The organism is Jatrophihabitans sp. (assembly GCF_036000465.1).
Lineage (GTDB): Bacteria > Actinomycetota > Actinomycetes > Mycobacteriales > Jatrophihabitantaceae > Jatrophihabitans.
Genome location: NZ_DASYFV010000037.1, coordinates 112,173 through 157,404 on the forward strand (window position 1 = coordinate 112,173; position 45,232 = coordinate 157,404).

Here is a 45,232-nt window from a genome sequence, read left to right on the forward strand (position 1 = left end):
GTACTGCGTGAACGGGGGACGAAGTGCGGCCAGCCGTAGGCCCGGAGTCGGACTCCGCGGGTCGCGACGGCTAGAGCAGGTTGGGGAAGAGCAGCCACGCGTTGGTGGTGGCACCCCACAGGGCCGCCAGCGCGATGGGCGCGGCGACGAGCCAGCTCTGCCAGAGCCCCCAGCGCATCCGGGCCCAGATGCCGCCCACGACCGACACGACGAGCAGCTGCAACCAGAGCACCAGCGGGTACATGCCGCGGGTGTCGCCGCGGAGCAGCCCGTCGGCGCTCGTCGCGACCCCGCCGGCCGGGTTGCCGACCATGGCGTGACCGTCGAGGACGGCATCGACGAAGACGGCGTGGGTCGGCGCCCAGCCCGACCGCCAGCCGTCGCCCTCGGCGGTGACGAGGGTGAGCTGAGTCCCGCCCGGCGCGAGCAGCGGCGGGAAGGCATCGCCGGGGCGGCGCACGGTCTCGACGACGTAGTGGAAGACGCCCTGCGCGGTCGTGACGTCGAAGCGATCGCCCTTGCTGAACACGCTGATCTGCCCGAACGGCGCGCCGTAGCTGGTGGCGCGGCCGGCGATGACCGAGACGCCGGGCTGACCCGGCAGCGGTCCCCCGGGGGCGTGCCCCGGACCCAGCTGCAACGCCGACGAGCTCGTCCCCTGCACCACGACGAGACCGGTGATGCCCGCCTGCTTCGCGGTGATGAGCGCTACCGGCGTACCTTCCGGTACGGCGTCGCTCAGTGGAGCCGTGCCCGCCGCCAACTGCGCGCGGAAGCTGTTGTAGAGATCGTGCTGCGCGTGCGCCTCGGGCAGCGCGCTGAAGGCGACCGCGAACAGCACCAGCCAGACCCCCACGAACGCGAACCCGGCGAGCGCCCAGGTCAGCACCTTCACCGAGACCGGGACCTCGGCCCGCACCCGCTGACCTACCCGCCGGCCGGATGCGGCGCCGAGGCGGCGCAGCGCGGTGAGTCGTATGTCGACGGCGGTCATCGCGTCCGACTCCCGCCGGCCCGCAGCCGGATCGCGATCGCGCCGGCACTGGCGGCGATCGCGATCGCGAACATCAGCGGCAGCGCCCACCCGGCGACGGTCGACCCGAGGAGCGGGGTGCGGGCGCTGACCGGTTCGGCGTCGATCGTCCGGGGTGCGCCGGACGACGCGGCGCCCCGGGCCGTCGGGGACGCCCCTCGCGTCGACGGCCCGGCCGGCACCGGGTTCGTCGGTCCGTTCCCCCCGCCGACCGGGACCTGGGGGTTGCCGCCGAGGTTGGTCGCCCCGGTCGGAACGCCCGGCGCGGCCGGCGTCGTCGACGCCGTCGGCGCCGGGCCGGACGAGGACGACGGCGTCGGTCCCGGCGCGACGAGGGGCGGCACCGCGCCCTGCTGGGCACTCACGGCCGTGGCCGCCCGCGCGGTGAAGTTGGCCAGTGTGCCCAGGCCGTTGGCGCCGGTCATGGGCAGGAAGCCGTCCGGCAGGTCACCCTGCGCGGTGCCGGCCTGTTGCCCTCGAGCCGCCGCGAAGCTCAGGAACTTCCCGTACTGCGCGCCGAGCATCGACCCCAGGCCGCGGGTCGGCACCGCGGCGTACACGACCATCAGACCGGGGTATGCGGCGGCGTTCGCGGGCGTGGTCCGCAGCGCGGTGTGGTCGATCGGCCACGTGCCGGACCTCGGGTCGGGCCGCAGGGTCTGCGCGGCCGCGCGCAGCCCCGCGGGGTCAGGGGCGACGAAGGTCCGTCCGGACGCGTCGGTGATGCGATCCCCCCGACCGACCGTGCTCCGCGACTCCAACGACGCGAGCGTGAGACCTTCCCGAGCCGCGTCGCCCAGCGAGACCGTCCCGAACATCGCCCGCCGACCGGATGCCTGCCGGCCGTTCGCCACCAGCTTGGCGCCGGCCAGGGATCCCGGTATCGGCGAGGGCAGCACGCAGGTGGTCTGGCTCTGCGCGAGGGCGAACTGCAGGTCGAGCCCGATGCTGAACAGGCGGGCCGTCGGCGCGGCGACCAGCGGCAGGTAGGGCGTCGGTGCCGCGTACAGGCAGTCGTTGCGTCCGGGCTGGTACTCGTCGAGGGGCTCGAAGGTGTCGAGCAGGGGCCAGTTGTCCACCGGCAGCGCGATCTTCTTGTAGGCCGGGTTGACGACCATGCCCCACGGGTCCGGCTCGCCGTCGAGCCACGCCCGTGCCTCGGGATCGGCGTCGATGTAGCTCGTGAGGGCCGAGACGACGTCGGAGTCGGAGTTGACGGTGAGCAGGGTCGCGGCCGCGTCCGCGGTGCGGGCCGGGATGCCGGGGTTCAGGGCCTGGAACTCCGGGTCGAAGGTGATGTTGAGCGGGTTGTCGGCCAGCGCGGTGTAGGCCGCCCGGACGAAGATCTGGCTCGGGTAGGACTCGGTGAGCAGCTTGGCCAGCAGCCGGCCGTCGAGCTTCAGGTGCGCCACCGGCTGGCCGTCGGCGTTGTCGAGGGCGTAGGCGATGCCGAACCCGCTCACCGCCACCGGCGCGTTCACCGTCGGCACGGGATACGGCGCGTCGGGGGGCTGACTGGTGTAGATGGCTTCGACATTGCCCTGGGCCAGCAGGCTGCGGGCCTGCGGCTCAGGAGTCTGCACGTGGTTCAGGTCGAAGAGGTGCGAGTTGAGGCAGAAGTACGGCGCCCACGATGTCGTGGCCTGGACGAGCAGCTCCGAGCCGTAGACGTCGACGGGTGCCCCCGAACCGTGCAACGAGCACACGTTGTCGGCGGGAGCGAACGTCAGCGGCACGGACAACCGGTTGGACCAGTTGGACGCGCTCCACCACAGCGCACCGCTGACCGCCGGGTCGCCGGGAGCCTGCGACGGCAGCGTCTGCCCGGGCGCGAAGTTGCCGCTTCCGGTGCAGTTCGCGGCCGCGGCCGGCGCGTCGGCCGGCGCCGGCCGGGACGACGCGGGCAGGAGCTCACCATTGGCGTCGCAGCTGATGCCGACGATCGGCACAGCCACCAGCGAACAGGGCACCGTCGACGAGCAACCCAGGGACGCGTGGTCCTCGGCGGTGAAGACGTCGAAGTTGGTGGATCCGGTGCCGTGGGCGTCGGAGACCCCGAACGTCTCGTTGCTCGGCAGCGAAAGGTTGCCGGAGAGGTTGGCCGGGCTGGCCTCCGGGGCCTGTCCGGCGCAGCCCTGCACGCCGCCCGGGTAGACGGTGCCGTCCGCGCCGACGAACGGCAGCCAGCGCTGGTAGGTGGTGCCGAACAGCAGGCTCGTGCACTGCGGGGTCTGGCGCGCGGGTGCCCCGACGATCGCCCCGCGTTCGGCCGCGGCGGCCTTCGCATCGGAGCGCCACGCCGGGTAGGCCGGGTCGTCGGCGCCGTAGGAGAACCGCTCGTCCCCGTACTGGGTCCAGCAGGTGTCGGGCGACAGCGGATGGGCGGCCGAGTCGATGCCGCGGCACTCGAACAGCGCGAACGGGTACTCCTCGTTCTGCGCGAGGTCGGAGTTCTGGTCCGGCGTGATGCCGGCGGTCGGGCGCGCCCCCGACCAGGAGACCTTGATCAACTGCAGCGACCGCAGCCCGGTCGTCTGGTCGACGGTCAACGCGATGTTGCGCTTGTCGACCACGGTCGTCCGTCCGTCGGCCAGGAAGGTCCGCTGCACCGTCTTTCGCACCGTGACCGCCGACGTCGCCGGGCCGATGGCAGCGGCCGGCGGGATCGGGCCGAGGCCGACCGTGGCCAGCGCGAGGGCAGCGATCGCCGCCGCGACCCTCATCGCTTCGCCATCCGCGACGAGACCGCCGGTGGCAGCACGAGCAGGGACAGCAGCAGCGCGCCCGCGAGCACGCCGAGGGCGATGTCCGTGCTCGGGCTCTGCGGGTCGGCGAGGGTGGTCGTCTGCGCCACCGGCGCACCGTCCGCGGTGCCGTTCGTCGCGCCGTTCGCCGCCCCGCCCGCGTTGTTGCCCAGCACGTACTGACCCGTCGTCGGGTCGAGCTTCCGCCCCACGGTCCGGCCGGCGGCCGTGAGTGGGCCGGTCGCCGTCGTCCCGCCGCCGGGTGCGGTGAGGATGCCGTTCGTGCCGGTGCCGCCGGAGGTGCCGGTGCCGCGGCCGGACCCGGTGCCCGAACTGCTGCCCGAGCCGGTCGACCCGTTGCTGCCACTGCTGCTGCCGCCCGCGCTGCTGGTGGCGCCACCCTGGTTCGGGTTGAGCTGACCGGTGTTCCCGTTGTCCTGGCACGGGCCGGCACCGGTCCGGTCGCACGCCTGGGGCTGCGGCGCCACCCGGGCCAGGTAGTTGGCCTTCGGGTTGCCGGCGACGAACGTGGGGTTGTGGCAGCTCGTCACGTTCACCGACGTGACGTCGACCTTCGAGTCGGCGGCGTGCAGCTTGAGGATCTGGTCGAAGCTGGCCTGCACCAGGTTGATCGGCAGCGGTGAGTAGCCGACGCGGCCCATCTCGCCCTGGCCCTGACAGACCGAGTAGTCGAGGTAGTCGGCCAGCGTCTGACGTTTCGCCGTGGTCATCTTCGAGTCGTCCGCCGCGGTGGGGATGATCGCGTAGGAGTACGACGACATCGGGTACACCCGGGGGTCGCCGTAGCTGTAGACGTTGTCGAGGTTCTGCAGCAGGTAGTCCGGCGACGACTTGTCGGTGTTGATGACCGCCCTGGTCAGCGCAACCGCGACGTTGTACTGGTTGGGCAGGGTGAAGTACCCACCGGTGTTGAGCAGCTTCGCGACCGGGTAGTTCTTGCCGAGCGCGTAGGAGTACTCGTCGTAGCCGATCGCGCCGTTCGCGGCGGCGGAGGAGATGAAGTTCATGACGCCGTCGGAGCCGTTCTCGCGCACCGTCGACCCCGACGACTGCGGGAAGTACTCGGTGGCCCCGACGCCGGAGAAGCCACCCCAGACGCTCGCGAAGTCCTTGGCCAGGTAGCGGGTGAACTGGTAGGTCGACCCCGACCCCTCGGAGTGCACGACCGGGATGATGGTGAGGTCGGGCAGGGTGCGCCCGTTGTTGTCGCGCTTGATCTGCGGGTCGTTCCAGTTCTTGATCTGCCCGCTGAAGATCCGGGCCACCGTCTCGCCCGATAGCCTGAGGTTGCGGACGAGCTGGCCGCCCTGCTTGATCTGGTACGGCAGCGCGGTGCCGCCGGCGACGATCGGCAGGTAGGCGAAGCTGCGGCCCCCGGAGGTGTCGCTCGCGCCCGTCGCCGGATCGGTGCCCTGGAACCCGATGTCGCTCACGGCGAAGTCGACGGTCTTGTTGGCGTAGTCCTGCCGGCCCGACGCCGAACCGTTGGCCGAGAACACGACCTGCAGCCCGTTGGAGTGGACGTCGGCGATCCACTGGTTGATCGCGTTGGACGACCAGCTCGAACCCGAGCCGGTGATCAACGCGTGGGCGCCGCCGGCCGCGGCCGGGCCGGCCGTCGAAAGGACACCGGCCGTGATCACGGCCAGGGCGGCGAAGATCGCGCGCATCCGGAACATCGAGCTACCTCTCAGGAGGACGCGCGCCGGGCGAGGCGCGTCCAGGGTCGGGGGCGGGCATCGCGGGCGCGACGCTGACGGGCGAGGATGCGGATGACGACGAAGAGGACGATCACCGTCGCGAGCAGGACGCAGGCTGCCCCGAAGCCGCGCGTGTGCGAATTGGTGTCGGGCGCGCGGATCCCCGTGTAGGCGAACAGCGGCAGCGAGTTCATCGGATTGTGGAACGGGTTGGACTCGAAGTACGCCGACGGCTGGCTCACGATGAGGACCGGCGCCGTCTCGCCGATACCGCGGGCCATGCCGAGGATCAGGGCGGTGGCCAGGCCGGGTCGGGCGGTCGGCAGCACGACCGACCACACCGTGCGCCAGTGCGACGCCCCGAGGGCCAGGCTGGCCTCCCGCAGCCCGCCCGGGACGATCCGCAGCACGACGTCGGCCGACCGGGCGATGATCGGCAGCATCGTGATCGACAGCGCCACGGCGGCGGCGAAACCGTTGCGCTCCTGCCCGAGCGCGATGAGCAGGAACGCGTAGATGAACAACCCGGCGACGAGGTCGGGAAGGGCTGTCATGGACTCGACGATCGTGCGGACGATGCGGCCGAACCGGCCACCGATCTCGGTCATGAACACGGCCGTCGTCAAACCGAGCGGAAGGGCGATCAGCACCGCAATGCCCAGCTCGATCAGCGAACCGACGACGGCGTGCTTGATGCCGCCCTGCGTCAACGGGTCGCTCGGCCCGGCGCTCGACATGTCCTGGGTGAAGAAGTTCAGGTGCCGGTAGGCCGGGAAGCCGCGCACGAACGTGTAGGCCACGGTGAAGACGAGGACGAGCAACACCACGGCGGCGCCGCCCTGGATAACCGCCGAGGCGATGCGATCGCGCACGACCGGCCCCGGCTGCGACACGGCGGTGACGCCGGCGTAGAGGAGAACGAACGCGACGAACCAGAGCAGGACGAAGCCGAGCTTGCCCGACATCGGGAGCACGACCGTGTACAGCAGCCAGACGAGACACAGCGACGCCACCGCCGAACCGCCGAGCGACATCCGGTCGTCGAAGGTGCGCGAACTGATCGAGCGCGGCCGATCGGCTGTCTCGGGCGATGTTGCCGCCTGCCGCCGGGCGGTGGCGGGATCCGCGGCGAACGGTTCGTCGAGCGGGCGCTCCTCGAGCATCGTCATCAGATGTCCACCCCTGCTCCGGACCGGCTGCGGCCGACGACGACCGCCGCGAACGTGTTGACGACCAACGTCATCAGGAACAGCACGAAGCCCGCCGCCAGGAGCGCCTTGAGCTGGATCGGGCTCGAGTCGCCGAAGTTGTTCGCGACGAGCGCCGAGATCGTGACGGTCCCGGTCTCGAGGACGCGGATCTTCACGTCGAACGCCTGCTGCGCGATCAGCAGGACGGCGATCGTCTCGCCGAGGGCCCGGCCCAGGCCGAGCATCGTGCCGCCGATGATGCCGCCGCGGCCGAACGGGAGGACGACGGCGCGGATCATGCCCCACCGCGTGGACCCGAGCGCGTACGCGGCCTCGCGCTCGCCGGGCGGGGCCTGGTTGAAGACGTTCATCATGACCGAGCAGGCGAGCGGGATCACCATCATCGCCACGACGGCCCCCGCGCAGAACGCCGACTGCTCGTACCGCGACGCCGCCAGGTTCGCCGCTCGCGGATCGCTGCCCGGCACGTCGAAGATGGGGATCCAGCCGAGCCAGGTCGCGAGCCAGCGGGCCACCCAGAGCAGTTGGGGTTGGAGCACGAACAACCCCCAGGCGCCGTAGATGACGCTCGGGATGGCGGCCATGAGGTCGACCAACGAGACGAGGAAGGACTTGATCCGCTGGGGGGCGTACTCGCTGATGTACAACGCGGACGTGATCGCGAGCGGGAACGCGATGACCAGCGCGATGATCGCGACCTCGACGGTGCCGACGATCGCGGCGAGGATGCCGACCTTGTTGAGGTTCGGGTCGAAGGCGCTGTCGGTCAGGAACGACAGCCCGTAGCGACGGAACGTCGGGACGCCCTGGTAGGCCAGGAACACCCCGATCGATCCGGTGACGACGAGGACGAGCGCGCCGACCGACGTCGCGGTCAGCCGGAACACCCGGTCGGCTCCGGAGTGCGCCGTCCGGATGTCGCGTGGCCGGTCGGCGAGTTCCCCGGTGGCCGAGAACTCGACGGTGTCGCTCATGGCCCCTGCCGTTCCGTGATGTGCACCCGGTCAGGACAGTCGGGCGCCGCGACCGAGCGACGGCAGGCAGGTGAACGCGGGACGAACAGGGTCCGGTCGTCCGAGTGCGGACCGATCACGACGCTCACCGGCGGCGCGAGCCGGCGTGGACGAGCGCCAGGCCGACGCCGGCTCTCGCGAAGTTGGTGAGGAACTGGGCCGCGCTCTGCTCGCACCGGATCATCCGGTCGAACGCGTGGGGCGCGGTGGCGATGAGGCGACCGTCGACCTGGATCTCCCAGGTCCACAGCCGAGAGGTCGATCGGCGCACCCGTGGGTACAGCGACATCGTGTCGGCCTGCAGCATCGCCACCGCGCTGCGGCAGCGCGACTCGTCGGCGAATCGGTCCACGCCGCGCCCGGCCTCCCGGTTGTTGCCGCTGAGCATCCGCCACCCGACCGCGGCGTTCGCGGACTGCGTGAAGAGCTGGATCTGGAACGCGCCGCTCATCGGCCTACCGTCGGTTCGCTCGTTCCGGCCGCCGAAGGACTTCTGAGCTCATGACTCGCTCCCCCGGCGTCGCTCACGACTGCACCGTCGCCGCGGTCGACTCGTAGGCCCGCAGCGAGTTCGGCCCGAAGCAGCGCACGACCCCGGCGGCCGGGTCGGCCAGTTCGAGCGCGGCGAGGAACTGGGCGAGCGCGCGCAGGCACTCGACGCGGCGCAGGTATCGGTGCACCGAGACCGCCGACGGCGTGCTGTCGACGCCGATCCGCCAGGTCCAGTGCCCGCGGGCGACGTCGACCGCCGTTGCCGTCGCGGCGCCGGCCCGGTGTCGGTGGATCGCCGTCGCGGCGGCGCGGCACGCGGCGAGTGAGTCGTGGGCGTGGATCCCGCGCCCCATCGGCCGGTTGTTGGCGGCGACGAGGCGCCAGCCGAAGCGTTCGTCCTCGCTCACGCCGTTGGAGAGGAAGATGAACCGCGGCCTGCGCCGCGCCAACGCCTCGGTCATGCGGTCCCCCCATCGCACGCGCGTCGCGCGCCTGCTCCGAGGCGAACCCTCACGTCCGGACGCAGGTGCCGGGTGAAGCGAAGGTGAACGCCGCACGGGGGTTTCACAGCCGGCGCATCACAACCCGACCTTCGGTCCAGAAGGCCCGAATCGACCGGCCCGGGGCGGCTACGGCCGGTGACGGGCGGGGCGGCGGCGGACCACGTGGAAGCGCCGGCCGGTGATCTGCACCGGCGTGAGCCGGACGAAGCGCGACTTCGGCGTCGCGCTCCACGGGTAGAGCGGGAACGCGGTGTCGTCGACGACGTCGTGCATCGGGATCTCCTCGGCCCGGGCCTGCACGACCACGCTCCACGCGTCGCCCGTGACCTCGTCGAACGCGTCGGTCTCGAAGGCGACCGAGTCGCTGATGAAGATGGCGGCGAACTTCGTCCCTTCGGCCGTGCAGAACACGATCGACTCGCCGTCGAGCACGTAGTTGATCGGGAAGACGTCGGGGTGACCGGCGATGGCGATCGCGAGGCGGCCGACCTCCTGACCGGCGAGCAGGTGCAGGCACTCCGACCGGTCGAGCTGCGCGATGACGGGGGCAGGCGCGTCCATGACCGAACCCTGCCGGGAGCGGTCGGGCGGGGCCAGAGTCCTACGGCCCCACCGGGAGCGGTCAGGCCGTTGTTCCCGTCGCCGCAGGGCCGACAAGCTCTGCCCCGCCGACGGCGGCGCTGGTTGGCTGGAAGGTGAAGGGAGACCGGCCCGGGACCAGGAGGAACCGCGCATGACCGTCATCTGGTTCATCGTGTGGCTGATCGCCAACAACGTCGGCGGGCACGAGCCGTTGCTGCTCGACCCGGTCAACGCGTGGACGGCCACGCTGATCCTGGCCATCGGCCTCGACCTCGGCGCCGCGCACGCGCGCCCCGGCCAACGCGGCCGGCACTGATGAAACGAGGAGAGCAATCATGACCAAGACGAAGACGAGCATCATCAGCCCCGCCGAGGCGTGGGACAACGTCGGCCGGCAGTGGGAGACGCTCGGCAAGCATCTCGGCACCCGGCTGGAGAAGGTGCGCACCACCGCGGTCGAGGACCGCGTCGCCATCGAGACCTCGGTGAGCGAGATGCTCACCGCCCTCGAGGACGCCCTCGAGCAGGCCGGCGCGATCGTCCGCGACCGCAGGCTGCGCAAGGACCTCGCCGAGCTGACCCAGCGCGTGCACGACGCGATCCAGCTGACGGTCGGTGCGGCCGAGAAGCAGGTGCGGCGCCGGCTGCCGTCGGCGGCCCGGCGCGGGCCGGCCAAGCCCGCCTCGGCGGCGGGCCCGCAGGACGCCAAGAGCCGTCGCCCGGCCACCAAGAAGGGGAGCGGGTCGAAGTCGGCCGTCACCGCGACGAAGCCGGCCGCGCGGGCCAAGGCGGCCGCCCACTGAGCCGCGTGACCACCGCCGCGCGAAGCGCCTTCCGACCACTCACCCGGTCGGAAGGCGCTGCGCGGATCAGCGGCGGACGGCGTTGCGGCGGATCCGGTCGGCCTCGGCGGCACGACGCTGCTCGGTCTCGTCCAGCTTGCGGGTGTCGCGCAGCTCGGCGAACGGTTCGAGATCCTCCGGCACGCCGGCCTGGATCGCGCGCTGCCGCTCGCTCTCGGCGTTGAACTCCGCCCCGAGCAGGATCGCGATGTTGGTGATCCACAACCAGACCAGGAACACGATCACCGTGGCCAGGGTGCCGTAGGTCTTGTTGTACGAACCGGACAGGCTCACGTACACCGCGAACAGCCCCGAGGCGATCAACCACACCACCACCGCGATCACCCCACCCGGGGTGATCCACCGGAACCCGGGCTGCTTGACGTTCGGACACGCCCAGTACAGCAGCGAGAACATCAGGCTCACCACGACCAGCAGCAACGGCCACTTCACGATCTCGAACACCAGCACCGCCGTGTCGCCGATACCCAGCGCCTTACCGACCTGCGACGCGATCGGACCGGTCACCACCACCATCACCGCACTGGCCACCAGCATGATCACCAACAGGACCGTGACCCCGAGCCGCAACGGCGCCGTCCGCCAGATCGGGCGCCCCTCGTCGACCTCGTAGATCGCATTCGACGCCCGCATGAACGCCGCCACGTACCCCGACGCCGACCACAACGCGACGAGCAGGCCGAGGATCGCGCCCAGGCTCGCCGCCCCGGCCCGGCCCTGCACCTGCTCGATCACGCTCTGCAGGAAATTGCTGACACTGCCCGGGGCGAGCTGACGCAGGTTCGCCAGCACCTTCTGCGTGAACGACTGCCCGGCCAACCCCAGCAGGGAGACCAGCACCAGCACCCCCGGGAACAGGGCGAGCACCCCGAAGTACGTCAACGCCGCCGCCCGGTCGGTCACATCGTCGTGCGAGAACTGCTTCACCGACCGCTTCAGGATCGCGATCCAGCCCTGTCTCGAGATGTCGGCCGGGGTGTTCGGCGCCTCAGTTGACTCGGTTGTCGATCGGCTCATCGGAGTGCTCGCTCTCTGGATCGGCTACTGCGACTGCAACGGAGCTCGGACGTCGTCGGCGGCGGATCGGGCCTGGTCGGCCGTCTGCGCAGCGGCGTCGGTGACGGTCGACCTGACCTCGTCGATCGAGTGCTGGGCCGGCTCGCGCAGGTCCTCGGCCAGTTCCTTGGCCTTGGCCTTGGCCGGCTCGACCAGATCCGCCGCCCGCTCCTGGGCCTTCCCCGCCATTTCCTGTTCCCGCGCGGACGCCGGCAGTAACGATGCCGCGATGACGCCGACCCCGAAGGCGACCAGACCGGCGGCCAGCGGGTTGCCCTGAGTCTGGCGGCGCAGGGCCGCAGGCGCGCTGCTCGCAGCATCGCCGACCGACGACGTGGCGTCGCCGAACGAGCTCTTGACGTGGTCCGTGCTCGGTGCAGCGCCCATCACCCGGTCCTTGAGCGAGGTCGCGCCTCCCTTCACCCGGTCAACGCGGCGGCCGACGACGCGCCCTGGCGACACCTTCTCGGTCAAGCGATCGACGTCGCTGCTGAGGTTGGCGCGGGTTCGTTCGATGTCTCGCTGGATCTGCTCGGGGCTACTCATATTTGTTCTCCTCATCGGCCTTTGAGTGCGTCGGGAACTTCCTTGACCGTCTCGACGGTCCGTTCCGGTTTCGGTTGGACGGTGCGCAACTTCTTGCGCCCGACCGCGTAGAGCACGCCGGCGACGACGGCCCAGACGACAGCCACGACGAGCGCAGCCAGTCCGGTGTCCATGACGTCGGCCAAGCCCCACCACAGGGCGCAGGACAGGAATAGGGCCACCATGTAGCCACCGAATCCGGCACCGCCGAGCAGGCCCACGGCCTTGCCGGTCTTGGCTGCCTCGGTCTTCATCTCCGCCTTGGCGAGCTCGAGTTCCTGGCGCATCAGCGTCGAGAGGTCGCGGCTCACCTCACCGATCAGTTCGCCGACCGACCGGCTCGAGACATCGTCGGCGGGCGGGCTGTCGTAGGGGTCACGGGTCGGGCTGTCGTACGCAGTCATCGCGGCGCTCCGCCGCCGTGCTGCCACTCCTCGTGCCGCAGCTCGCGGGTCTCCCCCGTCTCGGACGGGTATGCCGACACCTCCGTGAACCCCGGCACCGGGTTCGTCGTCCTGTCGTGGCTGGGCTGGTACGCGCCCGGATCGAACGCGGGCGGCGGATCGAACGGCTGACCGGCGGCCGCCCGGTAGTCATTGTGCTCGTGCGGCGCCGGCACGAAGGGGGCGGACGGATCGGTCTGCAGGCCGTCGACGACGGCCATGCCGGGCTGCTGCTGGGCGATCGGCGGGACGGTGGCGCGCGGGGCCGGCCCGGACGCCGACGGTCCCCCCGAATCGCTGTCGCCGGAGTGCGCATCGATCGCGCCGCGCGTGAGCCGGCCCGCGACGACGCCGGCGGCCAACGCCCCCACGAGGAACGCGCCCGGGCGACGGCGGGCGAAGCGGCGCAGCTCGCCGACGAGCTGATCCGGCTCACGCTGGTCGAGCCAGTCGGCCACCGTGTCGACCTGCCCACGGGCCTGCGACACGAGCGACGTCGCGACGCCGGGCGTTGCGGCAGAGTTGGTCATGTCGCCGAGCTCCGAACTCAGCGAGCGGAGGTTCGTGACGAGGTTGCGGTGCTGCTCCCCGGCGTGCGCCCCGAGCTGTGTGCGGGCCTCGTCCACCAGATCGCGCGCCTGCTTGACGGTCACGTCTTTCACGTCACCGGCCTTGTCTCCGACAGTCGAGGCGAGGTCGCCGGCCGCTTCCTTGCCCTGCTCCAGCGACTCGTTGGCGCGATCCTTCATCCCGGGCTGCTCCCGGTCGTACTGCTGCGTTTGGGTCCACTCCTGCGTGGGCGGTGTGGACGGTGCGGTTCGGTAATCGGTCATCGTGCCTCCAGATGGTTTCGGGCGTGGCGGAGCGGGCTTTGCTGGCTCTGCTCCGGCTGTGGTCGGGGACGTGGCCCGCAGGGCCGTCCTGTCGCCGCACTGTTGGGGCGACACAACCTCGTGCCCCGGAGGTACCCCCGGCTCCCGGGCGGCTAACCGGACCTTCCGTGCCGGTCAGGAGGCCTGGTCGGTTGGGGCGAGCGGCGATGCCTCCCAGCGCGCGAGCAGGTCAGCTGCGTCGCGATACACCTGCACCGCGCCGGCCTCGCGCAGCTCGGCGGCGCTCGTGCCGCCGCTCTGGAGCCCGAGGCAGGGCACCCCGGCGCGGGCACAGGCGCGCACGTCCCACACCGAGTCCCCGATGAAGACGGCATCGGCCGGTTCCACCCCGGCCCGCTGCACGGCGACGCCGACGAGATCGGGCGCCGGCTTGCTGTCGTCGGCGTCGTCGGAACTGGTCGCCTCGTCGATCGCGTCGTCGACGTCGAGCAGCTCACGCAGCACCCGCACCTCCCGGCCACCGGCCGAGGACGCGAGCACCGTGACCAGGCCGGCGTCATGGCACCGGCGCACGAGGTCGCGCGCCCCGGGCAACGCCCGCAGCGACGGCCACCACGCGGCGTACAGCGCGTCATGCGAGCCGGTGATCGCCTCGGCGTCGACCTCGGGCGACGAGCCGTCGAGCACGTGCGGGATCAGCTGGTCGGCGCCCATCCCGATCGCTCGGTGGATGCGCCACATCGGCACGTCGAGGCCCGCCTCGCGGAAGGCCTGCCACCACGCCACGGTGTGCGGATAGTTCGAGTCGACGAGCGTGCCGTCGACGTCGAGCAGGACTGCCCGGTACCCCTTACCCATGGGTAAGGCCTGCCCGCTGGGCGGGACGGTCTACCCGTGACCCGCGCAACCTGAGAGCGTACGGGGACCGCAGGCGTTTGGCCGTGGTCCAAGCGGGTATGCCCCGACCGTGTTGAGACGCGTCGTTCCCCCCGTACTCACCCTGCTGACCATCGCGGCGGTCGAAGCCGCCCTGGGCTGGAGCCCGGGCTGGTGGATCGCGGTGGCGGCGTTCGGTGCCTTCGCCGCGCTGGCCTGGCACGACGTGCTCCAGCGGCGGCACTCGATCCTGCGCAACTACCCGGTGGCCGGCCACATGCGCTTCCTGCTCGAGAAGATCCGCCCCGAGATCCAGCAGTACTTCATCGAGCGCAACTACGACGGCCGCCCCTACGACCGCGACACCCGCAGCGTCATCTACGAGCGGGCCAAGGGCATCCACGGCGAGAAGGCGTACGGCACCGAGCTCGACGTCAACGAGGTCGGCTACGAGTTCGTGCTGCACTCCTCGGCGCCCCGCGAGCCCGACAAGGAGCAGCCCCGCGTGCGCATCGGCGGGCCGGACTGCACCCAGCCCTATGACATGGCGCTGCTCAACGTCTCGGCGATGAGCTTCGGCGCGCTGTCGGCCAACGCGATCCGCGCGCTGAACGCCGGCGCCCGGGCCGGCGGCTTCGCCCACGACACCGGCGAGGGGGGCCTCACCGAGTACCACCTCGAGAACGGCGGCGACCTGGTCTGGGAGATCGGCAGCGGCTACTTCGGTGCGCGCACGAAGAGCGGCGACTTCGATCCCGAGATGTTCCGCGACAAGGCGGCGCAGGCGCAGGTCAAGTGCGTGTCGCTGAAGCTGAGCCAGGGCGCCAAGCCCGGCATCGGCGGGGTCCTGCCCGCGGCGAAGGTGACCGCTGAGATCGCCGAGGCCCGCAACGTGCCGAAGGGCGAGAAATGCGTGAGCCCGGCGTCGCACCGGGTGTTCCACACGCCGCGCGAGCTCGTCCACTTCATCGCCCGCATGCGCGAACTCGCCGACGGCAAGCCGACCGGGTTCAAGCTGTGCATCGGCTACCGGCACGAGTTCCTCGCCATCTGCAAGGCGATGGTCGAGGAGCAGATCACGCCGGACTTCATCATCGTGGACGGCTCCGAGGGCGGCACCGGCGCCGCCCCTCTCGAGTACGAGGACCACGTCGGCATGCCGCTGACCGACGGCCTCATGACCGTGCACAACGCGCTGGTCGGCGCGGGCCTGCGGGACCGTATCAAGATCGGCGCCAGCGGCAAGGTCGCCACCGGCATCGACATCGTCAAGCGGCTTGTCCAGGGTGCCGACTACACCAACGCCGCCCGCGCGATGATGCAGGCCGTCGGCTGCATCCAGTCGCAGCGCTGCCACACGAACCAGTGCCCGGTGGGCGTCGCCACCCAGGACCCGCAGCGGGCCAAGGCGCTCGTCGTGGCCGACAAGACCACGCGGGTCACGCAGTACCAGGCGGCCACCGTCGCCCAGGCCCAGCAGATGATCGCCTCGCTCGGGTTGTCCGGCCCGCACGAGCTGCACCCGGCCATGCTCATGCGCCGGGTCGATCACGTGCACACGCGCTCGTACTACGAGCTCTTCGACTGGCTGGAGCCGGGCGAGCTGCTCGCGGCCGCGCCGGCCGACTGGGCCGACGACTGGGCCGCGGCGAGTCCGGACAGCTTCCAGCGCCACGCGAAGGGACGTATCGAATGAGCACCACCGTCGCCGCAATGATCGTCAAAGCCCTGGCCGATCAGGGGGTCCGCACGATCTGGGGCGTGGTCGGGGATGCCCTGAACCCGGTCACCGAAGCGATCCGGCAGGAGGAGCGCCTCGAGTGGATCGGGGTCCGGCACGAGGAGGTCGCCGCCTTCGCCGCCGGCGCGCAGGCCCAGCTCTCCGGCACGCTCGGCGTCTGCATGGGCACGGTCGGACCCGGCTCCATCCACCTGCTGAACGGCCTCTACGACGCGAAGAAGTCGCAGGCACCCGTCCTTGCGATCTGCGGTCAGGTGCCGCTCGCCGAGATGGGCACCGACTTCTTCCAGGAGGTCGACAACGACGCCCTCTTCCGCGATGTCGCGCTGTTCTGCCGCACGATCACCTCGCCGGAGCAGGCGGTGACCCTGCTCGAGCAGGGCGTGCAAGCCGCCCTCAACGGTCCCGGCGTCTCGGTGCTCACGCTGCCCGGCGACGTCGGTGGGCTCGACCTGCCGAAGGGCGCCACCCCGCCCTCGGTCGTGGCGGCCCACCCGCCGACCGTGCCCGATGCCGCGACGCTCGACCGGGCCGCGGCCGTCATCGACGCGGCCGAGACCGTCACGCTGCTCGTCGGCATCGGTGCCCGCGAGGCTCGGGCCGAGGTGCTCGCGCTCGCCGAGCGGGTGCAGGCGCCGATGGTGCTCACTCTGAAGGCGAAGGAGGGCCTGGAGCAGGACAACCCGTACCAGGTCGGCCAGAACGGCCTGATCGGCAATCCCGCCGCCGCCACCGCGTTCGACGGCGGCGACGTGCTGCTGATGATCGGCACCGACTTCCCGTACCGCGACTGGTTCCCCGAGGGCAAGACCGTGATCCAGATCGACGCGCGAGCCGAGCACATCGGGCGGCGCACGCACGTCGACCACGGGCTCGTCGGGCACGCCGCGCCGACGGTGCAGGCGCTGCTCGACCGCCTCCGGCCCAAGGAGTCGTCGGCCCACCTCGACAAGAGCCGCAGCACCTACGACACGTGGCGCAAGCGCCAGGACTCGCTGACCGACCCCGACTTCGACGACAGCCTGATCGGACGCATCCGCGAGAAGTTCGACAACACCGAGCAGCGCATCCGGCCCGAGGCCCTGGCCCAGGCGATCGACCGGCACGCCGCCGACGACGCCGTGTTCACGACCGACACCGGCATGTCGACCGTCTGGCTGTCGCGGTTCGTGACCATGACGGGGCGGCGGGCGCTGCTCGGCTCGTTCAACCTCGGGTCGATGGCCAACGCGATGCCGCAGGCCCTCGGCGCCCAGGCGCTCGACCGCGGCCGTCAGGTCGTCGCGTTCTGCGGCGACGGCGGGCTGTCGATGCTGCTCGGCGACCTGATCACCGCCGTCACGTACCAGTTGCCGGTCAAGCTCGTGGTGTTCGACAACGGCCGCCTCGGCATGGTGAAGCTGGAGCAGGAGCAGGGTGGCCTGCCCGAGTTCGGGACGGTGCTGCAGAACCCGGACTTCGCCGCGGTCGCCCGCGCCATCGGGTTGCACGGCATCCGCGTCGAGGACCCCGATGGGCTCGACGGTGCCGTGCACGACGCCTTCGCCCACCCCGGACCGGTGCTGATCGACGTCCTCACCAACCCCGAGGAGATCTCCCTGCCGGGCAAGGTCAAGCTGGGCCAGGCCTGGGGCTTCGCGATCGCGAAGGTGCGGGAGACGGTGCTGAGCCAGGGCGACGGCTGACCCGTCCGGTCACGGCTCCGCCCGGCCGGGCGTCGGGTCGATCGTGAACACGCGGTCCATCTTGATCAGACGCAGCACCTGCAGGACCCGTTCGGTCGGGTTTCGCAGGACCAGCCGGGCGCCCACGTCACCCGCTGTGGCGTGCAGGCTGACGAGTTCACCGATCCCCGTCGAGTCGAGGAACGTGACCCCGGCCAGGTCGACGACGACGACCCGCACCGAGCGGTCGGCCAGGGCCTCGAGGGCGGGTGTCGTGAGTTCGGCGATCCCGTACTCGGCCAGCTCGCCCGAGACCGAGAGAACGGCGCGGTCACCTGACCGTGTGGACCGGACTGCGAGCGAGGTCATCCGAGAGTTACGTCCGTCCTCGTCCGCCGGGTGGGATCACACGTAGCAGTACCCGCATGACCGTCCCGCTATCCGTTTCGTCCTGCGTACCTGGTCACGATCAGGCACCGTTCACCGAGATCGTGCGGACGGCGCCGCCGAGCACGTCCCACTTGTGCAGGACGTCGCGGTAGGTGCCGTCAGTGACGAGCTGGCGCAGCGCGGCCGTGACCGCCGTGCGCAGCGCGGTGTTGTCCTTGGCGAAGCCGATGCCGTAGAGACCCGGCTCGTACTGGGCCGTGCTCGCCAGCTGGTAGTTCGGGCGCGTATGCGGGTCGGTCGTGAGGACGTCGGCCGGCGGGTAGTCCATCGGCAGCGCCGCGGCCTTGCCGATGCGCACCTGCAGGATCGCGTCGTCGTTCGTCGGCTCGCTCAGGACGCGGATCGGCGACGCGCCGCAGTGCGCCTGCAGGCGGGCGAGCAGACCGGCCTGCACGGTGCCGCTCTCCACCGCGACGATCTGCCCGCACAGGCTCTCCAGATCGCTGATGCCGTGCGGGTTCCCGCGCTGCACGACCAGCGAGGTCCCGGCCGAGAAGTAGTCGACGAAGTCGAGGGTGCGCTCGCGGTCGGCGGTGTCGGTCATCGCGCTCATGATCATGTCGGCCTGCCCGCGTCCGAGCATGCCGGGCAGCTTGGCGAAGTCGTCGTTGGCGAAGACGACGCGCACGCCGAGGACCGAGCCGAGGGCCGCGCCGAGGTCGGGCTCGAAGCCGACGATGGTCTTGCCGTCGGCCGCGAAGCTCGAGGCCGGGGCGTAGCTGGCGTCGGTGATGACCCGGATCTCGCCGCGCTGCCGCACCGCGGCCGGCAGGGCCGCGTGCAACGCGGCGTTGACGCCGGTGCGCGGCATCGCCCTGGTGTCGGCCGCGGCGCTGGCGCAGCCGGCCAGCGCGACGCCGGCGCCGAGCAGGCCCAGCACGGCGCCGACGCGGCGGTGGGATCTCGTCATGACGGGGTCACCTCTCCTAGCACGGAAGGAAGCGGGCTGTCGGTGCTGCGCCTGGCGGCGACGTGCGGACGCACCCGCGTCGCCGGCGCGGTCTTCGGGCGGGACGGCAGCAGCTCGGTCCACGGGGCCGGGCGGTGGAAGTAGTAGCCCTGGGCGAGGTCGCAGCCGACGGCCCGCAGCCACTCGGCGACCTCCTTGCCCTCGACACCCTCGGCCACGACCCGGCAGCCGATGCGGTGCGCGAGTTCGACGATCGCCTGCACCACGCTGCGATCGCCGACGTTGTCGAGCAGGTCGGCCACGAAGACGCGGTCGATCTTGAGCTCGCGGACCGGGAACTTGCGCAGCTCCAGCAGCCCGGTGGCGCCGGTACCGAAGTCGTCCAGCGAGACGTCGATGCCGGCGTCGGCCAGCGTGCGCAGGGCGGCCAGCGCGACGTCGTCGTTCGTGACCGCGGCGGTCTCGGTGACCTCGAGGATGAGATCGGCCGGATCGGCACTGGCGCGGTGCACCATCGCGATGACGGACTCGGCGAAGCCCGGCGCCGTGAGGTTGTAGGCCGAGATGTTGACCGCGACCGTCCAGGGCAGGCCGTGCCGGCGCCACAGGCACAGGTCGGCCAGCGCGCGTTGCACGACCCAGTCGGTCAGGGGGTTGATCAGGGTCGAGGCCTCGGCCGCCGGGATGAACTCGCCCGGGAACAGCAGTCCGCGCGACGGGTGCTGCCAGCGGACCAGCGCCTCGACGCTGACGATCCGACCGCTCGCGAGATCGAGCTTCGGTTGGTAGTGCATGACGAGCTCGTCGTGGTCGAGCGCGCGCTGCAGCTCGCTGTGCAGCTCGTGCGAGCGGGTGGCCGTGCTGCGCATGGTCTTGTCCCAGAACACGATCCGCTCGGCGCCACGCTTGCCGTGGTACATCGCGATGTCGGCCCGGATCAGCAGCTGCGACAGGTCGTGCCCGTCGTCGGGGAAGCGCACGACCCCGAAGCTGCCCTCGACGGTCAGCAGGGTGCCCTCGATGTCGACGTCCTCGCGCAGCGCGTGCTGGAGCCCGTCGAGCAGGGCGTGGATCGCGTCGACCTCGTCGAGGTCGGCCAGCAGGACGCCGAACTCGTCACCACCGAGGCGGGCCACCACGTCGTCGGTGCGCAGGCCGTCCTGAAGCCGGTCGGCGACGATGCGCAGCAGCTGGTCACCCGCGTGGTGGCCGAGGGTGTCGTTCACTTCCTTGAAGCGGTTGAGGTCCATGAGCACGACCGCGCCGCGGCGGCCGGGTTGGGCCAGTACCTTGCGCACGTCGTCGCGGAACGCCGCCCGGTTCGGCAGCTTCGTGAGCGAGTCGTGCCGCGCGTTGTGGGCCTGCCGCTCGGCGAAGCGGGTCAGCCGGCGGGTGACCGACCACGAGATCCCGGCGGTGGCGAGGTAGAGGGCGACGAGCCCGACCGCGAGCAGCAGGTAGGTTCGCCGCGTCTCGGCTTGGACGAGCGAGGCTATCGGCGCGTAGGGCAGGTAGAGCTCGAGTACCCCGGTGGCCTGGCCGTTGACGTCGGGCACGATCGGTTGCAGCACCCGGATGGTGTTCTGCCGCGGGTCACGCGGGTCGGGCACCACGGCGGCACTCACCCGCCCGTTCGCGGCCGAGCGGAACGCCGGGTCGCTGTTCGGCAGCGGGTCGGTCGCCGAGCCGTCGTCGGCGAAGACGATGCGCCCGTCGAAGTCGCGCAGGCGCAGCTCGGTGAGCGAGCCGGAGTAGACGGCCAGGTTGGTGGCGCGCTGCAGCGCCGCCTGCTCGCCGGCCGAGATGCCGCGATCGAGGTCGGCCCGACCGACGGCCGGCGCGATCGCCATCTGCTGGATCACCGCGGCCTGGGCCCGGCCTTGGGCGAGGGCACGGGCCAGCCCGGCGCCGCGCTCGTTGTTGACCAGCACGAGGGCCAGCACCGCGACGGGCAGCAGGCTGGCGCCCGCGTAGACCGCGAACAGGCGCGCGCCGGCGCGCGACGCATGTCGCGAACGCCCGGTGCCCTTGGCCACGCTGCCCCTATCGGCACGATTCGGGCGGAGGTGAGGCCATTCGCCGGGCCACCGGTGTCAGAGTCGATCTCTATCGTGCGCAAAGGACGCTCTCGCCCGGCCCGAGGAGGAACCGATCATGACCGACCTGCAGCAGTGGGTGGCCCCGACCTTCGAGGGGCTGGCCGAGTTACTCGCCGCGGCCCCCACCGAGGCGTGGCAGGCCCAGTCGTTGTGCGAGAAATGGCAGGTGCGGCACGTCGTTGCGCACGTGACCATGCCGGCGCGGTTCACGCCCGAGCAGTACGGCGCCGAGCTGGCCGCCGCCGGGGGCGACTTCACCGTCCTGTCCGATACGGTGGCCGCCCGCGACGGGGCGCTGCCGCACGACGAGCTGCTCGCCCAGCTCCGCTCACCGCAGCTGCACGCCTGGCAGCCGCCGGGCGGCGGGGCCGCGGGCGCGCTGAGTCACGCCGCGATCCACTCGCTGGACATCACGATCGCGCTCGACCGGCCACCGACGGTGCCCGACCCGGCCGCGACCGCGCTGCTCGAGCTGCTCACCGATTCGAACGGCGAGTGGTTCGGTATCGATCTCACCGGCGTCCGGGTGCTGGCCGGCGACACCGACTGGAGCTGGGGCAGCGGCGAGCCGGTGACCGCCGACCGGGGTGAGCTGATCGCCCTGCTGAGCGGCCGTACGCTGCCCGACGGCCGGGCGCTGCGCCGCCGCTGACCTCAGCGGCCGCCGCTGATCCGCCGGTCGCGTTGCTCGCGGCCCAGCCGGCCGTACGGGTACTGGCCGACGCCCGGGTCGCTCGCCTCGTCGAGCCGCTGCATCTCCTCCGGATCGAGCACGAGATCGGCCGCGCCGAGGTTGTCGGCGAGCTGCTCGGTGGTCCGCGCCCCGAGGATCACCGACGTGACCGCCGGACGCTGCTGGGTCCAGGCCAGCGCCACCTGGGCCATCGAGCAGCCCCGCTCCCGCGCGATCGTCTGCACGGTGTCGACGACGTCCCACGTGCGCTCGTCCGCGCCGCGGAGGTCGTAGGCCTCGACGCCGCGTTCGGGGTTCTCCCCCAGCCGGGTCGCGCCGGTCGGTCGGGCATCGCGTTGGTACTTGCCGGTCAGCCAGCCGCCGCCGAGCGGCGACCACGGCAGCAGGCCGAGCCCGTTCGCCGCGCAGGCCGGCACGATCTCCCACTCGATCTCGCGGGCGAGCAGGTTGTACTGCGGCTGCAGCGTCACCGGCGTGACCTGGTGGCGGTGCAACCCCACGTCGACGGTCTTCTGGAGCTGCCAGCCGGTGAAGTTGGACAGCCCGAAGTAGCGGATCTTGCCGGCGCTGACGGCGTCGTCCATGAACCGCACCGTCTCCTCGACCGGGGTGTACGGATCCCAGGCGTGCACCTGGTATAGGTCGATCGTCTCGACGCCCAGGCGCCGCAGCGACGCGTCCAGCGCAAGGGACAGGTGACGGCGGGACAGCCCCGCGCTGTTGGGCTCGTCCGTCGTCGGGAACCGGGCCTTCGTCGCGAGCACGACCCGATCGCGCACCGCCGGGTCGGCCGAGGCGAGCCAGCGCCCGATGATGGCCTCGGACTCGGTGCCGGCGTAGACGTCGGCCGTGTCGACCAGGGTGCCGCCCGCGTCGACGAACCGGTCGAGTTGCTCGTGGCTGCCGGCCTCGTCGGTCTCGGCCCCGAAGGTCATGGTGCCCAGGGCGAGGGTCGAGACGGCGCACCCGCTGGCGCCGAGGGTCCGGTAGCGCATGGCTGGCCTTCCGATTGACGTTCGGTTGACAACGACTCCTCGAGTCCTACCCAGCTGTCCTGCCCCGTAGCCCCCACCGACCCCGGTGACGGTGTGGTGACCGAATCAACCGGCCTGGACCTCGGCGGGCGGCCCCGTCGAGCGCGCTGCCTTCCGCACCTACTGAACGCTAGAGACGCCCGGCCCGCACCGAGTCGGCCAGCAGTTCGTAGGTGCGGCGGATGGCGGGCGATGCATTACGCAGGTGCAGGCGGTCGGCGACCGAGGTCGACGTCACCTCCCACAGCACGCGGTGGTGCATGTAGCCGACGTCGACGACGTCGATGTCGATCGACGCGCCGTCGGGCACCAGCAGCAGTTCGATCTCGAGGGCGAGGGCGATGTCCTCCGCGTCGAACGCGTCGAGGTCGCCGCTGAGCACGAGCGTCACGTGTCCGTCGTCGTGTTCGTGCCCCAGCCGCCACGTCGGCGTGACCTCGCCGACCGAGGCCGGGTGCCGTCGGGTCACGGCGGCGAGGCGGTCCTCGGGCACGCGGCTCCGGTCGAACCAGCACACCCCGACGACCGGACGCTGCGCCTGCCACCGGTCGGTGCGCTGCTCCCACTCCAGCCAGCGACCGAAGTCGACGTCGGTGCCGGTGAGCACCGCCGAGTTGTCGGCCACGACGCGGATCCCGCCGTAGCCGTCGGACAGCGCCTGATCCAGCACCGCGTCCCACTGGCGCAGCAGTCCGGCGCCGTCGCTCTCGCCGAAAGCCGCGTAGGCGGTGGCGTTGTCGACGACGCGCAACCGGCCGCTGGTGATCTCGCGGTCGAAGGCGCGGTACGGATCCCAGTCGGTCTCGGCCGTGTCGAGGCAGAGCACCAGCGCGTCGTCGGTCGCGGCGGCGGCGAACGCCTGCGTCGCGGTGCGCGCCAGCTCGGCACTTCCGCGGCCGACGGCGGCGACATGGTCGTGGACCCGGGAGGCGGAGATCCCGTCGACAATCGGGCCATAAGTACGCATACCTGGATCTTATGCCGGGGCGGCAGCGAACGTCGGCCGTTGGCGTGGAATCACCCGTTCTCGGCGCGGTGCAGTCCCGAAGCTGCGAGCGGCGGCAGCCGTCCCCGGCAGGTGGTCGGCTCCGGGTAGCCCGGCCCCGATCCGGGGTACCGCCTCGTCGTGGGCCTGATCATGGACAGCACCGTGCGACGCTTCGACCTCGCCGCATGACCCCACCCCGCACCCGGGTCTCACGTATCGACGAGATGCTGAGCCGTGCCCGCGAGGGGTGGGTCCGCATGACGCCGATCGAGGCCTGGCGGGCGGTCGCTCAGGGGGCCCTGCTGGTCGACACGCGAACCCCGTCGCAACGCCACGCCCAGGGCGAGCTGCCCGGGGCGCTCGTCATCGATCGCACCGTCCTGGAATGGCGGCTGGACCCGTCCAGCGAGGTGCGCATCCCCGAGGCCCGGCCTGACGTGCGGGTCGTCGTCGCCTGCCGGCAGGGGTACAGCTCGTCGCTCGCCGTCCGCGATCTGCGTGCGCTGGGGATCGATGCGACCGACATCATCGGCGGCGTCGAAGCCTGGTCGGCGGCGGGTCTGCCGACGCATCACGACCCGGCTGACGAACGGCCGTAGGCGGGAGGATGCCGGCGGCGAGCCAGTGCCTCGCGCCGGCCGCTCGGGTCCTAGCGGCCCGCGGTGACCTGCGCCGTCGACGGGCTGCTGATCAGGCCTGGGATCTTCTGATTGATCTCTCGCGTCTGCTGCAGCGTTTCCCGGGCGACAGCGAGGAGCTGCTCCTGGACCGCCTTGGACTGGCGCAGGGTGGCCAACGTGGTGACGGCGACGTCGAGCGCGGCCTGCCCGGTGCGCAGGGTCTGCGCGGCCAGAGTGAGCGTGCTGCGAGCGAGCGTGACGGCGGCCTGCACCTGACGTCGGATGCTCTCGACCGTGCCGGGCAGTTCTTTCAGGGGGCCCAGCGCCGCCACGATCTGTCGAACCGTGGTCAGGGTGGCCGTGGTCTCGCGGAGCAGGTCGTCCGTGTGCCGGGCGGTGACCTCGGCGACGCGTTCGGAGTCATGCGCGATCGTGAGGCCCTGCTGCTGGATGACCAGGGACTGCTCGGCGATCCGGAGCTGGGCCGTGGCCTCGGCCAGGGTTCGGCGACCCGTGGCCAGCGTCAGGTAGATCCCGTTGCGCGACGAATGCAGATCGGTACGGACGTGCGCGATGTCGTTCCGTGCGCCCCGGGCCGGACCGAAGATCAGGGCGGCGATCGCGCAGGCGAGCAGCACCACGATCACCGCCGACGCGATCAGGTTGCGGCGCTTCGGACGCATCGCGCGAGCCATTGCGAATCTCTCTCGCGCAGGCAGCCGCGCTGCGGCCGTTTCCACGCGTGGCACCGCATCGAGGCGTGCCGGGCAGTGGAGCAGGCGGCCGGGTTTGGACCTGCACTACTCAGACCTTGCCAGACTGCCCGGCAACGTCGCGCAGCTAACCGGGCGGGCCGGGCCGGGTCAGGTGCGCAGGCCGAACCCGTAGGCGTAGAGCGGGTCGTAGTTCGGGTCGCCGACGTTGATCGGCTCCTGCGCGACGGTGCGCGGCCAGGTGACCGGCAGTGTGCCGGTGTAGTGAGCGGTCCCGAACAGGTCGTCGGCCACGCCCTCACCCTCGCTGCCCGGCAGCCACGCCGCCACGAGCGCGTCGGTCTCCTTCAACTGCTTCGGGTCGATCTGCAGCGGACGGCCCGACACCACCACGACGATGCACTTGGCCGCAGCGGCGCAGACGCGGTCGACGGCGGACTTGTCCGCGCTCGAGAGCTGCATGTCCTTCACCGGGCGCGGCACGTTGTGGTCGCCGGGGTCGTAGGCCCATTGCGGGCCGTTGACGTCGCCGAAACCCTCGGAGTACGGCGTCTCGCCGACCACGACGACGCCGGTCGCGCCGTGTGGCACGGGCGCCGACGCGGTCGCGCTGTATGTGACCCTCGCGTGCCCGGCGTGCTGGCGGATGCCCTGCAGGATCGTCGTCCCGGGGATGACGTTGGTCGATCCGCCCTGCCAGGTGAGCGTCCAGCCGCCGGACTGGTTGCCGATGTTGTCGGCGTTGCTGCCCGCGACGTAGATCGTGCCGCCGTTGCGCCGGATCGGCAGCGCGTGCTTCCGGTTGCGCAGCAGCACCTGCGATTCCTGCACCGCCCGGCGGGCGATCGCCCGGTGCGCGGCGTCGCCGACCTCGGGCAGTTGCGTGCGGTCGGTGTACGGGTGCTCGAACAGCCCGAGCTCGAACTTCTTGGTGAGGATGCGGCTCACGGCGTCGTCGATCCGGGCCATCGACACCTGGCCGGTGTTGACGGCGTCGGTGAGGGCGGCCTCGAAGTCGGCGAAGTTGGACGGCTGCATGAACATGTCGATGCCGGCGTTCACGCCCAGCACGACGCGCTGCTCGAAGGTCGTGCCGGCCCCGGGCTGGATGTGGTCGATGCCGTTGTAGTCGGAGATGACGAAGCCGTCGAAGCCCTCCTTGCCCTTGAGCCAGCCGGTGATCAGGTCCCGGTTGCCGTGCATGTTCGTGCGGGTGGTGTCACCGGTGAACTGCACGTCGGAGTACGACGGCATGACCGAGCCGACGTGGTGCTGCTGCACGGCCGGCACGTAGGGCGCCAGCGCGAGCCGGTCGAACGTCGCGCGATCGACCTGGTCGACACCCTGATCGATCGGGTAGTTGCCGGTGGTCTGGTCGTTCGAGCCGGTGCCGTAGGTGGTCAGCCCGTCGCCGGCGAAGTGCTTCGCCGTGGCGAGCACCCGGTCGTTGTCCTTGAGCTGTCCGGGACGGCCCTGCAGCCCGTCGATCGCCGTCTCCATCTGCTCGACGAGCGCGGGCGTCTCCCCGAAGGACTCGTACGTGCGGCCCCACCGGTCGTCGCGCGCGACGCAGATGCACGGTGCGAACGCCCACTGCGGGCCGGTCGAGCGGGTCTCGGAGGCGGCCACGTGCTCGGCCGCGGCCACGAGCGCCGGGTCGCGGGTGGCGCCGAGTCCGATGTTGTGGGGGAAGACGGTGGCGCCGTACATGTTGCCGTCGCCGTGCACGGTGTCGATGCCGTAGAGGATCGGGATGTGCAGGCGCGATGCCAGCGCGGCGCGCTGATAGCGGTCGACCATGTCGGCCCAGGCGGTCGGCGTGTTCGGCGTCGGGACGGATCCGCCGCCGGACAGCACACTGCCCAGGTTGTCGCTCGCGATGATCGACGGGTCGCTGTCGATGGACGCGCGCTCGGCCTGCGTCATCTGCCCGACCTTCTCGGCGAGCGTCATGCGCCCGAGCAGGTCGGCGACGCGTTGCGGGACGGGCCGGGCGGCGTCCTCGTAAGCGGGGGTGTCGGCCTGGGCAGGCGCGGCCACGGCCACGGCCACGAGCGGCGACGCCAGCAGGACGCCGGCAACGGCGGCGCGGGCCGCGGATCGGATGGTGATCGTGATCACGAACTGCCTCCTCGATCGGCGAGCCGTCGGCGCGGTCTTCTCGACGCACAACGGCCAGAAGTCGTTTCTACCCCTAGATGTCCGGATTTGTCATCAGTCCGAACGAAATGGACATCCGCTCCCCCGCCCCTCACCCGCACACCTCCGCAATGTCTACCGAAACAGTAGAGATAGGCGGCACAGCCTGGAATACCTGCCGCTGGAGGGCACTTCCCCCGCAGGTAGATTCGCCGGGCCGACGTCGTGACGGCCCGAACGCCCAGGGAGAAACGCCCATGTCCGCTATGCCCCGAATCGTCCCGACCGCGCTCGGCGCCGTCCTCCTGCTCTCCGCCTGTGCCGCGCAGAGCACCGGTTCGTCCTCCACCAGCAGCTCCGGCAGCGCCTCGGTGTCCGCGTCCGGCCCGGCCGCCGCGTCGGCGTCGGCCGCACCGACCTGCACGCCCGCCACGCTGAAGACGCATTCGGCGGGCACCCTCACCGTCGCGACCGACAGCCCGGCCTACGAGCCCTGGTTCGTCGACAACAAGCCGGCGAACGGGAAGGGATTCGAATCGGCGGTGGCCTTCGCGGTCGGCAAGCAGCTCGGATACACCCCGGCGCAGGTGAAGTGGACCCACGCGTCCTTCAACAGCGTCATCGCCCCGACGCCGAAGGCTTACGACTTCGACATCAACGAGGTGTCGATCACGCCGGCGCGGGCCAAGGCGGTCGACTTCTCGAGCGGCTACTACGACGTCGCGCAGTCGGTGATCACGCTCGACAAGAGCAGGATCGCCGGAGCCACCACCGTCGCCGGGCTGCAGAACGCGAAGCTCGGGGCCCAGCAGGGCACCACGAGCTTCGACGCGATCAAGAACGTCATCAAGCCGCACCGTGCGGCGTCGGAGTACCCGACCAACGATCTTGCCGTGCAGGCGCTGAAGAACGGTCAGATCGACGGCCTGGTCGTCGACCTGCCGACCGGGCTGTACCTGACCTCGGCCGAGCTCACCGGCGCGAAGATCGTGGGACAGCTGCCGGTGACCGGCACGCCGGAGCAGTTCGGCCTGGTGCTGGGCAAGGGCAGCCCCCTCACCGGGTGCCTGACCAAGGCGGTCGACGCCCTGCGCGCCGACGGCACGTTGACGGCGCTGCAGCAGAAGTGGCTCACCACGAGCGCCGGCGCACCCGAGCTGAAGTAGTGCCGCTGATGGAGGCGTGGTCGCCGTCGGCGCGCCAGCACGAGCGCGACGCGTTCCGGCGCCGTCGCACGCGCCGCTCGGCGCTGATCGCGACGGCCAGCACGGTCGTCTTCTTCGTCGCGGCCGCGCTGGTCGTCCGGTCGACCCCGGGCTGGCCGCGGGTGCGGGACAGCTTCTTCGACTTCCACCGCGGCTGGCAGATCCTGCCCGGGCTGCTGCGGGCGCTGTGGATCAACGTGCAGATCATGCTGATCAGCGAGGTGCTGATCCTCCTGTTCGCGCTGATCATCGCGTGGTTGCGCACGCTGCAGGGGCCGGCGTTCTTCCCCATCCGCTTCCTCGCGACCGCCTACGTCGACATCTTCCGCGGGCTGCCGCTGCTGCTGGTGCTCTACGTGATCGGCTACGGCCTGCCCGGCCTGCGCCTCACCGGCGCACCGAACAGCCCGTTCGTGCTCGGCATCATCGCCCTGGTGCTGACCTACACCGCCTACGTGGCCGAGGTCTTCCGCGCCGGCATCGAGTCGGTGCACCCGAGCCAGCGCGCCGCCGCCCGCTCGCTCGGGCTGACCCACGGCCAGTCGATGCGCTTCGTCGTCTTCCCGCAGGCGGTGCGACGCGTGCTGCCGCCGCTGCTCAACGATTTCGTGAGCCTGCAGAAGGACACCTCGCTGGTGTCGATCCTCGGCGTCATCGACATCGTCCTCACCGCGCAGAACGACACGGCTCAGGACTTCAAGTTCGTGCCCTACGTGATGGCCGGGCTCGTCTTCGTGGTGCTCACCATCCCGCTCGCCCGCTTCACCGACTGGGTCGGACGCCGCCAGGGCTGGCGCGGCGCCGTGGGGAGCGTCGTGTGAGCGCGCCGCTGCTGTCGGTCCGCGGCCTGCGCAAGGCGTACGGGAAGTCGGTCGTGCTGAACGATCTCGATCTCGACGTCGCCGAGCACACCTGCACCGTGCTCATCGGCTCGTCCGGTTCGGGCAAGTCGACGTTGCTGCGCTGCCTGAACCTGCTCGAGGTCGTCGACGACGGTGTCATCGAGCTCGACGGCGTCGACATCACCGACCCGCGGGTCGAGGTGAACCGGATCCGGGCCAAGGTCGGCATCGTGTTCCAGGCCTTCAACCTGTTCCCGCACCTGAGCGTCCTCGACAACGTCGCACTGGCTCCGCGCCGCGTGCACGGCGTGGCCCGCAGGCAGGCCGAGGACGACGCCCGCGCGATGCTCGATCGGGTCGGGCTCGCCGCGAAGGCCGGCGCCCGGCCGGACGAACTCTCCGGCGGCCAGCAGCAGCGGGTGGCCATCGCGCGGGCGCTGGTGAACCGTCCCCGGCTGATGCTCTTCGACGAGGTCACCAGCGCCCTCGACCCCGAACTGGTGGCCGAGGTGCTCACCCTGATCGGCGAGCTGAAGAACGAGGGCATGACGATGGTCGTGGCCACCCACGAGATGGGCTTCGCCAGGAAGATCGCCGAACAGGTGTGCTTCCTCGACGGCGGGCGCGTGCTCGAGAGCGGCACCGCCGAGCAGGTCTTCGGGGCGCCGAGGGCCGAGCGCACCCGGCAGTTCCTCGGCCGCATCGAGGAGGCCGGCCGGCTCTGATGCGGGCTCAGCCGGTGTCGGCGGCCAGGCCGGCGCTCGCGATCCCGGCCACCGCGGCGGCCTCGTCGTTGTCGGAGTTGTCGCCGGAGATGCCGACAGCACCGAGCAGCGCGCCGCTGACGTCCCGGACGAGGACGCCGCCCGGCACCGGGACGAGCTTGCCGCCGATGGCCGCGGTGGCGGCCGCGACGAAGTACGGCTGCTGCTCGGCGCGGGCCATGATCGCCCGCGAACCCAGACCGAGGGCGAGCGCACCGTAGGCCTTGCCGAGCGCGATGTCGAACCGCCCGATGGACGAGCCATCCTCGCGCTCGACCGCGACGATCTGCCCGCCGGTGTCGAGCACGACGACGGTGAGAGGCTTGAACCCGCTGTCGGACCCGTGGGCCCGGGCCCCGGCGATGATCGTGCGGGCGGTCGCGAGATCGAGACTCATGATCGGTTCCCTTCCTTGAGCGCGCGGCGGTGCGCGTGCAGGATCGGCTCGGTGTAACCGCTGGGCTGCGCGAGCCCGTCGAAGATGAGCGCTCGAGCGGCGCGGAACGCGGGGCCGTCGCAGCCCGGCGCCATCGGCGTGTACGCCGGGTCGTCCGCGTTCTGCCGGTCGACGACCTCGGCCATGCGGCGCAGCGCGGCGTCGACCTGCTCGTCGGTGACGACCCCGTGCAACAACCAGTTCGCGACGTGCTGGGAGGAGATGCGGCAGGTGGCGCGATCCTCCATCAGCGGCGTGCCGTGGATGTCGGGCACCTTCGAGCAGCCGATCCCCTGGTCGACCCAGCGGACGACGTAGCCGAGCACGCCCTGCAGGTTGTTGTCGATCTCGGCGGCGATGTCCTCCTCCGACAGGGTGTCGGGGCGACCGAGCGGGATGGTCAGCAGGTCGGTCAGCGACGCGGGCGCGCGCGACGCGAGCTCGCGCTGCCGCTCGGCGACGTCGACCTGGTGGTAGTGCAGCGCGTGCAGGGTCGCTGCCGTCGGTGACGGCACCCAGGCGCAACTCGCCCCGGCGGTCGGGTGGTTGATCTTCTGCTCGAGCATCTCGGCCAGGTTGTCCGGCGCGGCCCACATGCCCTTGCCGATCTGGGCCCGGCCCCGGAAGCCGCAGGCGAGGCCGACGTCGACGTTGTTGTCCTCGTAGGCCTTGATCCAGGCCTCGTCGCGCATCGCGTTCTTGCGCACCATCGCGCCGACCCGCATCGAGGTGTGGATCTCGTCGCCGGTGCGGTCGAGGAAACCGGTGTTGATGAAGGCGACGCGGTCGCGCGCGGCGTGCACGCACGCACGCAGGTTCGCCGAGGTTCGTCGCTCCTCGTCCATGATCCCGATCTTCATGGTGCGCGCCGGCAGGCCGAGGATCTCCTCCACGCGCTCGAACACCGCGCAGGCGAATGCTACTTCGTCCGGCCCGTGCATCTTCGGCTTGACCGCGTAGACCGAGCCGGTGCGCGAGTTCCGCAGCCCGGACTCCGCGCGCACGTCGTGGACGCTGCCGAGCCCGCAGAGCAGCGCGTCGAGCAGGCCCTCGGGCACCTCGGCGCCGTCGGCGTCGACGATCGCGTCGGTCGTCATGAGCAGGCCGACCTGGCGGACGAACAGCAGCGAGCGCCCGGGCCGGGTGATCTCGTCACCGCCGGCCGTGCGGTAGACGCGGTCGGGGGCGAGCGAGCGCGTGAAGGTGCGGCCGCCCTTGGTGACCTCCTCGCTCAACCGGCCCTGCATGAGCAGCAGCCAGTTCCGATACCCGAGCACCTTGTCCTCGGCATCGACGGCGGCCACGGAATCCTCGAGATCCATGATCGTGCTCACCGCGGCCTCGACGATCACGTCGCGAACACCGGCCTTGTCGGTCGCGCCGACCGGATCGGAGCGGTCGATGGCTATCTCGAGGTGCAGACCGTGGTGCACGAGCAGGATCGCGTCGGGATCGGTCGGCTCGCCCGCGTACCCGACGAAGGCCGACGGATCGGCGAGCCGCAGGTCGTCGGCCCGCAGGCCGTTCTCGTCGACCCGGTAGGAGGAGACGTCGGCGTGCGAGCCGCCGGCCAGCGGCACGTGCTCGTCGAGCAGCGCGCGGGCCCGGGCGATCACGACCTCGCCGCGCACCGGGTTGTACGACGTGCCCCGCTCGCGGCCGTCGTCCTCGTCGATGACGTCGGCGCCGTACAGCGCGTCGTAGAGGGAACCCCATCGCGCGTTGGCGGCATTGACGGCGAAGCGGGCGTTGAGCAGCGGGACCACCAGCTGGGGGCCGGCCTGCACCGCGATCTCGGGGTCGACGTCGGCGGTCGTGATCTCGAAGGGTTCCGGCTCGGCGACCAGGTAGCCGAGCGAGCGCAGGAACCCGACGTAGTCGTCGCCGGTGTGGTCGTGGCGATCGATCGCCGCCTGCAGCTCGTCGCGGCGGGCCAGCAGTTCGCGGTTGCGCGGCGTGAAGTCGCGGAACAGCGCCTCCGCGCCGGCCCAGAACTGCTCCGGCGACACTCCCGAACCGGGCAACGCCTCGTCGGTGACGAAGCGGTGCAGCACACCGGCGACGCCGAGGCTTCCGACCTGGATGCGGTCCGACATCGATTGCTACCCCATTCCATGATATGGAATATTGATTTCAATCAACGCTAGAGAGGGCGGTGTGCGGTGTCAAACCTCGACCGCGCCGCCGAGCCGGCCGGCGTGCAGTCGGTGCTGCGGGCCCTCGACGTGCTCGAAACCCTGGCCGATCGACCGGGCGGCTCGACCGTGGCCGACATCTCGAGCAGTACCCGGCTCCCCATGGCCACGACGCATCGCCTGCTGCGCACGCTGGTCGACCGCGGGTACGCGCTGCAGCTCGCCGACCGCCGGTACGCCCTCGGCCTGCGCCTGGTGACGCTCGGCTCAGCCGCGAACGTGCTCCTCGGCAGCGGCGTCGAGGCCGTGCTGCGCGATCTGGTCGACGAGCTCGGCGAGACCGCGAACGTCGCCCTGTTCACCGGGTACCAGGCCGAGTACGTGGCCCAGGTGCCGTCGCGTCACTCGATGCGGATGTTCACCGAACTCGGCCGTCGCGTCGACCTGCACTGCACCGGGGTCGGCAAGGCGATGCTGGCCCGGCTCAGCGCCGACGACGTCGCCGCGGTCGTGCGCCGTCGCGGGCTGCCGCGACTCACCGAGCACACCATCGGGACGCCCGAGGAGCTGCGGGCCGAGCTCGCCCGCATCACGTCGCGCGGCTTCGCCGTCGACGACGAGGAGCAGGAACTCGGCGTGCGCTGCGTCGCCGTCGCGATCGAGGTTGCGAACCTGCCCTGGCTGGCCGTCTCGGTGTCGGGCCCGACGGCGCGCATGACCGACGCCGTCATCGAGCGCGCAGCGGCGCTGCTGCAGGGCGCCGCGACCCGACTGGCCGCGGAACTCGACGGCACGCGGTGATCCGCCGTCCGGTCAGAGGTCCCGTGGGTGCGCGTCAGGAGCAGCGGGTGTCGGTGTCGAGGGCGGCGAGCCCGACCCGGGCGCTGACGAGCAGCCGGCCCGGATGACTCGTCTCGATGCGCAGCCAGTGCCCGGGACCGGCGAGCACGCAGCCCCGACCTCGGGTGACCGACCACATGCTGTTGGTCCTGATCCGCACCGTTGCCGTGCCGGCGCGGGTGAAGTCGAGTTCGAACGAGGCGGCACCGAGGTTTCGCAGGGTGGCCGGACCGGTGACCATCGGGCTGGGTGAGCGCACGCGCCAGACCTGCCAGTTCGCGTCGTGCCAGGCGGGTCGGAGGTAGGTCGGGGGGTCTCGCAAGAGGGCTTGCTCGGCCCGCCCGCCGAAGTCGATCGGAGCGGTCGGCAACGCGACCATCGACACCGCGTTGTCGTCGAGCCACTGGCGGTAGCCCGTCGCGGTGAGGGGTCGGTAGAGGACCGCGTTGACGCTCATGTCGGTCTGCCGTTCCCAGCCGCGAGCGATCGGGAAGGCGCTCGCCACGTACATCGCCTCCCAGTGCTCCCGCGTGAAAACGACCTCGAGCCGTCCGGTGGTCGGGTTCTGGCCGCGGAGGTAGGTGAGCAGCCCGCGGTAGTAGGGCCGGGCCTGCGACGGGTCACCCGCGCCCCGCCCGACCGAGGTCAGGGCCGGCCACGACGACCACACCGCGGCCAGGACGACGAGCGCGACGGCAACCACGGGCCGCCGGAGCCGGCCCCGCACCTGCGGCCAGGTGTGCCAGATCAGCGGCAGGGCGACGAGTTGGCCGAGACGGACGAGATTGCCTCCGAGCGGGTTCGGCACCAGGAACACGACGATCGCGACGGCGGCGTAGACGAGGCCGAACCGTCGCAGCGCCCGCATCGACCTCGACGGGACCACGATGCACAGCCCCGCGAACAGCAGGGTCCACAGGAGGCCGAGGAACGTGTACGGGAACGGGCCGCCCCCGCCGCCGAGCAACGACGAGACGGTGATGCCGGCCAGGGCGGCCGCCAGCGGGTACGCCCGTCGCCGCCCCCACCCGGCGGCGACCACCGGGATCGCCAGCAGGACGAAGGCACCGGCCAGCGGGCTGCCCAGCGAACTCAGGCCGGCGAGGCAGGCGGCGGCGAGCCGGCGGTCCGACCGCACCAAGGCGATCGCCCACACCCCGGCGGCGACGCCGAGGAGGTAGGGCACCTGCCCGATCAGCAGGTCCGCTCCGAGCACCAGGCACACCGATGCGTGGTAGCCGGCCCGGCGCCGCGGCGAGCCCGCAGGGGCCAGGCGGAACGCGCCGAGGGCGGCCACCACGGCCGCGAGCAGCCCGGTGAGCGCGGCGCCGAGGACGCCGCCCACGACCGGGTAGATGACCGAGTAGCCCGGCAGGGCCTGCCCGGAGTACCACTGGTTCGTCCAGGCGGTCAGCCCGTTGTGGGCCGCCGACCAGGCCCGGAACTCCTGGGCCGGCCAGTCGGGACCCCATCGGGCCGAGGTGGCGATGGCCACGCCGGCGAGCCCGGCGGCCAGGGCGGCGGCCGGGCCGCCGATGCGCCGTCGGAGCACCGACTCCGACGACGTCACAGGGCCCCCGCGCTGCGCAGCCGCCGGGCCGCGACGATGCCGACCAGGGCCGGGATCCAGAACGTGATGACGCGAAAGATCATGACCTCTTCGAAAGCCTGTCCGGCCGGTATGTCGGCGGCGACGAGCACGCCGATCAACGCGGTCTCGGTCGCCCCCAACCCGGCCGGGATCGGAATGGAGTTGCTGGCCGCGGCGCCGACCATGAACCCGATCACCAGGCCACCCACCGACGCGTCCGGCCGGGGACCGGGAAGGGCCGACGTCGTCAACGCGAAGGCGACGGCCAGGATCACGGTGGTGCCGGCCGAGGCGGCGAGCAGGGTCGACAACGCTGCCGGTCGTCGGGCCAACCGGCCGACCGGCTCCAGGAACCGTCCGACGTGCCGGGCGGGTCGCCCGTGGCGGCGGCGCCGGATCAGCACGCCGATCGTGGCCGCGAGCAGACCGGCGGCCACCCAGACGAACGGCGCCTGCGACGTCCGCAGCAGGGCATCGACGCGGCGGAAAAGGGACCGGACCTCCCCCGGGCCGCCGCCGAGGCCGACGAAGCGGCCGCCGAGCGCGAGCGCGGCGAACGCGAGCAGGTCGGCCACGCCCCCGAGCACCGTGAGAGCCGCGACCGCGCCGATCGCCGTCGCCGTGGCGAGCCCGGCCCGCTTCACGAGGTAGCGGGCGATGACCGCCGAACCGCCCAGGCCGGCCGGTGTCAGACGGTTGGCCGTCGAGGCCGACAGCTGGACGAGGATGGTCTCCCGCAGCGGCGTGCTGACGCCGGCCGCGGCCCGCGCCGCCACCGCCGCAGCTAGATAGTGCAGCGCCGCCAGCCCGACGACCATCGCGAGGACGGGCCAGGCCAGCCGGCCCAGCAACCGAACGGCCCCGGACAGCGCCGACACGACGTCCACCCGCGCGTCGCTGTCGGCGGTCACGCTGCTGATCACGAACCCGGTCGAGACGATCGCCGCGGCACCGACCGTGACTAGGAACGGGCGTCGCCGCGCCACCCCGGCGGCGTGGCGACCCATCGCCGCGACCCGAACGGCCGGCGCCGGCCGTGCCCGGTCCTGCGTGTGATGCATAGCCCGACCGACCAATCGCTTCCATCCGCCGGGGTTGCTCACCGCCAGCGCGCGGCACCCGGCCCGCGCTCCCACGCTGAGTCACCTGACGCTAGATCGCTGGTGACCGCCCGACAACGCCGATCCGGAGGAACAGAGCAGATTCAGACCGAAGCATCAGCGCATCATCAGCGAACCGACGCGCACGACGTCCGGCTTGCTGAGAGCCGGCACCGGTCTCCGGGATGGGTCGTGGTGGCGGTCGCTAGCCTCCGCCCAGGAGCAAGTCGGATCAGGGGCGGGGCGGACAACGCGTGATCGAGGCAGTCGGCCTGACGAAGGTCTACGGGGACAAGAAGGCGGTCGACGATCTGACGTTCGACGTCCGGCCGGGGGTGGTCACCGGTTTCCTGGGGCCGAACGGGGCGGGAAAGTCGACGACCATGCGACTGCTGCTCGGCCTCGACCGTCCCGACGCCGGCTCGGCGCTCATCAACGGACGCCGCTACGCCGACTACCCGGCACCGCTGCGTGAGGTCGGGGCGCTGCTCGAGGCCCGGGCGGTGCACACCGGTCGCTCGGCCCGCAACCACCTGCTGGCCATGGCCGCCACGCACGGGATCCCGCGGTCCCGCGTCGACGAGGTGCTTCGGCTCGTCGGCCTCGACGGCGTGGGCCGCAAGCGGGCAGGTGGCTTCTCGCTGGGCATGGGTCAGCGGCTCGGTATCGCGTCCGCGCTGCTCGGGGACCCGGGCACCCTGCTCCTCGACGAGCCGGTCAACGGTCTCGACCCGGAGGGGATCCTGTGGGTGCGCACGCTGCTCAAGCAGCTCGCGGCCGAGGGACGTACGGTGCTCGTCTCGTCGCACCTGATGAGCGAGATGGCGCTGACCGCCACCGAGTTGCTGGTCGTGGGGCGGGGTCGGCTCATCGCCTCGGGCACCGTCGACGAGCTCGTGCACCGCGCGTCGTCCGACGCGGTGGTGGTGCGGACCCATGAGGACGACCGCCTCGCCGCCCTGCTCGCGGGCGAGGGCCGGACGGTGCAGCGAACCGGCACCGAGACCCTGACCGTGAGCGGCATGGACAGCGAGTCGATCGGGGTGATCGCGGCCCGCGAATCGATCCCCCTGATCGAACTGACCCCGCAGCAGGCGACCCTGGAGGAGGCGTTCATGGAGATCACCCGTGACTCGGTCGAGTTCCACGGCAGTCTCGGCGCCGACGTGGCACCGGCCGTCTCCGGACCGCTCGCATGAGCGCCGTCATGACCCGTGAGGTCGATCCCGGCGCCGGCCACGTCACCCTGCCCCGGGTCATCCGCTCGGAGTGGATCAAGTTCCGCACGCTGCGCTCGTCGATGTGGAGCCTGCTGGTCGCGGTCGTGATCATCGTCGGGCTCGGCACCCTGTTCAGCGCGCTGCGGGCCCATCGCTTCAACCAGCCCGGTCCGGACGGTGGCCCGCGCCTCGCCGATTTCGACCCGACGACCATCAGCCTGCGCGGCGTCTTCCTGGCCCAGCTCGCCATCGGGGTGCTCGGCGTGCTCGTGGTCACCGGCGAGTACAGCACCGGCATGATCCGCTCGTCGCTGGCGGCCGTGCCGCGGCGGCTGCCCGTCCTCGTCGCCAAGGCCCTGGTGTTCGCGCTGGCGACGCTGATCGTGAGCGAACTCGCAGTCCTTCTCGCGTTTCTGCTCGGCCAGCAGGCGCTGACGAGCACGCACCTGCAAGCGAGCCTCAGCACGCCCGGGGCGTCCCGGGCCGTCGTCGGAGCCGGCCTCTACCTCACCCTGATGGGACTGCTCGCCGTCGGGCTGGGCACGCTGCTGCGAAACACCGCCGCCGGAATCGCCACGTTCGTCGCCGTCGTGCTGGTGCTGCCCCTGATCGCGAACGCGCTGCCCGACCCTTACGCCACCGACGTCGGCAAGTACCTGCCCCTCAACGCCGGCACCCAGATCATGTCCGTCGCCCACCCGGATCCGACCCTGCTCGGCCCGTGGGCCGGCCTCGGCGTCACCGCGCTCTACGCGGCCGTCGCGCTCGTCGCCGGTTCCGTCGTCCTCAAGCGCCGCGACGCCTGAGACCGGAGCACCCGTCAGGGCGTCGCGAGGTAGCGCTGCAGGGCGTCGAGCCGCTCGTCCCAGTCGTGGGTGAGTGCGGCGAGGAACTGCTGGGCGACGTGCACGGGTGCGGATCGCAGCCGGTAGCGCACTCGCCGGCGCTCGCCGGGCTCGGCCGTGACCAGGCCGGCATCGGTCATGAGCGCGAGGTGCTTGGCGATGGCCTGGCGGGTGATCGGCAGACTGGCGGCAAGACCGGTCACGGTGGACGGCCCGCCGGTGGCCAGGGCGCTCAAGATCGTGCGGCGGGTCGGGTCGGCGAGAGCCACGAAGACCTGCTCGGCTACGGCCTCGATGTCAGGCTCCATCGACGTATTCCACCAGCTCGGCCAGCTCTCGCGACCAGCCGTCCCGGTGCGAGTCGTAGGTCTCGCGCCGGGTGTCGACCGGAAGCTGGGCGAAGCCGGTCTCGACGACCCGGAGCAGCGTGCCGTCCCCGTGCGGCTCCAGCGTGAACTCGACATAGGTGCGGCGGGGGTCGTCCTCGGGGAGGTCGGGCAGCCGCCAGGTGTAGGCGAACACCACGGGTTCCTCCACGCGCTCGATGCGCAGGTCGACCGTCATGCCGCCGCCGAAGGTCAGCGTCGCCGCACCGCCGGGTCGCAGGTCGATGCTCGCCCGCTCGCCGAACCACGCGCTCAGCCCCTCGGCCGTGGTGACCGCCTGCCACACCTCACGCGGAGCACGGGTCAGGCTGACCGTGCGCTCGATGCGGTCGGGAAACGCCATGACTTCCTCCTGGTGTTGAGCGACTCTGCATGCCGGCGAACGATCGTCGACGCCGGACCGTCCCAGGGACCGGGATCAGCGGCTCTGCTCGGCGGCGCGGCGGGCGAGGTCCCGCGGGCTGCGGTTCGGGGCACCCGGACCACCCTCGGCCAGCTCGCGGAGGCTGGTGCCGATGAAATGATCCCAGCTGCGGCTGCACATCTCCTTGCACTCGAGCTCGTCGTTCAGGCCCCGGTGCTCGAAGTCGAGCTCGCAGGAGCCGCCGTCGAGCGCCGTGATGGTGAACGTCGGCTGCGTTCCGACCCAGTCCGGCATGAAACTGCACTCGACCACGGTCCAGCGGACGATCCTCGGGCGGGTCGCCTCGTCGACGCGGACGAGCAGGGGCGGCTGATCCGCCACCATCGGGAACCGTAGCTCGCCACCGGTCAGGCCCGATCCCGTGACCGGGCTCCACCATGCGGCGAGGGCCTCGACGCTGGTGACCCGGTCGAACACGACATCGGCCGGGGCGTTCACCCGGACGGTCGTGAGGTAGTCGGTGCTCGTGCTGGACATGTCGTCTCCTTCGACTGATGATCTGATGCAACCTGATGGTTGCCAAACCATATGGCAACCATCAGGTTGCGTCAACCTGAACTGCCACTCGCCCTCGCTGCACCACGCAATGGATCATGGGATCGGACGGGTGGCAGGTCATCGTCCGAGGAGCAGACCCTTGATCGCTTCGGCAGTCGCCACGGCTCGACCCGATCGTTCGACACGGCGCGGACCCGTGCGATCGATCGCGACGACGGCCGCCGTGCTCGTCCTCACCTTGGTTGCCGTCGGCTGCTCGAGCGCCGGCTCGCGAAGATCCGAGGTACCCCCGACACCGGCGCCGATCAGGCCTACCGGACCGAAGACGAGCGTGCCGGCGGCGGCGGTGCGATCGGTGCACGTGGGCGGCTTCCTCGACGGCATCGCCTACAGCAACGGCACGATGTGGATCAGCGATCTCGACGGCAATCGGGTGATCCGCCTTGCCGCCGAGGACGCTCGCCGTCGCCCGGACATCGCGGTACCCGAAGGACCACTCACCGTCGTGGCGACGGAACGGTCGGTGTGGGTTGCCAGCTACAACGGTTCGGTCGTCACCCGATTCACGTCGGCGAACGGGGCACGGGACGCCACCATTCCGACCCCGGGGCCGCGGCCCTGCGGCCTGGTGGTGGCGGCAGGACGCCTCTGGGTGCTCGATCAGAGCGACGGAAGCGCCGGTACCGCAGACGTCGCCGGCGCAGCCTTGACCCGCTTCGACCAACCGGCGCGGGCCGGATTCGCCAGCGGGGGCTTCGGGGCGATCTGGGTCCCCGATTTCAGCGGTTCCTCCCGGACGGTCTCCCGTATCGATCTTGCGTCTCGCGCCGTCCGTCGGATCGCCGTCGGCAATCAGCCGATCATGGCCCTGGCCGGCGGGGACAGCGTGTGGGTGTCCAACACCGTCGACGCGACGGTCACCCGGATCGCCCCGCGGACCGGAGCCGTTCGCGCCACCATCCGGGTCCCCGGTGGTCAGACGGGCGGGCTGGCCTTCGCGCGCGGTGTGCTCTGGGTGGCCTCGTACGGCGGGGCGTCGGTCGCGGCGATCGACCCACGCTCAGGCGCCGTCCTGGGCACGGTCGCCGTGCCCGGACCGGCCGAGAACATCGCCGCGGACCCGGCCGGGAACCTGTGGGTGACCCAGGCCGACGGCACCGTCACCGAACTCCGCCCTCGCGTCGGCTCGCGCCGATGATCGGCCGGCCGTCGGAATTCAGTGGGCGGGGACTCGCGGTCGTCGACCTCTACGGCGCTCGTGGCACCGCCGCGCGGCGGTGGGCCGTGCTCGTCGAGTTACCGGTCGGCGCGCTGACGGGTGTCGTCCTCGGGGTGTTCCTGCTCGGTCAGGGCGGTGCGACCGGGTGGATCGGCGGGTCCTGGGTGCTCGGCGTCGGCCTCAACTATCTGTCGCTGAGCGTGCACGCGCTGCAGGTGCGTCGGCCCGAGCGGCTCGAAGCCGAGATCCGGCTTCTCGACGACCTCGACGCGGCGAGGCGCTATTACAGCGTCGCGCAGGTGCGTCTGCTGATTCCGGGCTGGCTGCTGTTCGTGGACCTCGCCCACCGACGCCCCTGGACCTAGGCATCGATCCGGGCGAGGACGCCGCGGAGCGACGTCACGCTGCGCGGGTTCCACGACTGCAGAACCCGTCCTTGCTCCCCCGACTGGACTCGAACCAGTAACCCTTCGAGTTGATCTTGGTATGTCGCGCCGTATCGAATAGTGACGCAGAATCCCTACTACATAAGGAACTCAGCGATCCTCGTGTCGCTGTTGAGCGGCTCGTATCGACCCGTGACGCGCCATAAAAGATGACTAAAAGATGACTCACAAGAGGCGACGCACTCTCAGAGATGACCGCAGAATTCGATCGATGGGCCTACGTGGCCAACCTGACCAGTCGAGCCTGTCCAACGCCCTCGTCGAGTCGGTCATCACCAAGATCCGCCTACTCACCCGGCTCGCATTCGAGTTCAGATCCGCGACCGCACTCATCGCTCTCGCACTACTCAGCCCGGAGGCCACCGACCCGTCCTACCCGCCCGACTCGACCCACAGATCAGTCAGTAGAGCCAGAAATGTGGACCGACCAGGACCGCTGAATCTTGACAGATCAGCGCCGCGGCGGCGGCCCTCCTGCAAGCGGACAGCGGACAAGCGGGCGAGCGGGCGAGCACAGATCTCGCCGCTGACATGTCGCTCGCAACCGTCGATCTCGCGCACGTCGCCGGCACGGGCCCGTGGTGCAGATCGGTCGCTAGGTGTGCGGCTGAAGTCGCATCAATTCAATCAACAGCAAGATGCGAACGTGTCCGCTTCGCGCAGGAGTCGGCGTCCGAGGTGATCCTTCCGGATTGAGTGCCGCGGTGGAACGATGACCGGCATGTCCAGCACGATTCGGGCCAGCGGTGCCGGAAGCCCGCCACCGTGAGCTGGCGCGTGCGGTCGCGGACTCGTCGGCAGGAGCCACCTGCGCCGGCGGAGTTTCCGACGTCACCGGAGCTGGTCGCGGTGCAGTCTGCGGCTCTGCCGACCGGCGATCCGGTCGACGATGCTCGGGCCGCGGTGCGCACCCGTCAGGTACGGCTGGGTCTCACAGTTCTGGTGACTGAGTGCGCGAAAGAGGAAGGCTTCGGAGAGCGTCCGGTGTCGGCCGCGGTATTGCTCCGCCGTGGTCCGGACGGCGCGATTGCGACCGACTCGTGTTCAGTCGCCCACACGGTCACCGGCACCAACGCTGCGTTGGACGAGTGGTTGAGGGCACGGCTCGCCCAGGCCGGTTCGACGGCCATCGTGCTTGGCCGGGCCCACACGGGGACCGGGCAGATCGGGCGGTTCGAGTCCGTCGGGATCGTCTTCGCGGAGTTCGAGGACTCCGGCGGCCGGTTCTTCGCCGGGGCGATGCAGTATCGAGTCGGCGACGGCGGTGTCGAGTGGGGCGTGTTCCGCGAGCAGAGCGGCACGGACCGCCGGCCGCGGGTGTGGCCTCAGCAGCCGCAGGTGCCCTGGCCGGCGGCGGACGCGCCGCTGCGGGCCGAGGTCGAGCGGGCAGATGCGCTCATCGAGCGGTATTTGCGCACCGGCGCCTCGCTGTTCGACCTCGACGCGGCGATCGACACGTGCGCGCAACTGCGCCGCCGGTACGTGTGCTCGCCGGACTCGCCGTCGGCATCGATCGTGCTTACGGTGCAGGCGCGCGGCATGCTGGCGCGCTACCAGCGCATCGGTGATCCCACCGACGTCGCGGCGGTGCTCGACCACCTGCGTTCTGTCGTGGACGACGCGGGCTGCCCGGCCGACTGGCGCTCCGCGGCGGTGGCGACCTTGATCAGCGCCCTCAACGCCGAGTATCACCGAGCAGCGGTTGCGGAGGTGCTCGACGAGGCGGTGCAGATCGGCGAGCACCGGCTCGCGGAGCTGGGGGGCGACACCTTGGCCGATCCGGATGTCGCGATCGCGCTCGGGCGCGCACTGCTCGACCGGCACGTCCGCTACGGACTGGCCGATGACGTGTTGCGCGTCCAGGACCTCATTGGAGGGCTGACGAAGGTCAGCTGGACGGATGTGCCCTGGTCACCCGGAGCGTTCGACCTACTCGGCGTCGCAGCGGGGCGCAAGGTCGGGACGCTCCCGGATGGTGGCCTGCGGATGGCGCGCATCGCGTTCGCCCAGGTGGTGCAACGCCAGGACCAGGGCTACGAATCCTTCCGCTACCTGGCCGCCTACGCCGGCGAACTGGTCGCGGCATACCGGCGTGACGGCGAGGCCGAGGTGCTGCGCGAGGCGCTCGGACTGCTCGCGGATGGGCTGGATGTCGATCAGCCGGAGTTGACTCCGCGGCTGTCGTGGAGCTCGCCGTACCGCCGCACCCTGACCGAAGTCTGGGCGGAAGCGCTACGCGCGGCGCGCGACGCGGAGCCGGAGCTGGCCGCGCAGTTCGACCCCGGTGCTCACCGACTCGTGCGAGCGCTCGAAGAGCTCGTCGAGTTCGCGCCCGCCGACTCTCCTACCCGCGCGAGCGCGCTGCTCGGCCTAGGCAGCGAACGGGCGTTTCGCGAGGACTGGCCCGGCTACCGCGACGCGATGATCGCCGCCAGCGCGGCATGGGACGCGTCGTTCGCGACGTCGGCAATCGTCGGCCGACTCGGCATGGCCGATCTCGGACTGACGGTGTGCCGCCGCACCGTCGACGCGTACTGGCTCAACGCCAACCACAGCGACGACGCGGAGGTCGGCGAGCGCGATCGCTGGGCCGGTGTTGCGGCCGGCGAGGCGGCGAAGTCCAGGATCTACACCGAATCGATCAGCCGGGCCGACCTCCCCGCTCCCCCGCAGATATCGGACGAGCTCATCGGCCGGGAGCAGGAACTCGTCCGGCGGCTGACCGCCATCGACAACCACGACCTCGCGGCCGAGGCGGGTCTGGACCGGGTACGAGCGCGCGCTGACGCGAAGCTCCGGACCGACCTGCACATCGAGCTGACCGAGGTATGGACGGCGATCGCGGAGCTCGGGCCGGAGGCCGCCCGATACGTCGCATCTCGACGCGGCGAGCCGCTGGACGGCCCGAGCCTGCGCGAGCTGGTCGCCGGCCTCGGGCCGCGGACCGCGTGCCTGACGATGCTCGAGGACGACGACGCCGTGGAGTTCGCTCTCATTGACTCCGTCGAGCTGGAGCCGCGACTGATTCGGGTCACCGACCGCGACTTCGTTCGCACGAGCGCGAGCCGGATGTGGCGCGAGCTGGCCGTGAGCCGTGGGCGGGACCGCGGCCACACCTGGCTGGAGCACTGGCCGGACATCCTCGAGCTGATCGCACGCTTCACCGCGGACGTCGACCGGCTCATCGTCAGCCCCCACGGCGCCGGGTTCGCGCTGCCGTGGGCCGCGCTGGCGCGTGAGCTCGACATCCGGACCGGACGCGAAGTCGCGGTCGTCACCGAGCCGACGTTGGCTGCACTGCGAGTGCAGGCCCGGACCGATGGTGTGGGTCCCAGCCTTGTCATTGGCGATCCGCTCGGGGATCTTCCGCACGCGGCCGGCGAGGCGGACGCGGTTGCGGCCCTCCTCGGCGTCGCGCCCCTGGTCGGAGCTGCGGCTTCTGTCACCGCCGTCGAAGCCACGGCACCGGTCGCGCGGATCGTCCACGTCGCAGCGCACGCTGCGTTCGACGAGAGCGATCCGTTGCGGTCGGCCGTGCGGTTGGCCGACGGTGAGTGGACCGCGCGTGCGATCCTGCAGTCCCGGCTGCGGGCCGAGCTGGTGGTCCTGTCGGCGTGCGAGTCCGGCCGGGCGCAACCGCTGCGCGGCAGTGAGGTCGCCGGGCTCGGGATGGCGCTGCTACAGGCCGGTGCGCGACGGGTGATCACCACGTTGTGGCCGGTCGACGACGAGGCGAGCGCGGTCTTCATGGCCGCGCTGTACGAGGCGCTGTCGTCGGGCGCTGACTGCATCGACGCGATGCGGAGCGCCGCCGACGGGCTGCGAGCCGACGCGCGATTCCGGCACCCGTACTTCTGGGCCGGCTACACATTGATGGGCGATCCGGCGGGTGGCCTGCTACTCGCGCCGGCTCTTCGGGAGGAGGAAGCGGTCCTATGCTGATGCCGGAACAGACGGTGGACCAGGCTTGGTGGGCCGCGCCGCTGCGCCTCGATGAAGGCACGGTACGCCGCGCGCCCGGCGCCGACCTCAGTGCCGCCCGCGACCTGCCCGAAGTTCGGATCGAGCCGCACCGGACCTTCGCGCTCGACGAGATCGACGGCGCGCCGGCACCTCCGCTCGACTCGACAGAGCGTTACTTCGTCCTCCGCTTCGACTTCTCGCTGCGGCCGAAACCGAGAGTGCGCATCGAGTGGGCTCGGTTGCGGGTGGAGTTGGTGAGCGACGCCGCGGGCCGCCACGCCCGGGCCGAGGACCTTCATCCGCGTCTGGTG

Annotated in this window: 43 protein-coding genes and 1 pseudogene; 17 read left to right on the forward strand and 27 right to left on the reverse strand. The window is 71.3% G+C overall.

Going from position 1 to position 45,232, the window contains the following annotated elements; all coding sequences use genetic code 11:
• Window positions 1-70: 70 nt before the first annotated feature.
• The 8 genes from VGN18_RS12685 to VGN18_RS12720 all read right to left on the reverse strand — a co-directional run bounded on the left by VGN18_RS12685 (window position 71) and on the right by VGN18_RS12720 (window position 9,278).
• Window positions 71-994 carry a sortase domain-bontaining protein gene (locus VGN18_RS12685; RefSeq protein ID WP_327540059.1) on the reverse strand — a complete coding sequence of 308 codons (924 nt, stop codon included), beginning with the start codon at window positions 992-994 and terminating at the stop codon, window positions 71-73.
• Complete coding sequence (locus tag VGN18_RS12690) at window positions 991-3,756, reverse strand: hypothetical protein (RefSeq protein WP_327540060.1); 2,766 nt, start codon at window positions 3,754-3,756, stop codon at window positions 991-993. The genes VGN18_RS12685 and VGN18_RS12690 overlap by 4 nt, the downstream gene beginning before the upstream one ends.
• Window positions 3,753-5,477, reverse strand: coding sequence for a substrate-binding domain-containing protein (locus VGN18_RS12695; protein WP_327540061.1), 1,725 nt, complete (start codon window positions 5,475-5,477; stop codon window positions 3,753-3,755). Before VGN18_RS12695 ends, VGN18_RS12690 begins: the two co-directional genes overlap by 4 nt.
• Before the next feature lie 11 nt (window positions 5,478-5,488).
• Window positions 5,489-6,667 carry a phosphate ABC transporter permease PstA gene (pstA, locus tag VGN18_RS12700; protein WP_327540062.1) on the reverse strand — a complete coding sequence of 393 codons (1,179 nt, stop codon included), beginning with the start codon at window positions 6,665-6,667 and terminating at the stop codon, window positions 5,489-5,491.
• Window positions 6,667-7,683, reverse strand: a complete 1,017-nt coding sequence (gene pstC / locus VGN18_RS12705) for a phosphate ABC transporter permease subunit PstC (protein ID WP_327540063.1) — start codon at window positions 7,681-7,683, stop codon at window positions 6,667-6,669. The genes pstA and pstC overlap by 1 nt, the downstream gene beginning before the upstream one ends.
• A gap of 124 nt (window positions 7,684-7,807) precedes the next feature.
• A complete protein-coding gene (locus tag VGN18_RS12710; RefSeq protein WP_327540064.1) occupies window positions 7,808-8,173 on the reverse strand; it encodes a hypothetical protein in 366 nt (121 codons plus the stop codon).
• 73 nt (window positions 8,174-8,246) lie between these two features.
• Window positions 8,247-8,675, reverse strand: coding sequence for a hypothetical protein (locus VGN18_RS12715; protein WP_327540065.1), 429 nt, complete (start codon window positions 8,673-8,675; stop codon window positions 8,247-8,249).
• A 168-nt stretch (window positions 8,676-8,843) separates the two neighbouring features.
• Window positions 8,844-9,278, reverse strand: coding sequence for a pyridoxamine 5'-phosphate oxidase family protein (locus VGN18_RS12720; RefSeq protein ID WP_327540066.1), 435 nt, complete (start codon window positions 9,276-9,278; stop codon window positions 8,844-8,846).
• Between the two features lie 172 nt (window positions 9,279-9,450).
• On the opposite strand from VGN18_RS12720, the gene VGN18_RS12725 reads away from it, so the two are divergent.
• Window positions 9,451-9,615, forward strand: a complete 165-nt coding sequence (locus VGN18_RS12725; RefSeq protein ID WP_327540067.1) for a hypothetical protein — start codon at window positions 9,451-9,453, stop codon at window positions 9,613-9,615.
• A gap of 19 nt (window positions 9,616-9,634) precedes the next feature.
• On the forward strand, window positions 9,635-10,102 hold the full coding sequence (locus VGN18_RS12730) for a hypothetical protein (protein ID WP_327540068.1): 468 nt from the start codon (window positions 9,635-9,637) through the stop codon (window positions 10,100-10,102).
• 66 nt (window positions 10,103-10,168) lie between these two features.
• Here the strand turns inward: VGN18_RS12730 and VGN18_RS12735 are convergent, their stop codons facing one another.
• The 5 genes from VGN18_RS12735 to VGN18_RS12755 form a co-directional block, all read right to left on the reverse strand.
• Entirely contained in the window at window positions 10,169-11,179 is a 1,011-nt protein-coding gene (locus tag VGN18_RS12735) for a YihY/virulence factor BrkB family protein (protein ID WP_327540069.1), read from the reverse strand.
• Window positions 11,180-11,203: 24 nt separating this feature from the next.
• Window positions 11,204-11,764 (reverse strand): DUF3618 domain-containing protein, encoded by a 561-nt coding sequence (locus VGN18_RS12740; protein ID WP_327540070.1) that lies wholly within the window; start codon window positions 11,762-11,764, stop codon window positions 11,204-11,206.
• A gap of 11 nt (window positions 11,765-11,775) precedes the next feature.
• The gene (locus VGN18_RS12745) at window positions 11,776-12,207 is read right to left on the reverse strand and encodes a phage holin family protein (protein ID WP_327540071.1); all 432 of its coding nucleotides are present in this window, start codon (window positions 12,205-12,207) and stop codon (window positions 11,776-11,778) included.
• Window positions 12,204-13,079 carry a hypothetical protein gene (locus VGN18_RS12750; protein ID WP_327540072.1) on the reverse strand — a complete coding sequence of 292 codons (876 nt, stop codon included), beginning with the start codon at window positions 13,077-13,079 and terminating at the stop codon, window positions 12,204-12,206. Before VGN18_RS12750 ends, VGN18_RS12745 begins: the two co-directional genes overlap by 4 nt.
• 174 nt (window positions 13,080-13,253) lie before the next feature.
• Window positions 13,254-13,937 carry an HAD family hydrolase gene (locus tag VGN18_RS12755; protein WP_327540073.1) on the reverse strand — a complete coding sequence of 228 codons (684 nt, stop codon included), beginning with the start codon at window positions 13,935-13,937 and terminating at the stop codon, window positions 13,254-13,256.
• 109 nt (window positions 13,938-14,046) lie between these two features.
• Here VGN18_RS12755 and VGN18_RS12760 point away from each other — a divergent pair, with 109 nt between their 5' ends.
• Together VGN18_RS12760 and VGN18_RS12765 are read left to right on the forward strand one after the other, a co-directional pair.
• Window positions 14,047-15,651 carry an FMN-binding glutamate synthase family protein gene (locus VGN18_RS12760; protein WP_327540074.1) on the forward strand — a complete coding sequence of 535 codons (1,605 nt, stop codon included), beginning with the start codon at window positions 14,047-14,049 and terminating at the stop codon, window positions 15,649-15,651.
• Entirely contained in the window at window positions 15,648-17,381 is a 1,734-nt protein-coding gene (locus VGN18_RS12765; protein ID WP_349259897.1) for a thiamine pyrophosphate-dependent enzyme, read from the forward strand. The genes VGN18_RS12760 and VGN18_RS12765 overlap by 4 nt, the downstream gene beginning before the upstream one ends.
• A 9-nt stretch (window positions 17,382-17,390) precedes the next feature.
• Here VGN18_RS12765 and VGN18_RS12770 read toward each other — a convergent pair whose 3' ends face one another.
• The 3 genes from VGN18_RS12770 to VGN18_RS12780 form a co-directional block, all read right to left on the reverse strand.
• Window positions 17,391-17,729: an STAS domain-containing protein gene (locus tag VGN18_RS12770; RefSeq protein ID WP_327540076.1), complete on the reverse strand. Its 339-nt coding sequence runs from the start codon at window positions 17,727-17,729 to the stop codon at window positions 17,391-17,393.
• A gap of 100 nt (window positions 17,730-17,829) precedes the next feature.
• The gene (locus tag VGN18_RS12775) at window positions 17,830-18,720 is read right to left on the reverse strand and encodes an ABC transporter substrate-binding protein (protein WP_327540077.1); all 891 of its coding nucleotides are present in this window, start codon (window positions 18,718-18,720) and stop codon (window positions 17,830-17,832) included.
• Complete coding sequence (locus VGN18_RS12780; RefSeq protein ID WP_327540078.1) at window positions 18,717-20,756, reverse strand: bifunctional diguanylate cyclase/phosphodiesterase; 2,040 nt, start codon at window positions 20,754-20,756, stop codon at window positions 18,717-18,719. The genes VGN18_RS12775 and VGN18_RS12780 overlap by 4 nt, the downstream gene beginning before the upstream one ends.
• A gap of 118 nt (window positions 20,757-20,874) precedes the next feature.
• Between VGN18_RS12780 and VGN18_RS12785 the strand changes: the two genes are divergently transcribed.
• Window positions 20,875-21,471 carry a maleylpyruvate isomerase family mycothiol-dependent enzyme gene (locus VGN18_RS12785; protein WP_327540079.1) on the forward strand — a complete coding sequence of 199 codons (597 nt, stop codon included), beginning with the start codon at window positions 20,875-20,877 and terminating at the stop codon, window positions 21,469-21,471.
• Window positions 21,472-21,473: 2 nt separating this feature from the next.
• Here VGN18_RS12785 and VGN18_RS12790 read toward each other — a convergent pair whose 3' ends face one another.
• Both VGN18_RS12790 and VGN18_RS12795 read right to left on the reverse strand, forming a co-directional pair.
• A complete protein-coding gene (locus VGN18_RS12790) occupies window positions 21,474-22,508 on the reverse strand; it encodes an aldo/keto reductase (RefSeq protein WP_327540080.1) in 1,035 nt (344 codons plus the stop codon).
• Between the two features lie 169 nt (window positions 22,509-22,677).
• A complete protein-coding gene (locus VGN18_RS12795; protein ID WP_327540081.1) occupies window positions 22,678-23,514 on the reverse strand; it encodes an MEDS domain-containing protein in 837 nt (278 codons plus the stop codon).
• 206 nt (window positions 23,515-23,720) lie between these two features.
• Between VGN18_RS12795 and VGN18_RS12800 the strand changes: the two genes are divergently transcribed.
• Window positions 23,721-24,134 (forward strand): rhodanese-like domain-containing protein, encoded by a 414-nt coding sequence (locus tag VGN18_RS12800; protein WP_327540082.1) that lies wholly within the window; start codon window positions 23,721-23,723, stop codon window positions 24,132-24,134.
• Window positions 24,135-24,184: 50 nt separating this feature from the next.
• On the opposite strand, the gene VGN18_RS12805 is transcribed toward VGN18_RS12800, so the two are convergent.
• Both VGN18_RS12805 and VGN18_RS12810 read right to left on the reverse strand, forming a co-directional pair.
• Window positions 24,185-24,796: a hypothetical protein gene (locus tag VGN18_RS12805; protein ID WP_327540083.1), complete on the reverse strand. Its 612-nt coding sequence runs from the start codon at window positions 24,794-24,796 to the stop codon at window positions 24,185-24,187.
• Window positions 24,797-25,018: 222 nt separating this feature from the next.
• Window positions 25,019-26,989, reverse strand: coding sequence for a glycoside hydrolase family 3 protein (locus tag VGN18_RS12810; RefSeq protein ID WP_327540084.1), 1,971 nt, complete (start codon window positions 26,987-26,989; stop codon window positions 25,019-25,021).
• A 275-nt stretch (window positions 26,990-27,264) separates the two neighbouring features.
• Here VGN18_RS12810 and VGN18_RS12815 point away from each other — a divergent pair, with 275 nt between their 5' ends.
• The 3 genes from VGN18_RS12815 to VGN18_RS12825 are packed head-to-tail and all read left to right on the forward strand — an operon-like array spanning window position 27,265 to window position 29,779.
• Window positions 27,265-28,173, forward strand: coding sequence for an ABC transporter substrate-binding protein (locus tag VGN18_RS12815; RefSeq protein WP_414655050.1), 909 nt, complete (start codon window positions 27,265-27,267; stop codon window positions 28,171-28,173).
• An 8-nt stretch (window positions 28,174-28,181) separates the two neighbouring features.
• Window positions 28,182-29,033: an amino acid ABC transporter permease gene (locus VGN18_RS12820; RefSeq protein ID WP_327540086.1), complete on the forward strand. Its 852-nt coding sequence runs from the start codon at window positions 28,182-28,184 to the stop codon at window positions 29,031-29,033.
• Window positions 29,030-29,779 (forward strand): amino acid ABC transporter ATP-binding protein, encoded by a 750-nt coding sequence (locus tag VGN18_RS12825; protein ID WP_327540087.1) that lies wholly within the window; start codon window positions 29,030-29,032, stop codon window positions 29,777-29,779. Before VGN18_RS12820 ends, VGN18_RS12825 begins: the two co-directional genes overlap by 4 nt.
• Window positions 29,780-29,786: 7 nt before the next feature.
• On the opposite strand, the gene VGN18_RS12830 is transcribed toward VGN18_RS12825, so the two are convergent.
• Together VGN18_RS12830 and VGN18_RS12835 are read right to left on the reverse strand one after the other, a co-directional pair.
• The gene (locus VGN18_RS12830; protein WP_327540088.1) at window positions 29,787-30,215 is read right to left on the reverse strand and encodes a GlcG/HbpS family heme-binding protein; all 429 of its coding nucleotides are present in this window, start codon (window positions 30,213-30,215) and stop codon (window positions 29,787-29,789) included.
• Entirely contained in the window at window positions 30,212-32,350 is a 2,139-nt protein-coding gene (locus tag VGN18_RS12835; protein WP_327540089.1) for a malate synthase G, read from the reverse strand. Before VGN18_RS12835 ends, VGN18_RS12830 begins: the two co-directional genes overlap by 4 nt.
• A 66-nt stretch (window positions 32,351-32,416) precedes the next feature.
• Between VGN18_RS12835 and VGN18_RS12840 the strand changes: the two genes are divergently transcribed.
• Window positions 32,417-33,190, forward strand: coding sequence for an IclR family transcriptional regulator (locus VGN18_RS12840; RefSeq protein WP_327540090.1), 774 nt, complete (start codon window positions 32,417-32,419; stop codon window positions 33,188-33,190).
• Window positions 33,191-33,224: 34 nt separating this feature from the next.
• Here the strand turns inward: VGN18_RS12840 and VGN18_RS12845 are convergent, their stop codons facing one another.
• Window positions 33,225-34,799, reverse strand: a complete 1,575-nt coding sequence (locus tag VGN18_RS12845; protein WP_327540091.1) for a hypothetical protein — start codon at window positions 34,797-34,799, stop codon at window positions 33,225-33,227.
• Window positions 34,796-35,827, reverse strand: a complete 1,032-nt coding sequence (locus VGN18_RS12850; RefSeq protein WP_327540092.1) for a lysylphosphatidylglycerol synthase transmembrane domain-containing protein — start codon at window positions 35,825-35,827, stop codon at window positions 34,796-34,798. Before VGN18_RS12850 ends, VGN18_RS12845 begins: the two co-directional genes overlap by 4 nt.
• A 347-nt stretch (window positions 35,828-36,174) precedes the next feature.
• Between VGN18_RS12850 and VGN18_RS12855 the strand changes: the two genes are divergently transcribed.
• Window positions 36,175-37,119, forward strand: a complete 945-nt coding sequence (locus VGN18_RS12855; protein ID WP_327540093.1) for an ABC transporter ATP-binding protein — start codon at window positions 36,175-36,177, stop codon at window positions 37,117-37,119.
• 8 nt (window positions 37,120-37,127) lie between these two features.
• Window positions 37,128-37,946 carry a hypothetical protein gene (locus VGN18_RS12860; RefSeq protein WP_327540094.1) on the forward strand — a complete coding sequence of 273 codons (819 nt, stop codon included), beginning with the start codon at window positions 37,128-37,130 and terminating at the stop codon, window positions 37,944-37,946.
• 14 nt (window positions 37,947-37,960) lie between these two features.
• Here VGN18_RS12860 and VGN18_RS12865 read toward each other — a convergent pair whose 3' ends face one another.
• The 3 genes from VGN18_RS12865 to VGN18_RS12875 all read right to left on the reverse strand — a co-directional run bounded on the left by VGN18_RS12865 (window position 37,961) and on the right by VGN18_RS12875 (window position 39,272).
• Window positions 37,961-38,293 carry a metalloregulator ArsR/SmtB family transcription factor gene (locus tag VGN18_RS12865; RefSeq protein ID WP_327540095.1) on the reverse strand — a complete coding sequence of 111 codons (333 nt, stop codon included), beginning with the start codon at window positions 38,291-38,293 and terminating at the stop codon, window positions 37,961-37,963.
• Window positions 38,283-38,714 (reverse strand): SRPBCC domain-containing protein, encoded by a 432-nt coding sequence (locus VGN18_RS12870; RefSeq protein WP_327540096.1) that lies wholly within the window; start codon window positions 38,712-38,714, stop codon window positions 38,283-38,285. The genes VGN18_RS12865 and VGN18_RS12870 overlap by 11 nt, the downstream gene beginning before the upstream one ends.
• A gap of 75 nt (window positions 38,715-38,789) precedes the next feature.
• A complete protein-coding gene (locus VGN18_RS12875) occupies window positions 38,790-39,272 on the reverse strand; it encodes an SRPBCC domain-containing protein (RefSeq protein WP_327540097.1) in 483 nt (160 codons plus the stop codon).
• Between the two features lie 382 nt (window positions 39,273-39,654).
• Here VGN18_RS12875 and VGN18_RS12880 point away from each other — a divergent pair, with 382 nt between their 5' ends.
• From VGN18_RS12880 to VGN18_RS12900, 5 genes and pseudogenes are all read left to right on the forward strand, one after another.
• Complete coding sequence (locus tag VGN18_RS12880) at window positions 39,655-40,491, forward strand: hypothetical protein (protein WP_327540098.1); 837 nt, start codon at window positions 39,655-39,657, stop codon at window positions 40,489-40,491.
• A complete protein-coding gene (locus VGN18_RS12885) occupies window positions 40,488-40,877 on the forward strand; it encodes a hypothetical protein (RefSeq protein ID WP_327540099.1) in 390 nt (129 codons plus the stop codon). Before VGN18_RS12880 ends, VGN18_RS12885 begins: the two co-directional genes overlap by 4 nt.
• 316 nt (window positions 40,878-41,193) lie before the next feature.
• A pseudogene (locus VGN18_RS12890) lies at window positions 41,194-41,366 on the forward strand (ISL3 family transposase); the annotation flags it as partial.
• 441 nt (window positions 41,367-41,807) lie between these two features.
• Window positions 41,808-44,900: a CHAT domain-containing protein gene (locus VGN18_RS12895; RefSeq protein ID WP_327540100.1), complete on the forward strand. Its 3,093-nt coding sequence runs from the start codon at window positions 41,808-41,810 to the stop codon at window positions 44,898-44,900.
• Window positions 44,894-45,232: hypothetical protein (locus VGN18_RS12900; protein WP_327540101.1), on the forward strand; the 339-nt coding region annotated here is incomplete at its 3' end. The genes VGN18_RS12895 and VGN18_RS12900, both read left to right, overlap by 7 nt.

What these genes read in the sequence shown, in the direction of transcription:
- VGN18_RS12685 (WP_327540059.1), bottom strand. Translation starts at nt 994, where the DNA reads ATGACCGCCGTCGACATACGACTCACCGCGCTGCGCCGCCTCGGCGCC.
- VGN18_RS12690 (WP_327540060.1), bottom strand. Translation starts at nt 3,756, where the DNA reads ATGAGGGTCGCGGCGGCGATCGCTGCCCTCGCGCTGGCCACGGTCGGC.
- VGN18_RS12695 (WP_327540061.1), bottom strand. Translation starts at nt 5,477, where the DNA reads ATGTTCCGGATGCGCGCGATCTTCGCCGCCCTGGCCGTGATCACGGCC.
- pstA (WP_327540062.1), bottom strand. Translation starts at nt 6,667, where the DNA reads ATGACGATGCTCGAGGAGCGCCCGCTCGACGAACCGTTCGCCGCGGAT.
- pstC (WP_327540063.1), bottom strand. Translation starts at nt 7,683, where the DNA reads ATGAGCGACACCGTCGAGTTCTCGGCCACCGGGGAACTCGCCGACCGG.
- VGN18_RS12710 (WP_327540064.1), bottom strand. Translation starts at nt 8,173, where the DNA reads ATGAGCGGCGCGTTCCAGATCCAGCTCTTCACGCAGTCCGCGAACGCC.
- VGN18_RS12715 (WP_327540065.1), bottom strand. Translation starts at nt 8,675, where the DNA reads ATGACCGAGGCGTTGGCGCGGCGCAGGCCGCGGTTCATCTTCCTCTCC.
- VGN18_RS12720 (WP_327540066.1), bottom strand. Translation starts at nt 9,278, where the DNA reads ATGGACGCGCCTGCCCCCGTCATCGCGCAGCTCGACCGGTCGGAGTGC.
- VGN18_RS12725 (WP_327540067.1), top strand. Translation starts at nt 9,451, where the DNA reads ATGACCGTCATCTGGTTCATCGTGTGGCTGATCGCCAACAACGTCGGC.
- VGN18_RS12730 (WP_327540068.1), top strand. Translation starts at nt 9,635, where the DNA reads ATGACCAAGACGAAGACGAGCATCATCAGCCCCGCCGAGGCGTGGGAC.
- VGN18_RS12735 (WP_327540069.1), bottom strand. Translation starts at nt 11,179, where the DNA reads ATGAGCCGATCGACAACCGAGTCAACTGAGGCGCCGAACACCCCGGCC.
- VGN18_RS12740 (WP_327540070.1), bottom strand. Translation starts at nt 11,764, where the DNA reads ATGAGTAGCCCCGAGCAGATCCAGCGAGACATCGAACGAACCCGCGCC.
- VGN18_RS12745 (WP_327540071.1), bottom strand. Translation starts at nt 12,207, where the DNA reads ATGACTGCGTACGACAGCCCGACCCGTGACCCCTACGACAGCCCGCCC.
- VGN18_RS12750 (WP_327540072.1), bottom strand. Translation starts at nt 13,079, where the DNA reads ATGACCGATTACCGAACCGCACCGTCCACACCGCCCACGCAGGAGTGG.
- VGN18_RS12755 (WP_327540073.1), bottom strand. Translation starts at nt 13,937, where the DNA reads ATGGGTAAGGGGTACCGGGCAGTCCTGCTCGACGTCGACGGCACGCTC.
- VGN18_RS12765 (WP_349259897.1), top strand. Translation starts at nt 15,648, where the DNA reads ATGAGCACCACCGTCGCCGCAATGATCGTCAAAGCCCTGGCCGATCAG.
- VGN18_RS12770 (WP_327540076.1), bottom strand. Translation starts at nt 17,729, where the DNA reads ATGACCTCGCTCGCAGTCCGGTCCACACGGTCAGGTGACCGCGCCGTT.
- VGN18_RS12775 (WP_327540077.1), bottom strand. Translation starts at nt 18,720, where the DNA reads ATGACGAGATCCCACCGCCGCGTCGGCGCCGTGCTGGGCCTGCTCGGC.
- VGN18_RS12785 (WP_327540079.1), top strand. Translation starts at nt 20,875, where the DNA reads ATGACCGACCTGCAGCAGTGGGTGGCCCCGACCTTCGAGGGGCTGGCC.
- VGN18_RS12790 (WP_327540080.1), bottom strand. Translation starts at nt 22,508, where the DNA reads ATGCGCTACCGGACCCTCGGCGCCAGCGGGTGCGCCGTCTCGACCCTC.
- VGN18_RS12795 (WP_327540081.1), bottom strand. Translation starts at nt 23,514, where the DNA reads ATGCGTACTTATGGCCCGATTGTCGACGGGATCTCCGCCTCCCGGGTC.
- VGN18_RS12800 (WP_327540082.1), top strand. Translation starts at nt 23,721, where the DNA reads ATGACCCCACCCCGCACCCGGGTCTCACGTATCGACGAGATGCTGAGC.
- VGN18_RS12815 (WP_414655050.1), top strand. Translation starts at nt 27,265, where the DNA reads ATGTCCGCTATGCCCCGAATCGTCCCGACCGCGCTCGGCGCCGTCCTC.
- VGN18_RS12820 (WP_327540086.1), top strand. Translation starts at nt 28,182, where the DNA reads ATGGAGGCGTGGTCGCCGTCGGCGCGCCAGCACGAGCGCGACGCGTTC.
- VGN18_RS12830 (WP_327540088.1), bottom strand. Translation starts at nt 30,215, where the DNA reads ATGAGTCTCGATCTCGCGACCGCCCGCACGATCATCGCCGGGGCCCGG.
- VGN18_RS12835 (WP_327540089.1), bottom strand. Translation starts at nt 32,350, where the DNA reads ATGTCGGACCGCATCCAGGTCGGAAGCCTCGGCGTCGCCGGTGTGCTG.
- VGN18_RS12850 (WP_327540092.1), bottom strand. Translation starts at nt 35,827, where the DNA reads ATGGGTCGCCACGCCGCCGGGGTGGCGCGGCGACGCCCGTTCCTAGTC.
- VGN18_RS12860 (WP_327540094.1), top strand. Translation starts at nt 37,128, where the DNA reads ATGACCCGTGAGGTCGATCCCGGCGCCGGCCACGTCACCCTGCCCCGG.
- VGN18_RS12865 (WP_327540095.1), bottom strand. Translation starts at nt 38,293, where the DNA reads ATGGAGCCTGACATCGAGGCCGTAGCCGAGCAGGTCTTCGTGGCTCTC.
- VGN18_RS12870 (WP_327540096.1), bottom strand. Translation starts at nt 38,714, where the DNA reads ATGGCGTTTCCCGACCGCATCGAGCGCACGGTCAGCCTGACCCGTGCT.
- VGN18_RS12875 (WP_327540097.1), bottom strand. Translation starts at nt 39,272, where the DNA reads ATGTCCAGCACGAGCACCGACTACCTCACGACCGTCCGGGTGAACGCC.
- VGN18_RS12885 (WP_327540099.1), top strand. Translation starts at nt 40,488, where the DNA reads ATGATCGGCCGGCCGTCGGAATTCAGTGGGCGGGGACTCGCGGTCGTC.